General features: G+C 74.2%; 38 protein-coding genes and 1 pseudogene. 10 read left to right on the forward strand and 29 right to left on the reverse strand.

Annotated elements, in window-relative coordinates:
* Together AB0L40_RS07970 and AB0L40_RS07975 are read right to left on the reverse strand one after the other, a co-directional pair.
* Nucleotides 1-243: pseudogene (locus AB0L40_RS07970) on the reverse strand (ABC transporter permease); the annotation flags it as partial.
* Nucleotides 240-1,283: a methionine ABC transporter ATP-binding protein gene (locus AB0L40_RS07975; RefSeq protein ID WP_364351793.1), complete on the reverse strand. Its 1,044-nt coding sequence runs from the start codon at nucleotides 1,281-1,283 to the stop codon at nucleotides 240-242. The gene AB0L40_RS07975 and the pseudogene AB0L40_RS07970, both read right to left, overlap by 4 nt.
* Before the next feature lie 182 nt (nucleotides 1,284-1,465).
* Here AB0L40_RS07975 and AB0L40_RS07980 point away from each other — a divergent pair, with 182 nt between their 5' ends.
* Both AB0L40_RS07980 and AB0L40_RS07985 read left to right on the forward strand, forming a co-directional pair.
* The gene (locus tag AB0L40_RS07980; RefSeq protein ID WP_364351796.1) at nucleotides 1,466-2,041 is read left to right on the forward strand and encodes an XRE family transcriptional regulator; all 576 of its coding nucleotides are present in this window, start codon (nucleotides 1,466-1,468) and stop codon (nucleotides 2,039-2,041) included.
* Complete coding sequence (locus tag AB0L40_RS07985; RefSeq protein ID WP_364351799.1) at nucleotides 2,038-3,267, forward strand: acyl-CoA dehydrogenase family protein; 1,230 nt, start codon at nucleotides 2,038-2,040, stop codon at nucleotides 3,265-3,267. The genes AB0L40_RS07980 and AB0L40_RS07985 overlap by 4 nt, the downstream gene beginning before the upstream one ends.
* 74 nt (nucleotides 3,268-3,341) lie before the next feature.
* Here the strand turns inward: AB0L40_RS07985 and AB0L40_RS07990 are convergent, their stop codons facing one another.
* From AB0L40_RS07990 to AB0L40_RS08025, 8 genes are all read right to left on the reverse strand, one after another.
* Nucleotides 3,342-4,460 carry an aminotransferase class V-fold PLP-dependent enzyme gene (locus tag AB0L40_RS07990; protein WP_364351802.1) on the reverse strand — a complete coding sequence of 373 codons (1,119 nt, stop codon included), beginning with the start codon at nucleotides 4,458-4,460 and terminating at the stop codon, nucleotides 3,342-3,344.
* Nucleotides 4,439-7,222 carry an acetate--CoA ligase family protein gene (locus AB0L40_RS07995; protein ID WP_364351805.1) on the reverse strand — a complete coding sequence of 928 codons (2,784 nt, stop codon included), beginning with the start codon at nucleotides 7,220-7,222 and terminating at the stop codon, nucleotides 4,439-4,441. The genes AB0L40_RS07990 and AB0L40_RS07995 overlap by 22 nt, the downstream gene beginning before the upstream one ends.
* Before the next feature lie 17 nt (nucleotides 7,223-7,239).
* Nucleotides 7,240-8,430: a M24 family metallopeptidase gene (locus AB0L40_RS08000; protein ID WP_364351808.1), complete on the reverse strand. Its 1,191-nt coding sequence runs from the start codon at nucleotides 8,428-8,430 to the stop codon at nucleotides 7,240-7,242.
* Nucleotides 8,431-8,453: 23 nt separating this feature from the next.
* On the reverse strand, nucleotides 8,454-10,070 hold the full coding sequence (locus AB0L40_RS08005; protein ID WP_364351811.1) for an ABC transporter substrate-binding protein: 1,617 nt from the start codon (nucleotides 10,068-10,070) through the stop codon (nucleotides 8,454-8,456).
* A gap of 1 nt (nucleotide 10,071) precedes the next feature.
* A complete protein-coding gene (locus tag AB0L40_RS08010; protein ID WP_364351814.1) occupies nucleotides 10,072-11,787 on the reverse strand; it encodes an ABC transporter ATP-binding protein in 1,716 nt (571 codons plus the stop codon).
* On the reverse strand, nucleotides 11,784-12,629 hold the full coding sequence (locus AB0L40_RS08015) for an ABC transporter permease (protein WP_364351817.1): 846 nt from the start codon (nucleotides 12,627-12,629) through the stop codon (nucleotides 11,784-11,786). Before AB0L40_RS08015 ends, AB0L40_RS08010 begins: the two co-directional genes overlap by 4 nt.
* Complete coding sequence (locus tag AB0L40_RS08020) at nucleotides 12,626-13,612, reverse strand: ABC transporter permease (RefSeq protein WP_364351820.1); 987 nt, start codon at nucleotides 13,610-13,612, stop codon at nucleotides 12,626-12,628. Before AB0L40_RS08020 ends, AB0L40_RS08015 begins: the two co-directional genes overlap by 4 nt.
* 166 nt (nucleotides 13,613-13,778) lie before the next feature.
* Entirely contained in the window at nucleotides 13,779-14,369 is a 591-nt protein-coding gene (locus AB0L40_RS08025) for an XRE family transcriptional regulator (RefSeq protein ID WP_364351822.1), read from the reverse strand.
* Between the two features lie 89 nt (nucleotides 14,370-14,458).
* Between AB0L40_RS08025 and AB0L40_RS08030 the strand changes: the two genes are divergently transcribed.
* Together AB0L40_RS08030 and AB0L40_RS08035 are read left to right on the forward strand one after the other, a co-directional pair.
* The gene (locus AB0L40_RS08030) at nucleotides 14,459-15,205 is read left to right on the forward strand and encodes a hypothetical protein (protein ID WP_364351825.1); all 747 of its coding nucleotides are present in this window, start codon (nucleotides 14,459-14,461) and stop codon (nucleotides 15,203-15,205) included.
* A 59-nt stretch (nucleotides 15,206-15,264) separates the two neighbouring features.
* A complete protein-coding gene (locus tag AB0L40_RS08035; RefSeq protein WP_364351828.1) occupies nucleotides 15,265-16,509 on the forward strand; it encodes a hypothetical protein in 1,245 nt (414 codons plus the stop codon).
* Nucleotides 16,510-16,562: 53 nt separating this feature from the next.
* On the opposite strand, the gene AB0L40_RS08040 is transcribed toward AB0L40_RS08035, so the two are convergent.
* Genes AB0L40_RS08040 through AB0L40_RS08075 form a run of 8 tightly spaced genes read right to left on the reverse strand, consistent with a single transcriptional unit; the run spans nucleotide 16,563 to nucleotide 22,613 of the window.
* A complete protein-coding gene (locus tag AB0L40_RS08040; protein WP_364351831.1) occupies nucleotides 16,563-17,354 on the reverse strand; it encodes a maleate cis-trans isomerase in 792 nt (263 codons plus the stop codon).
* Nucleotides 17,351-17,848: a nucleoside deaminase gene (locus AB0L40_RS08045; protein WP_364351834.1), complete on the reverse strand. Its 498-nt coding sequence runs from the start codon at nucleotides 17,846-17,848 to the stop codon at nucleotides 17,351-17,353. The genes AB0L40_RS08040 and AB0L40_RS08045 overlap by 4 nt, the downstream gene beginning before the upstream one ends.
* Nucleotides 17,849-17,879: 31 nt before the next feature.
* The gene (locus tag AB0L40_RS08050) at nucleotides 17,880-18,527 is read right to left on the reverse strand and encodes a DsbA family protein (RefSeq protein ID WP_364351837.1); all 648 of its coding nucleotides are present in this window, start codon (nucleotides 18,525-18,527) and stop codon (nucleotides 17,880-17,882) included.
* Complete coding sequence (locus AB0L40_RS08055; RefSeq protein ID WP_364351840.1) at nucleotides 18,524-19,192, reverse strand: transglutaminase-like domain-containing protein; 669 nt, start codon at nucleotides 19,190-19,192, stop codon at nucleotides 18,524-18,526. Before AB0L40_RS08055 ends, AB0L40_RS08050 begins: the two co-directional genes overlap by 4 nt.
* Nucleotides 19,189-20,424 carry an acyl-CoA dehydrogenase family protein gene (locus AB0L40_RS08060; protein ID WP_364351843.1) on the reverse strand — a complete coding sequence of 412 codons (1,236 nt, stop codon included), beginning with the start codon at nucleotides 20,422-20,424 and terminating at the stop codon, nucleotides 19,189-19,191. The genes AB0L40_RS08055 and AB0L40_RS08060 overlap by 4 nt, the downstream gene beginning before the upstream one ends.
* Nucleotides 20,425-20,436: 12 nt before the next feature.
* The gene (locus AB0L40_RS08065; protein WP_364351846.1) at nucleotides 20,437-20,811 is read right to left on the reverse strand and encodes an ectoine synthase; all 375 of its coding nucleotides are present in this window, start codon (nucleotides 20,809-20,811) and stop codon (nucleotides 20,437-20,439) included.
* 43 nt (nucleotides 20,812-20,854) lie between these two features.
* Nucleotides 20,855-21,112, reverse strand: coding sequence for a phosphopantetheine-binding protein (locus AB0L40_RS08070; protein ID WP_364351849.1), 258 nt, complete (start codon nucleotides 21,110-21,112; stop codon nucleotides 20,855-20,857).
* Nucleotides 21,096-22,613, reverse strand: coding sequence for an AMP-binding protein (locus tag AB0L40_RS08075; protein ID WP_364351852.1), 1,518 nt, complete (start codon nucleotides 22,611-22,613; stop codon nucleotides 21,096-21,098). The genes AB0L40_RS08070 and AB0L40_RS08075 overlap by 17 nt, the downstream gene beginning before the upstream one ends.
* A 1,181-nt stretch (nucleotides 22,614-23,794) precedes the next feature.
* Here AB0L40_RS08075 and AB0L40_RS08080 point away from each other — a divergent pair.
* A complete protein-coding gene (locus AB0L40_RS08080) occupies nucleotides 23,795-24,337 on the forward strand; it encodes an Hsp20/alpha crystallin family protein (protein ID WP_364351855.1) in 543 nt (180 codons plus the stop codon).
* Nucleotides 24,338-24,915: 578 nt separating this feature from the next.
* Complete coding sequence (locus tag AB0L40_RS08085; RefSeq protein ID WP_364351858.1) at nucleotides 24,916-25,116, forward strand: hypothetical protein; 201 nt, start codon at nucleotides 24,916-24,918, stop codon at nucleotides 25,114-25,116.
* A gap of 345 nt (nucleotides 25,117-25,461) precedes the next feature.
* On the opposite strand, the gene AB0L40_RS08090 is transcribed toward AB0L40_RS08085, so the two are convergent.
* Nucleotides 25,462-25,827 (reverse strand): Na-translocating system protein MpsC family protein, encoded by a 366-nt coding sequence (locus tag AB0L40_RS08090; protein ID WP_364351861.1) that lies wholly within the window; start codon nucleotides 25,825-25,827, stop codon nucleotides 25,462-25,464.
* Nucleotides 25,828-26,452: 625 nt separating this feature from the next.
* Here AB0L40_RS08090 and AB0L40_RS08095 point away from each other — a divergent pair.
* Entirely contained in the window at nucleotides 26,453-27,043 is a 591-nt protein-coding gene (locus AB0L40_RS08095; RefSeq protein ID WP_364351864.1) for a hypothetical protein, read from the forward strand.
* Nucleotides 27,044-27,055: 12 nt separating this feature from the next.
* The gene (locus AB0L40_RS08100) at nucleotides 27,056-27,493 is read left to right on the forward strand and encodes a YetF domain-containing protein (protein WP_364351867.1); all 438 of its coding nucleotides are present in this window, start codon (nucleotides 27,056-27,058) and stop codon (nucleotides 27,491-27,493) included.
* A 125-nt stretch (nucleotides 27,494-27,618) separates the two neighbouring features.
* Here the strand turns inward: AB0L40_RS08100 and AB0L40_RS08105 are convergent, their stop codons facing one another.
* The 3 genes from AB0L40_RS08105 to AB0L40_RS08115 all read right to left on the reverse strand — a co-directional run bounded on the left by AB0L40_RS08105 (nucleotide 27,619) and on the right by AB0L40_RS08115 (nucleotide 31,077).
* Nucleotides 27,619-28,950, reverse strand: coding sequence for an aspartate aminotransferase family protein (locus AB0L40_RS08105; RefSeq protein ID WP_364351870.1), 1,332 nt, complete (start codon nucleotides 28,948-28,950; stop codon nucleotides 27,619-27,621).
* 97 nt (nucleotides 28,951-29,047) lie between these two features.
* Complete coding sequence (locus AB0L40_RS08110; protein ID WP_364351873.1) at nucleotides 29,048-30,112, reverse strand: hypothetical protein; 1,065 nt, start codon at nucleotides 30,110-30,112, stop codon at nucleotides 29,048-29,050.
* 131 nt (nucleotides 30,113-30,243) lie between these two features.
* Nucleotides 30,244-31,077 (reverse strand): hypothetical protein, encoded by an 834-nt coding sequence (locus AB0L40_RS08115; protein WP_364351876.1) that lies wholly within the window; start codon nucleotides 31,075-31,077, stop codon nucleotides 30,244-30,246.
* Nucleotides 31,078-31,399: 322 nt separating this feature from the next.
* Between AB0L40_RS08115 and AB0L40_RS08120 the strand changes: the two genes are divergently transcribed.
* A complete protein-coding gene (locus AB0L40_RS08120) occupies nucleotides 31,400-32,905 on the forward strand; it encodes an MFS transporter (RefSeq protein ID WP_364351879.1) in 1,506 nt (501 codons plus the stop codon).
* Nucleotides 32,906-33,045: 140 nt separating this feature from the next.
* On the opposite strand, the gene AB0L40_RS08125 is transcribed toward AB0L40_RS08120, so the two are convergent.
* Genes AB0L40_RS08125 through AB0L40_RS08135 form a run of 3 tightly spaced genes read right to left on the reverse strand, consistent with a single transcriptional unit; the run spans nucleotide 33,046 to nucleotide 37,564 of the window.
* Nucleotides 33,046-34,479 carry a SpoVR family protein gene (locus AB0L40_RS08125; RefSeq protein ID WP_364351882.1) on the reverse strand — a complete coding sequence of 478 codons (1,434 nt, stop codon included), beginning with the start codon at nucleotides 34,477-34,479 and terminating at the stop codon, nucleotides 33,046-33,048.
* Nucleotides 34,476-35,630, reverse strand: a complete 1,155-nt coding sequence (locus AB0L40_RS08130) for a DUF444 family protein (protein WP_364351885.1) — start codon at nucleotides 35,628-35,630, stop codon at nucleotides 34,476-34,478. The genes AB0L40_RS08125 and AB0L40_RS08130 overlap by 4 nt, the downstream gene beginning before the upstream one ends.
* An 8-nt stretch (nucleotides 35,631-35,638) precedes the next feature.
* Nucleotides 35,639-37,564: a protein prkA gene (locus AB0L40_RS08135; RefSeq protein ID WP_364351888.1), complete on the reverse strand. Its 1,926-nt coding sequence runs from the start codon at nucleotides 37,562-37,564 to the stop codon at nucleotides 35,639-35,641.
* A gap of 473 nt (nucleotides 37,565-38,037) precedes the next feature.
* Between AB0L40_RS08135 and AB0L40_RS08140 the strand changes: the two genes are divergently transcribed.
* Nucleotides 38,038-39,732: an FAD-dependent oxidoreductase gene (locus AB0L40_RS08140; protein WP_364351891.1), complete on the forward strand. Its 1,695-nt coding sequence runs from the start codon at nucleotides 38,038-38,040 to the stop codon at nucleotides 39,730-39,732.
* 197 nt (nucleotides 39,733-39,929) lie between these two features.
* On the opposite strand, the gene AB0L40_RS08145 is transcribed toward AB0L40_RS08140, so the two are convergent.
* From AB0L40_RS08145 to AB0L40_RS08160, 4 genes are all read right to left on the reverse strand, one after another.
* Complete coding sequence (locus AB0L40_RS08145; RefSeq protein ID WP_364351894.1) at nucleotides 39,930-40,592, reverse strand: EthD domain-containing protein; 663 nt, start codon at nucleotides 40,590-40,592, stop codon at nucleotides 39,930-39,932.
* An 8-nt stretch (nucleotides 40,593-40,600) separates the two neighbouring features.
* On the reverse strand, nucleotides 40,601-41,047 hold the full coding sequence (locus AB0L40_RS08150; RefSeq protein ID WP_364351897.1) for an ester cyclase: 447 nt from the start codon (nucleotides 41,045-41,047) through the stop codon (nucleotides 40,601-40,603).
* A gap of 123 nt (nucleotides 41,048-41,170) precedes the next feature.
* On the reverse strand, nucleotides 41,171-42,391 hold the full coding sequence (locus AB0L40_RS08155) for a M20/M25/M40 family metallo-hydrolase (protein WP_364351904.1): 1,221 nt from the start codon (nucleotides 42,389-42,391) through the stop codon (nucleotides 41,171-41,173).
* Between the two features lie 196 nt (nucleotides 42,392-42,587).
* Nucleotides 42,588-43,468 (reverse strand): 2-oxo acid dehydrogenase subunit E2 (locus tag AB0L40_RS08160; RefSeq protein WP_364351907.1); only part of this gene is annotated, 881 nt, incomplete at its 5' end.

Here is a 43,468-nt window from a genome sequence, read left to right on the forward strand (position 1 = left end):
GAGGAAGGGCAGCGAGCGCCCGAGGTTGAGGACCGCCCCCAGGGCGCGGTGCACGGGCGGGTTCGGGGCGAGCCCGTCCGGCCCGGTGTTGTGCACCAGGACGGCGGCCGGCAGCCCGAGGAGCACCACGACGAGCATCACGGTGCCGACCATCACGGCGGTCTGTCCGTAGGCGGGCAGCAGCAGGTCGGGCAGCTCGCCCCAGGGCGTCGCGACGGCGGTGACGAGCGGCGCGGCGCTCACGGCGCCACCGCCTTCGTCGCCGACCGCCGCGCGTCGCCCGACCCCGCGGCAGCGGGCGGCGGGGACTCGATCTCGGCGACGAGGCCCCAGTCCAGGAGCCGCGCGGTGACGACCTCGGGGTCGTCGACGGTGAGGCTCACGAGGGCCTCGCCCGTCCGGACGCCCTGCACGGTCTGGACCGTCGCGCCGAGCAGCGACACCGGGCCGTCGACCAGATCGCCGAGCCGCTGCAGCCAGTCGTCCGGGACCGCGCCCGACCCGTACGAGACGCGCCACACCGTCTGCCCGGTCGGCGCGCGCTCCGCGGGCAGCGACGGCAGCAGCGACCGGCCGAGCCGCGACGTCGGGGTCACGACCAGCCCGGCCACGCGGCCCTGCTCCTCGACGCGCCCCGCCGCCAGGCGGACGACCCCGTCGGCGATCCGGCGCACGACGTCCATCTCGTGGGTGATCAGCAGGACCGTGAGCCCGAGCTCCCTCCGGAGCTCGTCGAGCAGGTCCAGGATCGACGCGGTCGCGTCCGCGTCCAGGCCCGAGGTCGGCTCGTCGGCGACGAGCACCGACGGCCGGAGCGCCAGGGCGCGAGCGATCCCCACCCGTTGGCGCTCCCCGCCCGAGAGCTCGTGCGGCCGGTGGTGCGCGCGGTGCCCGAGCCCCACGCGCTCGAGCAGCTCGCCGACCCGACGGTCGCGGTCCGCCCGCGTCACGCGCAGGTAGTCGAGCGGCAGCGCGACGTTGTCGGCGGCCGTCCGTCGTCCGAGCAGGCTCGAGGCCTGGAAGACCGTCCCGATCGAGCGCCGGAGCTCACGGAGGCCGGCCCCCGACCGGCCGGTCAACGGACGCCCGTCGATCGAGACCGTGCCCGAGGTGGGTGGCGTGAGCGCGGTGACGCACGCGCCGAGCGTGCTCTTGCCGGACCCGCTCGGCCCGACGACCGCGACGATCTCGCCCCGCGCCACCGAGAGGTCGACGGCGTCGAGGGCGTCGACCGCGTGCGCACCTGCGCCGTAGCGCTTGCTCAGCCGCTCGACCTCGATCATCCCGCGACTCCGGCAGCGCGCTTCGTATTGCAGATCAGGTTTTCCATGAATCGACCGGGAACGTACAGAAGTTCCACCAGAATGACTAGCCCTTGATCTCAAAGTTCGGCCGGAACGCCTCTATGGCGACCTTTGTCTGCCGGTAAGTTCCATCAAAATGACCAGCGCGGTATGCTGACGTCATGGACGAGTCGACCGTCGTCAGCACCCTGGCCCGGGCGGTCCGCAGCGCCCGCGACGCCCGGGGGTGGACGCAGGACGAGCTGAGCCGTCGTGCCGGGGTGAGCAAGGGCGCACTGGTCGCCGTCGAGCACGGGACCACCAACCCGAACCTCTCGACGCTGTGCCGCCTCTCCGACGCGCTCGGCCTGCCCGTCTCCTCCTTGCTGGACACGCCCGCGGGCGACGTCGTCGAGGTCGTCGATGTCGCGACGCTCCCCGCCCTCTGGACCGGCCCGGCCGGCGGGACCGCGAACCTCGTCCTCAGCACCCGCGGCGCCGCGCCCGTCGAGCTCTGGCGGTGGCGGCTGCACCCCGGCGAGTCCTACGACACGGTGCCCTATCCCGAAGGCGTGGTCCGCACCGTGAGCGTGGTCGGCGGCACGTTCGTGCTCGTCGTCGACGGGACCCGGCACGAGCTGCACGAGGGGATGACGGCGACGTTCTCGGGGGCGTTGCCGCACGGCTACCGCGGGGGAGGGGACGGTCCGAGCACGATGCTCGCCACCACGCACCTGCCGGAAGGCGGCACCTGGTGAGCGCTGTCCCAGCAGGGTCCGGCGTCGCGGAGATCGCGGCCGATCTCCGCTCCGGCGGACCGGCGCTCCGTGAGCTGGTCCAGGCGATCGCCGCCGCGCGGGAGGATGACCGGGCCGACCCCGCCCCGGCGCTCGCCGTGGTGCGTGCGTCCCGGCTCGGGGCGCTCCGCGTGCCCCGCGCCCAGGGGGGCGGCGGGGCCACGCTCCGCGAGCTGCTCGCCGCGATCGTGGACGTCGCGGAGGTCGATCCCGACGTCGCGCACATCCTGCGCAACCACTTCGGCTTCGTCGAGGAGCGTCTGCTCGCGACCCGACCCGGGGCCCAGGATCCGTGGCTCCGGCGGGTCACCGACGGCGCGCTCTTCGGCATGGCCACCACGGAGGCCGGGCCGCGGCCCGTCGGCGACGACCGCGCGTACGCGACGTCGGTGACGACCGAGGGGGCGGTTCTGCGGCTCCGCGGGACGAAGCAGTTCGTGACCGGCGCGCGCTTCGCCGACCACGTCGCGGTCCTCGCGATGCGGGGCCCGCAGGAGATCGTTCACGCGGTCGTGCCGACCGACCGCGCTGGCGTCGAGCTGCGGGACGACTGGGACGGCATCGGGCAGCGACACACCGGCAGCGGGACCGCGGAGTTCCACGACGTGCGCCTCGCGCCCGACGAGGTCCTGCCGGGCTGGCGCCTGGACCTCGAGGCGCCGGCCACCTACGAGCCGACGCTGGCGCAGCTCTGGCTCCACGCCGTGATCGCGGGCATCCTCCGCGCCGTGGTCACCGACGCCGTCTCGCTGGTCCGGTCCCGCCCGCGGACCTTCAGCCACGCGCCGACGCCCGTCGCCGCCGACGATCCGCTGCTGCATCAGGTCGTCGGGGAGCTCTCTGCCACCCAGTACGCGACGCAGGCCCTGGTGCTCGCCGCCGCCGACGCCCTCGACGTCGCCGCAGCGAGCGGTGGCCTCGGGGGCCGCCCCGATCGCGAGGCGGTCCGCGACGCGGCCGCCGCCGCCGCGCGCGTGAAGATCCACGTCGACGAGACCGCGCTGCGTGCCGCGGGGCTCCTCTTCGAAGCCGGCGGCGCCTCCGCCACGAAGACCGAGCGCCGACTCGACCGCCACTGGCGGAACATCCGCACCCTGGTCTCGCACAACCCGTCGCGCTACAAGGCGCAGGCGCTCGGAGCCCTCCTCGTGTCGGGCCGCGCGCTGCCGACGAACGGCTACTTCTGACGCCGGTGACGACCACGCGTCGCCCGGGACCCTCGTCGCGCCGGGCAGCACCCCCGCCGCGCTGGCGCCGCCGCTCACCGGGCCGCCGCTCCGAGGGTCTCCACGAGCCGGTCCAGGTCGTCCTCGTCGTTCCACGCCCCGACCGAGGCGCGGACCAGGTCGGTGCCCGGCAGGCGCCGGACGTCGATCCCCCGGTCGGCGAGGCGGGCGACGGTGGCGGGCGGGTCGGCGTCGCGGAAGCTGACGAGCGTCGATGCGTCCCGGGCGGCGACGTCCCGGCCGGATTCCGCGAGCACGGCCGCGAAGCGGGCGGCGAGCGTGCTGCCGTCGGCGTGCACGGCGGGCCATCCGTGGTGCTCGAGGACCTGGATCGCCGCCGTCGCCTGCGCGATCGCCGCGGGCAGGGACGCCGACGCGTCGAACGCTCGGGCGTCGCCGAAGGGCACGGTGTCGAGGCCCGCGTCGGGGTGGTCGAGGTTGCGCCAGCCGACCCCGGTGGGCTCGAGCAGGTCCCGCCACGCCGGGTCGATCCAGAGCAGCCCGGTGCCGGCCGGGCCGCACAACCACTTCTGCCCGGGGGCGGCGTAGAAGGCGCACCCGAGGACCGCGGGGTCGACCGGCACCGCACCCGCCCCTTGCGCCCCGTCGAGCAGCACCGGGACACGCCCGCGGAGCTCGGCCAGCGCGGACGGCGCGGTCCGGCCGTCCCGCCACGCGACGTGCGAGCAGGCGACCAGGGTCGTCGCCGGCGTCACGGCCTCGTGGATGCGGTGCAGCGGGGCGGCGCGGACGCGCACCCCCCGTCGACGGAGGACCGCCAGCTGGCCGAGGAGGCCCGGGTGCTCGTCCTCCGCGGTCACGACCTCGGCGTCGCGTCCCCAGCGGAACGCCGACAGGACGCGCGCGAGCCCGTCGGTCGTCCCGGTGGTGAGCGCCACGTCGCGCGGCCGGACGTCCGGCCCCAGCGCGCGGGCGTAGGCCGAGCGGAGGTCCTCGCGCACCGCCTCCCAGCCGTCCTCGTCGCGCCCGAGTCGACCCCAGGTCGCCTCGTGGCAGAGGACGAGCTTCGCGGCGCGCGCGGCAGCTGCGGGGACGGGCCCGAACGACCCGGCGTTCAGGTAGACGGAGCGCGACAGGACCGGGAACTCCGCACGGAGACCGGTCGCCGTCGTCACCGCCGGACCGGCTCCCATGCGCCGCCCTCCGCCTTCCAGCCGGAGAAGCCCGGGTCGAGGTGGGCGACGTCGCGGTAGCCGAGCCGCTGCAGGGTGACGGCGGCCAAGGCGGAGCGCCAGCCGCCGGCGCAGTAGGCGACCACCGGACGCTCGGGGTCGAGCTCGGCGCGGTGGTACTCGGACGTGGGGTCGGCCCAGAACTCGAGCATCCCGCGGGGCACGTGGGTCGCGCCGGGGATGGCGCCCTCCTTCCAGCGCTCGCGGACGTCCCGGACGTCGATCAGGACGGGCCGGCGCTCCTCGAGCTCGCGACGGAGGTCGTCGGGAGACAGGCCCCGGACGGCCGCACGGGCCTCGCGGACGAGCGCGCCGACGGTGGTGGGCGGCAGCGGGGCGGGGTCCGCCGGAGGCAGCGCCGCTCGCCCCGCGGCGGCCGCGGCCGGCGCGGGCGAGACCCCGACCGCGGTGTCCGTCCGCGACGCCGGCGCGTGCGTGGCCGTGGCCGTGGCCGTGGCCGGACGCTCCCGGTCCGCCGCCTCCCGGTCCGCCGCGTCGCGCGGCCGCACGGCGTGCGCGTCGAGCGCCAACACGCCGGCCGGCAGGACGAGCAGCGGGTTGACCTCGAGCTCGTCCGGAGACCCCGGTCCGTCGAGTGCCGCGGAGAGCGCAGCCACCGCCCGGCCCGCGGCCGCGACGTCGAGCACCGGTCTGCCGCGGGCTCCGGCCAGCAGCGGGGCGATCCGCAAGGAGCGGACGAGCCGCTCGCCGCGGGCCGCGTCGACCGGAGCGAGGGCCACGGCGACGTCCTGGTGCAGCTCGGCGTGCAGGCCGCCCGCGCCGACGACGACCAGCGGCCCGAAGCTCGGATCGCGCCGGACGCCCACGAGCAGCTCGACCCCGTCGCGCAGCGGCGCCTGGGCCTCGACGGCGAGCTCGGCACCCGGCCGGTCGCCCAGGAGGCGCTCGGCGGCCGCCCGGACCGCGGCGGCCGAGGCGACGTCGAGGACGACCCCGCCGTCGTCGGACTTGTGGGCACGGCCGAGGACCTTCAGCACCACCGGGTACCCGAGGGCGTCGGCGGCCAGGACGGCGTCGTCGGGCGTCGACGCCGGGCGCGCCGCGGCGACCGGGATCCCGGCGGCCTCGACGACCCGGCGGTCGCGCCAGTACGCGGCACGGCCGGCCGGCGTCGTGGCGGGCCGCGGCCCGCCGATGGACGGCCGCGCGGCGGCCGGTCGAGCGCCGGCCGGCTCGTCGCCGAACGTCTCGGCGTCGGGCAGGTCGGCCGGCAGCACCCCGCGGGTCGCGACGTCCCCGGGCGCCTCCGCGCGGCCGGCGACCGCCGGCAGGCCGTGCACGTCCTCGCGGTCCCGCAGGAGCACTACGGCGTCGAGCGCCGTGCCGACGTCCTCGAAGACCGGGACGCCGCCGGCCCGGAGCACCTGGGCGCCGGGGGTGTCGCCGTACCACGTGTGCACCACGACCGGGACGCCCGTGTCCTCCGCCACGGTCGTGAGGGCCTCGGCCGCGGCGAGCTCGTCCGCGACGTACGCGACCGACTGCCGCTCGTAGCCGCCGAACATGCTCGTCAGGACGACGGCGTCGACCTCACCGGAGGCCGCCACGACCCGCACGGCGTCGGCGTAGTCGCTGAGCTCGAAGTGGGAGCCGCCGGTGATGTCGACCGGGTTGCGGCGGGCGGAGGCGCCGGCGGTGGCGTCCGCGATCGCCCGCTCGAGGTCGTCGGAGAACCCGGGGACGTCGAGCCCGCGGGCGACGGCCGCGCCGGCCCCGAGCACCGCCTGTCCCCCGCCGTCGGCGATCACCCCGACCCGCGGGCCCCGCGGCGCCCGGCGGGCCCGGAGCGCCTCGACCGCCTCGATCAGCTGCGGCGGGGTCTCCACCTGGACGATCCCGACCGCGCGGCAGGCGGCGCGGCGCGCCACGTCGTCGGCCAGCAGGGAGCCGGTGTGCGACGCGACGGCCCTGCGCGTCGGGTCGCTCGAGGGCGGCGCGAGCAGGACGACGGGCTTGCCCGCCGCAATCGCCTCGGCGGCGGCCTCGAGGAAGGCACGGCCGTCGCGGAACTCCTCCACGTAGGCGGCGATGACCTTCGTCGCCGGGTCGTGGGTGAGCGCGCGGACGAGCTCCGCGGCGTCGACGTCGGCCTGGTTGCCGAACGAGAGCAGCCGCGAGAAGCCGACGTCGTGGCGCGGCCCGAGGCTCACGAGCTCGGTGATGATGCCGCCGCTCTGGGAGACCACCGCGAGCGAGCCGGTCTGCGGGTCGTCGAGCCAGGTCATCGCGTCGAGCTGCACCGCGCCGTTCCAGACCCCGTTGCAGTTGGGTCCGACGAGCAGCGCGCCGGCGGCGCGGACGCGGTCGGCGAGCGCCCGCTCGCGCGCTGCGCCCTCCGGCCCGCTCTCCCGGTAGCCGACGGTGATCACCACGATCGCCCGGGCGCCGGCGGCGAGCGCGTCCTCGACGGTCTGCTCGACGCTCGCGACGGGGACGACCACGACGACGAGGTCGGGGCGCTCCGGCAGGTCGGCGAGGCTGCGGTGGACCGGGTGCCCGAGGATCTCGCCGCCGCTGCGCGAGACGAGGTGGACCGTGCGCCGGTCGGTCCCGGTCAGGAGGTTGCGGGCGAGCAGGTGGCCCCACTTGGTGGGGGCGGCCGAGGCGCCGACGAGCGCGACGACCCGCGGATCGAACAGCGCGTCGAAGTCGCGTCCGCCGGCGGCGGCGGGGCGGGTGGGCGTGGGACTGGGGATGGTCATCGTGGGGGGTCCTCGGGTCAGAGGGCGACGAGCGCGGCGGGGTGGTGCGTCAGCCGCTCGGCGCCGTCGTCGGTGATCAGGTACATGTCCTCGAGCTGGTGGCCGCCGAGGCCGCGGACGTAGTAGGGGGTCTCGAAGCAGACGACCATCCCGGGCTCCAGCGGCCGCTCCTCGAACGGCCCCAGGAACGGCCCCTGCTCGTCGAGGCCGAGCCCGGCCGCGTGGCCGACGTGGCCGCGCGTGTAGGTCGGCAGACCCCCGCGCCGCACCGCGTCCTGGGCGACCCGGAAGACCTCGCGCATCGGCGTCCCGGGGCGGATCAGCGGGACCGCCGCCGCGTGGCCGGCGAGCAGCGCGTCGAAGATCCGGGCGGAGAGAGCGGGCACGCGGCCGACGGCGAAGGACCGGCCCGCGTCGCTGCCGTAGCCGTCGACCTCGACGCCGAAGTCCGCGAAGAGGACGTCCCCCGGCGCGATCGGCGTGGTGTCGGCCCGCCTGCTCGGAGCGACCTCCCCGCCCGTGGTGAAGTCGCCGCGGACCTCCGTCACCGCCGCGTCGCCGTGCGACGCGGCGGACCAGGCGGCGGCCGCGAACGCGGCGCGCAGGCGCAGCGGCGAGCGGCCCTCGACGCCGGCGGCGAGCGTCGCGCGCAGGGCGTCGTCGGCGAGCGCGGCCGCGTGGCGCAGGCGGGCGACCTCGACCGGGTGCTTGATCGCCCGGAGGTCGTGGAACGCCGCGACGGCGTCGACGAGCTCGGCCCGCGGCAGGACCGCGCGCAGGGCCTCGGCGTCCGCCAGCGCCAGCGCGTGCGTCGCCACGCCGATCCGCAGCGGTGCGCCGACGTCGACGCCGCTCGCCTCGAGCGCGTCCCGGACGAGCACGGCCGCAGCGGCCTCGTCGTGCTGCGCCGGCTTGGGTCGGACGGTCGTCGTGCCCGCCCGCAGGTCGTCGAGCTCGTCGACCTCGATCCAGACCGGCGACGCGAGCACCACCGCGACGTCGGACTCCGTCCGCGCCCGGCCGTGGTCCCAGGCCCCCACCACCAGGGCGCGGGAGGCACCGTCGGCCGCGAGCACCGCGACCGCCTGCCCCAGGCCCGCGGCGTACGGTCGGTGCCCCGTCAGGTGCTGGACGTCCTCGGGGGTCACGGCGAGCAGCGCATCGAGGCGACGCCGGCCGAGCGTCGCCCGGGCGCGCGCCGGATCCACGAACCCCCGTGACCCCCCGGCGCTCACGCCGCGAACCCCACGTCCTTGAACAGGTAGTTCCCCAGCGGCAGGCCGGTGCTGGCGGGCTTGAGGCCGACGAGCTTCGTGCTGTACGCGTCGACGACGTTGTAGAAGTACGGGATCAGCAGGCCGCCGCGGTCGTACTCGATCCGCTGCGCCTCGTGGAGCAGCTCGGTCCGGCGCCCGTCGTCCGCGATCCGCTTGGCCTGCGCGATCAGGCGGTTGAACTCCGGGTCGTCGAAGTGCGTCTCGTTGTACGGCGCCTTCGGCAGGTGGGTCGCCGCGACCTGCGCGAAGTAGGAGCGCGTCGTCCAGTACGTCTGGGCGAACGGCCAGCGCTTGTACTCGTCGCCGAAGAAGACGTCGGTGCCGACCTTGCGCAGCTTCACGCGCACACCGGCGTCGGAGGCCTGCTTCGCGAAGACCTGGGCCGCCTCGACGATGCCCGCGACCTGGGGCGCCGTCACGAGCTCGAACGTCTCGTCCCGGCGGCCCGCCTGCTTGAGCAGGGCCAGCGCCCGGTCGACGTCCTGCGTGCGCTGGGGCAGGGCCCGGTCGTAGGCGGGATCCAGCGGCGAGACGACGTCGTTGGCGACGCGGCCCTCGCCGGCCAGCGCCTGCGCGACGAGCTGCTCGCGGTCGGCGAGCAGCCGGAACGCCTGGCGCACGCGGACGTCGTCGAACGGGGGCGTGTCGACGCGGAGGGTGAAGGCGTGCCAGTTGCCGGTCTTGGCCCGCAGCACCGCGAACCCGGGCCGGCCGCGGATCGCCGCGCGCTGGGACGTCGGCAGGTCCGTGATGGCGTCGACCTGCCCACCGAGCAGCGCGTTCAGCCGCGCCGTCTCGTCCGGCAGGTCGACGATCACGAGCTCGTCGACGTAGGGCTTCGGGGCCTCGCGGTAGTCGTCGTAGCGCACGAACACGCTCTGGCGGCCGGGCTCGAAGGAGCGGAACCGGAAGGGGCCCGTCCCGATCGGGTGCTTCGGGTCGTAGTCCTTCGGCACGATCGCGACGGTCGAGCGCGCGAGGTCGTCGAGGAGGTTCGCGTTGGGCTCGCGCAGCGTCAGGCGGACGGTGCGGTCGTCGACGACGCGGATACGTCGGGGGTCGACGCTGCTCAGGGCGGTCGCGGCGCTCTTCGGGTCCTTGGGATCGAGGATCCGCTGCAGGGACGAGACGACCTCGTCGCTGGTGACCGGACGGCCGTCGTGGAAGGTCAGGCCGTCCTTCAGCCGGATGGTCCAGACGTCGAGCTTCCCCCGCTCCGGGGCGATCTCCTCGGCCAGGACGTGCTGGATCCGGAAGTCGCGGTCCCGGATCGCCAGCGGCTCGTGCAGGTTGTTCGAGCGCATGGCGTCCACGAGCGACGCGTCGGAGCGGTGGGCGTCGAGCGAGTCCTGCGGCCCGCCGCCGGCGACGCCGATGCGCAATCGCCCGCCGCGTCGCGGGACCACGGGGCCGGTCGAGGCGGCGGCGGATGATCCCGGCTCGTCGGAGCCGCAGGCGCTGAGGATGCCGCCGGCGCCGAGCAGGATGCCGCCGGCGAGGGCACCGCGGACGACGCTCCGGCGCGTCAGGCGGCGGCCGTCGGGGGCGGAGGATGGGAGGAGGTCGGTCATGTTAGCCGTTCGGTTGGAGGGGAGCGAGGAGGGAAGACGGGGGCGGGACGGCCGGGCCGCGGTCGAGTCGGGGGCTGTCGGCGACGAGCCGCCGGGCGTCCTCGGTGGCGGGCGCGGTGAACACGTCCTCCGTCGCGGCGGTCTCGATCGCACGCCCGTGGCGCACGATCAGGACGCGGTCGGCGACGGAGCGCACGACCGCGAGGTCGTGGGTGATGAAGAGGACCGCGAGGCGGCGCTCGCGGCGGAGCTCGTCGAGCAGCCCGAGGACGGACGCCTGGACGGAGACGTCGAGCGCCGAGGTGATCTCGTCGCACACGAGCACGTCGGGATCCGCGGCGAGCGCCCGCGCGATCGCGACGCGCTGCCGCTCGCCGCCCGACAGCTCCTCCGGCAGGCGCTCCGCGACGCCGGCGGGCAGCTCGACCCGCGCGAGGAGGTCCGCCGTCCGCGCCGCGCGCCGCCGACGGGGCTCGTCCGAGAACAGGACCAGGCCGCGGTCGACCGTGTCGCCGATCGTGCGCCGCGGGTTGAGCGACGCGTAGGGGTTCTGGAACACGTACTGGACGCGGCCCCGGTGCTCCCGCGAGCGGTCCCGGGCGAGCGGCGCGAGCGGCACCCCGTCGAGGGTCACCGTGCCGGCGGCCGGACGGTGGAGCCCGGCGATGCAGCGGGCCAGGGTCGTCTTGCCGCTGCCCGACTCGCCGACGATCGCCAGGCACTCGTCGCGCCGGACGTGGAGCGCGACGTCGTCGACGACCGTCGCTCGACCGTGGACGGCGACGAGCCCGGTCACCGCGAGCACCGCGCCGCTCGGTTCCGGGGCGGGCGGTTCCGGCGCGGACGGCGCCGGGGCGGGAGACGCCTCGGCGGGACCGCGCGTCCCTCGCGAGCGCGGACGCCCGACGCTCCGGTGCGCGTCGAGCAGGGCCCGCACGTACGCGTGCTCCGGCTCATGGAGCACGGATGCGACGGGGCCCCGCTCGACGATGCGGCCCTCGCGCAGCACCGCGACGGTGCCCGCGATCTGCGCGACGACCGCCAGGTCGTGGCTGACGTAGAGCGCGGCGAGGCCGTGGGTGCGGCAGAGCTCGCGGATCGTCGCCAGCACGTGGGCCTGCGTCGTGACGTCGAGGCCGGTGGTCGGCTCGTCGAACGCGACGACCGCCGGACGGCAGGCGACGGCGATCGCGATGGCGACCCGCTGCTGCTGGCCCCCGGAGAGCTGGTGCGGGAAGCGCCGCAGGAACGCCCGGTCGTGCGGGAGGGCGACGTCGGCGAGCGTCGTGCGGGCCCGCTCCCGGCGCTCGTCCCGGGGGGCGTCCAGGTGGGCGGCGATGACCTGGTCCAGCTGCGTCCCGATCCGCAGCGCGGGGTTCAGCGACGACGCCGGGTCCTGGGGGACGTAGGAGACCGCGCGGCCCCGCACCGCGCGCAGCTCGCGCGGCGGCAGGGCGAGGACGTCGCGACCGCCGACGAGGGCGCTGCCCGCCACGACGCGCGCGCCGCGCCGGACGTGCCCGAGCAGCGCCAGCGCGGTCGTGGTCTTGCCCGACCCGGACTCGCCGACCAGCGCGAGCACCTCGCCCGGCCGGATCGCGAGCGAGACGTCGTCGACGACGGGGCGGTCGGTGCCGGGCTGCGCGATCGTCAGCCCGCGGATCTCGGCGGCCGGGACGGCGGGGACGGCGGGGACGGCGGGGTCACGGGTCCTCATGCGCGGCCCGCCCGGTCGAGGCCGGCCGCGGCCCGCGAGAGCCCGTCGGTCACGAGGTTGACGCCGACGGTCAGCACGCCCACCGCGACCACGGGCAGCACGACCGACCACGGCTGCGCGGTGATCGCCAGCCGGTTCTCGTTGATCATGAGCCCCCAGTCCGACGCCGGCGGCTGCAGGCCGAAGCCCAGGAAGCCGACGGAGGCGACGAGCGCGATCGACACCGTCAGACGCAGGCCGAACTCGACCAGGAGCGCGTCCGCCGCGCTGGGCAGGACCTCGTGCGTCGCGATCCGCAGCGACGACTCGCCGGCGGCCTCCGCGGCCCGGACGAAGTCCCGCTGCGCGATCTCGAGCGCCGTTCCGCGGGCCACGCGGGCCACGCGCGGCGCGTTGGCCAGGGCGACGAGCAGGACGATCAGCCAGAGCTGCGGCCCCAGGGCCGCGACGCCCAGCAGGACGAGCACCACCTGGGGGATCGCCAGCAGGACGTCGGCGGTCCGCATCACCAGCTCGTCGATCCAGCCGCCGCGGATCGCCGCCGCGATGCCCGCCGCCGCGCCCGCGCCGACGCCCGCGACGGTGGCCAGGACCGACATCGCGAGGATCGCCCGGCCACCGGAGAGGAAGCGGCTGAGGACGTCGCGACCCAGGACGTCGGCGCCCAGCGCCGCGCCCGACGCCGGACCGCTGCTGGGCGGGGCGACGAACGCGTCCGGGTCGTGCGGCGCGACGAGCGGCCCGACGACGGCGACGAGGACGACCAGCACGACGAGCGCCAGGCCCAGCCTGACCCGGCCCAGCCGCGCCGCGGCGGCGAGGGTCCGCCCCCTCCCGCTCATCGGGCCGCCGCCGTCCGCAGTCGCGGGGTCGCGAGCGTCGTGGCGACGTCGGCGAGCAGGTTGACCGCGACGTAGACGGCGCCGGTGCCCAGCGCGATCGCCTGGACGACCTGCACGTCGCGGTTGCGCACCGCCTCCACCAGCGCCGCGCCGATCCCCGGGAACGAGAAGACGAACTCGACGACCACGACGCCGCCGCTCAGCCAGGCGAACTGCAGCGCGACGACCTGGATCACCGCCGGGAGGGCGTTCGGGAACGCGTGCCCCCAGATCACCTGCCGCTCGGGGAGCCCGTTGAGCCGGGCGAGCCGGACGTGGTCCCGCTCGAGGACGTCGACCATCGCCGCGCGGGTCGCCCGCCCGATGTAGGCGAACGTCGTCAGCACGAGCGTCGCCGCGGGGAGCACGACGACGTCGAGGTGCGCCCACGCCGAGTCGCCGGGTGGCAGGAGCGAGACCGCGGGGAGGACGTGCAGGACCTGCGTCGCGAAGACGAGGACGAGCAGGATGCCGACGACGAACTCCGGCAGGGCGTGGAAGACGAGCATCCCGACGCCCAGCACGTGGTCGACCGGACGATCGCGCCGCACCGCGCCGAGCACCCCGAGCCCGACCCCGAGCGGGACGGTCACCGCGGCGGCGAGCAGGACGAGGAGCACGCTGCTGGACAGCCGCGGTCCGAGCAGCTCGGTGACGGGCGATCCGGTCGCCGCCGACGTCCCGAGGTCGCCCCGGAGGACGCCGCCCAGCCACTGCAGGTAGCGGTGCACGATGCCGTCCTCGAGGTGGAGCTGGCGCCGGAGCGCCTCGAGGCGCCCGGGGGTCGCCTCCTTCCCGAGGATCGTCGTCGCGGCGTCGCCGGGCAGCAGCTCGACGGCGCCGAAGACGACCAGGGACACCAGCCACAGCGTCAGCAGGGCCAGCAGCGCGCGGCGACCGAGCAGCCCGGTCGCTCGACGGCGTACGCTGTCCGGGCCCCTCAACCCCCGATTGTTGATCCGATATTTGAAGATTGGACCATGGTGGCATACGATCGGCGTACACTCAAGCCGAATGATGACTTATCGAGCAACATCGGTCGCGGACGATGCCGAAGGGCCCCCCGAGGCGGCGTCGCAAGGAGCGGGCCGGGCGGGGTGGGCGTGCCCGTCAGTAGCGGGCGGGCGTCACGATCCACAGCGCGCGGGCGGGCACGGCGCCGTGGTTCTTCCACCGGTGGGGGAGCCGGCACGCGTAGGTGATCGCGTCCCCCTCCTCGAGGCGGTGCGCCAGGCCGTCGACCCACACCTCGAGCTCGCCCTCCAGGAGCAGGATGCACTCCTCGTCACCGGGGTGCGCGTAGGAGCCGCGCCCGGAGTCCGCCCCCGGGTCGATCGTGGTCTCGAGGATCTCCAGGCGCGTCGCGCCCGGCGGCGTCACGAACGTGTCTACGACGCCGCGGTGACGCACGGCCCGGCGGTCCGCCCGCCGGACGACCGGCCCGACCGACGCCGCGTCGAAGAGGCTCGCGACCGACTCGTCCATCGCCTGGACGACCCGCGTCAGCGTGGAGACCGTCGGGCTCACCTTTCCGTTCTCGAGGCGGCTGAGGTAGGCCGGGCTGACCTGCGCACGCTCGGCGACCGCCCGGGCCGACAGCCCGCGGGCCCGACGGAGCTCCCGGAGCCGACGGCCGACCGCGCCGTCGTCCTCGCCCGGCCCGCCGGCCGCCCCGGACGCGGGCTCGATCTCGCTGCTCATGGCCCGAGAGTGTATGAACGACCGCCGTCCGTTGTCACATCAGGCAACCATCGGCCCCCGGACGGACGCGCCCCGGGGAGCGTCCTCCGATGACGTGCCGGCGGCCCTCCCCCACCGCCGGCGCGCTCCGCGACGATCTGCGACTCCCCTCTGCCGTCGGCCTCGCCGTCGAGCGGCCGACCATCGCCACCGGCCCGCCGTCGGGCCGCCCCCGCGCCGCCGGCCCCGGCCGGGAGCACCCCGGGCTGGAGGGCCGCCGCCTCGCCCACGCCCGCGAACGCGCGGCCGGGCGGCGCTGCGCGGCCCGCGCGCTCGCGGCGACCGGGCTCCCGGCGCCCGGACCCCTCCCGCGGCGCGACGACGGCGCACCCGCCTGGCCCGCCGGCGCCGTCGGCAGCATCTCCCACACCCCCGGCCTCGTGGCGGCCGCGGCCGCGTCGGCGACGGCCCTGGGGGCGATCGGCCTGGACGTCGAGACCGGCATCCTGCCCGTCGCCGCGGCCGGGCTCGTGTGCGACGTGGACGAGCGCGACCGCTGGGCCTCCTGCGTCGGCGGCGGCGGCGCTCTCGGCGCGACCCTCGCGTTCAGCGCCCGGGAGAGCGTGTTCAAGGCGCTGTCCGCGGCCGGCATCGCGCTCGGAGCACCGCGTGCGACGACGATCCGGCCCACGGTCCGCGGCTTCCGCGTGCACCGGGCGGGAGATTCGCGGCCGTGCGACGCCGCGGGCCTGCTCGACGCCCTCGATGGCCGGTGGACGGTGCGGGACGGCGTCGTCGCGACCGCCGTCCTCCTCCTCGCCGCCGACGCGATCCCCGGCGCCGGGAGGGCCCGCTGATGCGGACCCTCGTGCGCGAGGAGTTCGGCTGGAGGGGGCACCTGGCGGCCGACTAGCTCGTGTACCGGCCCGCCCGCATCGCGGACGCGACCGACGGACCGATCGGCGACGCGGAGGGCGCGTGGCCCGCGCTGGTCTCCCCGTTCGACGTCTTCGCCCTCGTGCTCGCCCGGGGCGCCGAGGTCAACGACGGGTTCGCCGCCGCCCTTGTCCACACGCTCCTGCTCGCGCGGACAGGCGGGTACCACGCCCGCCTGCCGCGGGTCCCGGCCGACGTCCGCGGCCGGTTCGAACGCCTGACGCGGCCGTTCTGGGAGGCCCTGCCCGCGTTCGAGGAGGCCATGGACCTGCTCGCCGACGTCGGGGCGATCGAGTCGGGGATCGCCGGGATCGCCCTGGTCCGACCGCCGGCCCCGACGGTCCGTCAGCTGCGCGCCGCGGTCCTCGCCCAGGACTCGATCTCCTCCGCCTCGCTCGGCGGCACCCGGATCCAGCGGCTCGTGACCGACGCCCGGATCCGCCTGGTCGACCACGGTCCCGGGGCGCGGGCGTGGGAGGCGCTGATCGCCACCGATCGGTTGCGGATCGCGTTCCGGGCCCGGGAACGCGACCCGGACCCGATCTTCAGCACCCCGCCGGGCGCGCTGGCGGCGCCGCTGCCCCCGATGGGCGACCGGCCGGCGTCCGTCGCCCACCGCGGCGGGGTACCGGCCAGCGCGCTGCCCGCCGGAGACCGCCCCGGGGAGCCCATGTACCTGGGGGAGCACGAGATCGCCGCGCTGCTGTTGCGGGGCGCTCCCTACAACCGGCGGACGCTTCGCCGGGTCCTGCGCGCGACCCGGGTGTGGCTCGAGCTCGCCGGCGACCGCGAGGGCACGACCGGGCCCGTCGAGCGCACGATCACCGGCCTCGCCCGGGACGTCGCGGAGGTGCTCGAGCTCGACCCGTCGGCGGACAACCGCAAGACGATCCTCGCGGCCGTCGACGAGCTGATCGCGATCGGGGCGCTGTCCCGCCGCCTCGACCGCCGCGGGGCGCGTCAGCTCGTCCTGCACCGGCCGCCCGGTCCGCCCCACCGCTACAGCGAGGGGCTCGCCGACGCCGCGGCCCGCTGGCGGCTCGAGGCCGCCGGCGAGCCGTGCCCCACCATCGACGCCCTCGCGGTGGACGGGCGGGCGTTCCGTGAGCGCCACGTGCGCGATCGGTGGTTCGCCGCCCTCGCGGCCCGGTCGATCGTGGTCGAGGTGACCGACCTGCGGTCCGGCTCCGTCGGGGCGTCGCGCGTGGCGGCCCGGGCCGCGTGAGCCGGCGGCGGGCGGCCGACCGCCGACCGGCGGCCGCCGGCCGCCGGCCACGGTCAGACGGGGACGCGCTCCCCGGCGAGCAGGCGGCCGAAGCCCCGGATCGGCCCGATGCCGTCCACCCCGCGCAGCGCCCGCCAGAGCAGCACCTGGTTGGCGGTGACCACCGGGACGCCCAGGCGCTCCTCCAGGTCGGCGATCGCCCCGGCCGCCCGGAACCCGTTGCCTGCGATGAAGACGCCGTCGGCGTCGCCCGCGAGCTCCGCGACCGCGTCCACCACGTCCGCGACGTCGGCCACGCCGATCGCCGACTGGTCGCTCGGCAGCGGCGCCGGGCCGTGGTGGGTGACGTCGAAGCCGTGCGTCCCGAAGTAGCGGGCGCCCAATGCATCGAGCTCCTCGTCGAACCACGGCGGGTGCACGAGGGCGAGGCGCTGCACGTCCAGCGCGCGCAGGGCGTCGGACGCTGCCGATCCGCCGGAGATCAGCGGGATCCCCCGGCTGCGCCGCTCGAGCCTCCGGAGCAGCTCCCCTTCCCCCTCGCGCCCCAGCTTGTACGCCGAGCTCGTGAACCCGAGGGCGATGACGTCGAGCGGTGCGTCGGCCAGCAGCTCCACCGCGTCGTCGATCAGCGGCGGCTCAACGAACGCCAGGACCGGGTCGTGCGGGATCTTCGGGTCCATCACGCCCCCGGCGCGCATCGCAGAGAAGTGGACGCGGCCGGCGTGCACCGTGACCTCGGGCGGCGCCATGGCCTGCAGCTCCGCCTCCGGACCGACGTCGGCGTGGGGGACGATGACCCCCAGGCGGAAGCGCGCGCTCCAGCCGTCGTGGCGCTCCGCGGTCATCGCCGCACCTCCAGCCAGCGCTCGAACGGTCGCAGCGCACCGGCGACGTCGACCTGGCGTGCGGGCGGTCGCCACCAGCCCTCGGGCGGCGTCTGGAACACGCGGTACGAGCTGCGGTAGTCGAAGCCGTGCGCCGCCGCCGCGTGACGATCGGCGGCGAAGACGATCCGCCCGACCCCGAAGTGCCGGGCCGCGAGGTAGCAGAGCCCGCACGGCTCGCCGGACGCGACCAGCACGCAGTCGAGGAGGGCCCGCCGCCCGCCGCGCCGGGCGGCGTCGCGCATCGCGACGACCTCGGCGTGCGCCAGGGCGTCGTGGTCCGCGATCACGCGGTTGACCCCGGAGCCGAGGATCCGGCCCTCCGCGTCGACGACGATCGCGGCGAACGGGATGCCGCCGTCCTCGACGCACTCGAGCGACCGTTGCACGACCCGTTCCAGGGCGTCGCCCAGCACCGCGTCGCGCTGCTGGTGCGTACCGGACGCGGAGCTCATCCGGACCTCCGGGAGATCGAGGCCATGAGGATCACTGCTTTCGTCGTGGTGTCGGGGGAAGGGACTCGGCGGCGACCGGGTCCGGGGTCGCGAGGGCGCGGCTGACGAGGCGGGCCAGGTGCTCGCGGTCCGGCGCGCCCTCGATGCGCTGCCCGCCCACCTCCACCGTCGGCACCGCACGAACGCCCCGCCGATCGGCGTCGGCGAGCGCGCGCTCGTGGGCCCCGCGGTGGCGACCGTCGGCGAGCGCCGATCCGAGCTCGTCGCCATCGAGGCCGATCCGCGTCGCGATGTCGGCCAGCACCGCGTGGTCGCCGATGTCGCGGTCCTCCTGGAAGAAGGCCCGCAGCACCGCCCTGGTCCACGCCGCGCCCCGGCCGTCGCGCTCGGCGTGGAAGAGGCCCGCGAACGCGCTGTCGGAGTACGGCTGCGGGGAGATCGTGGGCAGGCTGATCGGGATCCCGAGCCGCTCGGCCAGGGGCAAGACCGACCCGGCCCACACCGCCGGCAGGTACGGATCCTCCGGGCGGAGCGTCGGCGCGGGGCGTCGCCGCAGCTCGAAGGGGCGCAGCTCGACCGTGAGCCCGAACTCGTCGGCCACGGCGTCGATCGCCGGCGCGGCCAGCAGGCAGTACGGGCAGACGTAGTCGAACCAGACCGTGATCCGCGGGCGCGTCATCGGCGGAGGCCGGGGGCCGGCGCCGGCGCGGGGACGATCCCGTCCGCGGCGAACATCCCGGGGTGCCGGGCGCGCATCAGGCCGATCAGGTGGTCGTACTCGACGTCGTCGAACGCGCCGTGCTCGGTCACGAACTCCATCTCCGCACCGTCGCGGTACGGATGGACCTTGGCGTGCCCCGTCCCGTCGAACTCCAGGGGCGGGAGCCCGTAGAGCCGGCAGAGCAGGCCGTTGAAGACCGGGGTCACGTCGAGCCACCGGCCCTCCAGGTGGATCGACGCGAACCAGTGGACGAAGAGGTCGCCGCCGACGAGCGCCTGCAGCCGCGGCGACGACAGGTGGTTGCGCACCTCGCCGACGGCCACCCGGCTCGGGATCCCGAGCGCGCGGGCCGCGGCCGCGTAGAGGATCGACTTGTGGGCGCAGAAGCCCTCGCCGCGGGCGAGGATCGTGCTCGCCCGCAGGCCCTCGCGGGTCAGGCTCTGGCCGAAAACCTCGTACTGGAGGCCGTCGCGCACCGCGTAGTACAGCCGGACGGCGCGCTCGGTCGGGTCCCGGGCGTCGCCGGCGGCGTCTTGGGCAAAGGACTGGACGGCAGGGTGCTGCCAGTCGAGGAACTCGGTCGGGGCAAGCACCGGCGCAAGCGGGTCGGTCGTGGTGCTCACAGGGTCGCTCCGGCCGTGGGCAGGACCCCGAGCAGGGCGGCCAGCTTGTTGCGCTGGATCTCGGAGGTGCCCGAGTAGATCGTGCCCGCGACGGCGTCGCGGAGCCCGCGCTCGATGCCCGTCTCGACGAGGAAGCCGTCGCCGCCGAAGAGCTGCACCGCGGTCCGCGCGGTGGTGACGTTCGCCTCGCTGACCACGAGCTTCGTGGCCGCGATCTCGGCGGTCGCGTCCTCGCCGTTCGCCAGCCGCGCCGTGGTGTCCCGGACCCATTTGGCGGCGGTCTCGGTCTGGACGTGCAGGTCCGCGACGGCGTGCGACACGGCCTGGAACGCGCCGATCGGCTGCCCGAACTGCTCCCGTTCGGTGACGCGCGCGACGACCTGCTCCAGGCGCCGGCGCATGATCCCGACGTGGCCGGCGGCGATGAAGAGGATCTCGCGGGCCATCACGTGCCCGAGCAGCCAGGAGCCGGCGCCGGGCTGGCCGACGACGTGCGACTCGTGGACCCGGACGTCGCGGAGGCCGATCCGGCCGAGGGGGCACGTCCGCAGGCCGGCGGTCGCGAGCGCGGGGCCGACGGTCAGGCCCGGGGCCGTGCGCTCGACGAGGAAGGCGGTCAGGCCGCCGAACGCGTCGCCGTCTCCGGTGGCGGCGTAGACGACGAAGAGGTCGGCGGCCGGTCCGTTGGACACGAACGCCTTGTCGCCGTCCAGGACGAACGTCGCCCCGTCCCGCCGGGCGGTCGTCCGGAGGGCCGAGACGTCGGATCCGGCATGCGGCTCCGTGATCGCGTGGGCACCGACCGTCGTTCCCGCCGCGAGGCCCGCCCCGTACCGCTCGCGCAGGTCGGGCGTGCCAAACCGTGCGAGCGGGACGACCGCGCTCGCCAGCTGCGTGGAGGCCGCGAACCCGAGGCCGGCGTCCCCGGTCGCGTGCGCGACGGTCTCCAGGCCGGCCACGATCGCGGGGAGCGCCTCGTCCGAGCGTCGGCGGTCCGCCCGGAACGGCAGGCCGAACAGCCCGGTGGCGGAGATTCGCTCCCACCCGACCCGCGAGGGTTCGGCGGCGGCGTCCCGGGCGACGACGTCGTCGGGGAGGCCCCGGACCGCGTCGGCGAGCCGGGCGGACCAGCTGGCGGGGTCCGGGGGCGTCCCGGAGGTGGCCTCCCCAGTCGCGTCCGCGTCGGGGGTCATGGCCTGGGGCGGCACGACGGCCGTGGGGGATCCGGGCATGGGTCGGTCCTGTCAGTAGTGGGAGTAGCCCGCGCCCGAGAGCTGATGCCGCTCGAGCCCGGTCAGGGGTGGGTTGAAGACGCTGACCAGGGTCAGGTCCTCGTCACGGTCGGCCCGGAGGATGTGGGCGTCGTTCTGGTCGAGCGCGTAGAGCGTCCCGGGGGTGATCGGCCTGATGGTGCCGTCCGGGGTCTCGACCTCTCCGCGGCCCGCGATGCAGTAGCACGCCTCCAGGTGGCGGCGGTACTGCAACCGTGATTCCGTGCCGGCACGGACGACCGTGTGGGCGACGGTGAATCCCATGTTGTCGGCGTCGGTGAGGAGACGGACGCTCTGTCCGTTCCCCCAGTCGACTCCGTCGAGGTCGTCGCGGCTTCGAATCAGCATCGTGGGTCCTTGTGGTCGTGGGGGGGGGTCGGAGCCGGGACGGTCAGGACACGGGGTCCGGGGCCGCCGTGGCGAGGAAGTCGTCGATGGTCCGGGCCGTCCGGAACGCCTGGGGGCTGAGGTCGGCGATGTCGAGGTCGATGCCGAACCGCTCGCCGAGCGCGGTGATCAGGCGGACGAGGCTGAGGCTCGTCAGGACGCCGTTCTCGATCAGTTCGTAGTCGTCGGGCAGGTCGTCGGGCGCCACGTCGGGCGCGAAGTTCTCGACGATCACGGTCTTGATGTCATGCAGTCGGGACACGGGGGGTCTCCTCGATGTGGGCGGTGCGGATGGCGTGGCGGTCGAGCTTTCCCGTCGCGGTGCGCGCGAGCGGGAGGTCGGTGACGGTGAAGGCGCTCGGGATCGCCGTCCGGGGCAGGCGTTGCGCGCAGGCGCTCCGGAGCGCGAGGCCGTCGACCCGCAGCCCCGGACGGCGCTGGACGACCGCGTGGAGCACCTGGCCCGCGACCCGGTCGCCGACGGCGAGGACTGCGGCGTCCTCGACGCCCTCCGCGTCGCGCAGGACGTGTTCGACCTCGGCGAGGTTCGTCCGGACGCCGCGGACCTTGACCTCGTGGTCCTGTCGGCCCCGGAGCGTGAGCAGCCCGGCGTCGTCTCGGCGGACGAGGTCGCCGGTGCGGAAGAAGATGCGCGGCCCACCCGCCGGATCTGCCGCGAATCGCGGCGGTCCGCCGGGGTCCACGGCGTATCCCGTGGACTGGAACGGCGTCGAGGTCCAGAGCTCGCCCTCGCCCGCCGCGTCTTCCGGGACGACCGCCCCGGTGGCGTCGACGACCCGAACCTCGGCCCCCGGGATCGGGCGGCCGATGGGGATCGGCTCCGCCGCGCGGAGGTGCTCGTGCGCGACCTCGTGCCAGACGGAGTCGTTCGTCTCGGTCGACCCGTAGACGTTGCGAACCCGGGCGTTCGGGAAGAGCTCCGGGAGGTGGGCGGCGAGGTCCGACGGGGCCCTGTCCCCGGTCAGCACGACGTCGCGGACGGACGGGAAGGCCGCGCTCCCGGACGAGTCGGCGAGCAGGCGGAAGAGCAGCGGGACACCTTGCACCACGTGGACGTCCCGGCCGCCGACGAGCCCGGCGAGGACCGCGGGATCCGCCGCCTCGGCCGGGTCGACGAGGACGACCTCCGCGCCGTGCGACAGCGCGCTCCAGACGTCGAGCAGCGAGAGGTCGAAGTTCAGCGGCGCGTAGGAGAGCACGCGGACGCCCGGTCCGAGGTCGAACGCCTCCGCAGCCCAGGTCTCGAACCGCGTGCTCGCCGCGCTCGGGATCGGCACGATCTTCGGGGTCCCCGTGGTCCCTGAGGTGGTGAGCGACAACGCCGCCGCAGCGGCAGGGTCGGAGACTGCGGTCGCGCCGACGACGGGCGCGACCCGGAGCGCGGGGATGCCCGGACCAATGTCCCCGGCGGCGCGGGCCGCGAGCCGGACGAGACGATCCGCACTCGACTGCACCGCGAGGGCGGCGAGGGTCGTCTCACCGAGCTGGGGCGACGGCAGGACGACGCGGTGTCCGTTCCGCCACGCGGCGACGAGGAGCGCGACGAGGTCTGCGGACTTCGCGCCGACGACGAAGAGCCGGTCCCCCGGATCGACGGACGCCTCCAGGGCGGCGGCGGCGTCGTCGATCAGGTCCGCGAGTTCCCCGAACGACAGGTCGCCGCGGGTCCACGTCAGCGCCCGGTCGTCGGGGCGCTCACGGATGGTCCGCGCGAGGCGGTCGAGGAAGGAGCGTGAGGGCATGGGCGGATCGTCTCCTGGGGTGCATCGCCGTCGCTCGGGTGCCGAACGACGTTGAGGTAATCCTGATCTGCTTTGCGCCTTTTCGAGCGGGCTCCTCGCGGCCCGCCGGCCGAGATGCAGTTCCGCCGGGCCCGGGCGGGGCGAAACAGGCGCAAGATCCACGCCCGGGTGGGTCGTGTGGGGCGGTGACGCGCCCGGGGGCCGCCGTCACAGGCCGGGCCCGACGCCCCTCGCTCGTCGAGCGGCCGACCCGCGATTACCCGACCGGCAGACCAATGGGATCGCACCCAGGAGGTCGTCGGTTCGAGCCCGACTAGCTCCACCTAGGAACAGCAGGACCGGAACCCCCGCCGACGCGGGGGTTCCGCCGTTCCAGGGTCAGCGGACGAGCGATCCGAACCGCCGGACGAAGCGCGGTGCGTAGCACTCAGGATTTCGAAGGGCACCGGACACGCAGATCGCACGGGCCGCCGACACGGTCGGCAGGATCCGCCCCATGCGCTCAGCTTTAGAACTTCCAGATCGGGCGTACGCGCATTGTCTGCGGGCGTTGCGACCGCACTTCGCCGTTCCGAGACACCTTCTGCTGGACGGGTCAACCCACGGCGTGACGGCAGGCGGACTCTTCGCACGTTTCATGGGCGTCACCTACGCCCGAATCCTGCTCCAGGAGCAAGCCCAAGCGCGCAGTCGATCCCGAGCGCCCCGCATGGCGGGCCCCCCATGCACTCACCAGCTGCGGCCGCGCCCGTCAGGCAGACGGAGCCGCGATCCCATTGCGCCGCAGGTGCTCGAGCGGGATCGCGGAATGTGAGGCCTTCATCCCCCGAAATCGAAGCGAGTTCTTCGGCGCCAATTTCGCGTTCGCGTCACAAATCCGGTCCCCGAGGGCGAACTAAGGGCTGTGTACGAGATCAGCAAGTGGAGCGACGCGATCTTCGCCACGCCGGACCGCGCCTGATCAGCAGTCCCACCCGGCACCCCGTCTGCAGCGTCGATGGTCAACGTGCGCGTTTCGGGCGCCGGACCGCGTTCGGCCCGGACCCGGAGCACGCCGGAGCCGGCGCGGGTGGCGGCGTTTGGTCGTGTCGTTCTCCGGCCACCAGGGCTTGACAGTCCGGGACTGAGATTTCTATATTTCGGGGCGCAAGATCTGTCTTCTTACTACGGAGGTTTGAGTCATGACCATCGTTCGTTGGGAGCCCGCCCGCGACTTCGCGTCGCTGCAGCAGGACGTCAATCGCGTGTTCGCGTCGTTCTTCGACCCGAGCACCACCAACGCGAGCGCGGGGAGCTGGATCCCGCCGGTCGATCTCGAGGAGCTCGACGACTCGTTCCTGCTGATCGCGGACCTGCCCGGCGTCGCTGAGGACGATGTCGCCATCGACGTCGAGGGCGACACCCTCACGCTCAGCGGCGCCCGAACCCGCGCTCGGTCGAAGGGTGCGCGCGCCGTGCGGACCGAGCGTGGCTCCGGCGCGTTCCAGCGGCGCCTGACGATGCCCGAGGGCGTCGACGCGGACGAGATCACCGCGACGTTCGATCGTGGTGTGCTGGAGATCCGGATCCCGAAGCCGGCCAAGTCGCAGCCCCGCCGCGTCTCGATCCAGGTCGCCGACAAGCCGCGAACGCTGACGCACGGCGAGAGCGAGGCCGGCAAGACCGACCCGGCCGCGGAGAGCTCGCTCCGAGAGACGCCGCAGCCGGCTGGCGCGGTGGCGTAGCCCGGCGAGCGGCGAGGGTCCGGCTCACCGTGGGAGGTCCGGCCGGACCCGCCGCCCCCGGCGACTCCGTCGCACGCGGTGGCCGCCCGTTGCCTGCGGAGGTCTCGCGAATTCACCCGTTCGGGCACGAACCGGACGAGGTGGCGCAACCGTCCGCAGGCCTGCGGCCTCGACGTGGCCACGGCGAGCTTCCGTCATCGCGTCACGAGTCTTGAACGGCGCGCGTCGTTGGTCATCCGTGTCGGATCGTCTCGCTTCGGTGCCCCGACGCAACCCTCACCCGACACGGGTCCGCCGGGCCCTCTTCCCCGAGCGGCACGCTCGATGCTGACCACAGGGGCCGCCACCGGCAGCCGCGATCTACGGAATGCACCCGCGTTGCCTACGGTCCCGTAACCTTCGGGCCGATGGCCCGTCTCCGCGACCCATCCGGAGGACCCGCACAACCACGGATGCGAACGCCGACGGCGGCACGACGGCCCGAACCTTCCCGGGCCCGAAGGGCACAGGGGCACCAACAGGGCGGTACGCCTCCGTGCTCCATCGTCGGCGCCCACGCGGTCGGCTCCAGCTGGAGCTTGGTGCTGGCGATCTGGCTGACCCCGCAAGGTGCCCTCGGGCTGAGCCTCGTGGCAGGCGCGGCCCTCGGCGCCGCCGTGGGGCTCCCTCTGGCCTGGAGATTTCGGCACGCGTGCTCTGTCCCGGCGGTGTATCTCGCGGCCTACGGAACGACCATCGGCTGGTTGCCGATCATCGGCGCGGTCCTCGTCGCGTCCTGAAGGTCGGGCTACCCGGAAGGAGATCGTTCGCAGCGAAACGTTCGTCGGGGTCTGGCTTGCGGCCTCAGCACGGCGACGACGAGCATCCGCCCGTTGCGTCATGTCACCCCGCCGGACCCACACGACGCTCCGTCCGCGCACGGCCTGCGGCGGCGCCCCAAGCACCGCACGGTCGACCGGTCGAGCACGCTAGACGGCCCCGTATGGGCTCGTCGCCGACGACCCGGCCACCACCGTCTTCGCCACCCAGACCCCGGCAGGCGCGCAACGCACTACGGCGCCGCCTGACCGACTCGACCGCAACGCCCCGGACACCCGACCGTGGGCAATGCCGCGACCGCCTGGCTACGTCGATGCGGCTGACGGTGGGACAGCCTCGCCGGTGAGCAGGAAGACCTCGACGGCCGCGTCGGCGGCGATCGAGTAGCCAGGGATGTGCGCGCGGACGGTACGGCCAAGCGCGACCTCAACGATCTCGGTCATCGCCGCCCGTGCCTGGTGCTGAAACAGCGAGCGTGCCCGCAGCGCGATCTCCCCTCCGTCGAGGTCCTTCAGCGTCGCCTCGTAGGGCGTGCTGGTGTCTTCCAGCACGCACACGACCTGGTCGCCGATGACGACCGTCTTCACCGATGTCGGCCCGCGACCGAGGTGCTCCTTGTAGAGCTGTGCGATCCCGTTGGAGATCTCTTGTTGCGGGACGCTGAACGGCACCAGGCACTCCGATCCGAAACGACGAGCGCCGAGATCTTCGCACGCCATCCCAGCACCAAACCAGACCGCCCCGCCATCCGGTGGTGCTGCTCAGCGACATGGTCCCGACGAGCTCCGCTGATCTCCTTCGCCGTCACGAACATCACCGGCGAGATCCGCCGCCATGTCCGCGACACCACCCGGGCCCTCTACGTCCCCCGATCGATGCAGGAACTCGACGCCAAGGTCCAACGCACCCGATGCCGCGATCGGCCGTGAGCCCACCGACGACGACCTCGCCGCTGAGCAGCACGTCGACGTCACTGACATCCGCGAAGCCCTGGTCACCGGCCAGTCGTACCGCGCGCCCTCTCGATGGACGCGCCGACCGGCGAGGACCGGGTCCTCGGCGACCACCACGCCATCCCGGAACCCGCGTACCGCCAGGTCGAGGACGCAACGACGCTCGGGATCGCGCTCGACGCGATCAGCGACCGAGGCCACGCCACAGGCGGCCTGAGCAGAGTGGTCGGGGCATCAGGAGACCGGGGCCGCGACGCCTGGCGACGCAGCCGCGGTCTCCTGCGTCGCCGGCGCGTCGGCGCACCGGTGGGTGCCCCCGACCCGCGCGGGGTATCCACGGCCCGTGCCCGACTCGACCTCCCTACACGGCGACACGACCGGCATCGCACCACGGGACCCGTCGACGGTCTCCACAGCTCCCCACGCGCTGGCGCGGACGCGAGACCTGCACGGCCGCGCGCACCACCCGTGGGTCCGTCGCGGCGTCCTCGTCCTGATGACGGTCGTGGTGCTGCTCGCGCTGTCGGGGCGCTTCGGGCAGGAGGACGGCGTGACGTCGGCGGCGAACGCCACCGCCAGCGTCGACGTTCGGGCTCCGGGGACGCTGCGGGGAGGTCTGCTGTGGCGCGGGCGGATCACGGTCCGCGCACGGACGCGGATCGACCGGCCGCAGCTGGTGCTCGGGCCCGGCTGGGTCGCGGGGATGCAGCTCAACACGGTCGAGCCGGCCGCGAGCGAGGAGGGCACCCGCAAGGACGCGCTCACGCTGACCTACGGCACGCTGCAGGCCGGGCAGGAGCTCAGCGTGTACCTGCAGCTGCAGGTCAATCCCGAGACGCGGGGACGGCAGGACCTCTCGGTGCACCTGGAGGGCAGCGGCCCCCATCCCCCGGCCCCGGTGCACGTCCCGCTGCACACGACCGTCCTGCCCTGATCGGAGTCCATCGTGGATCTCGTCGTCCGTGCCGTCGTCATCTTCGCCGTCATCTGGGTCGTAACCCGGGTGGTCGGTCGCCGCGAGCTCTCGACCATGGAACCCTTCGACCTCATCCTGCTCGTCGTCATCGGCGACCTCGTCCAGCAAGGCGTCACCCAGAGCGACTACTCGCTGACCGGGGCGATCGTCGTGATCCTCACGATCGCGCTGCTGACCGTCTTCATGAGCTACGTGTCGTTCCGCGTACCCCGCCTGCGACCGGTGCTGGAGGGCGAACCGCTGGTCCTCATCGAGGACGGGCGGATCATCGAGCGCAACCTCCGACGCGAACGCCTCACGGTCGACGAGCTCCGCGCAGAGGCACGGATGAACGACATCGACGACCTCGCGGACGTGCGCTTCGCGGTCCTCGAGACCAACGGCCGGATCTCGTTCCTCACCGCCTGAGCACCCGCGCGGCGCTCAGCATCGGGCCATGCGGCGCGCGGTAGCGCAAAGATCGACAACCGCCCTGGAGCGGGGTCCACGCCGGCCGCGCGAGTGCCCGGCGATCGACCGCGCCCCGTCCGGCCTCACGCGAACGCCGGCGCCACGTCCCCGATCGCCTGGTCCAGCCGCTCGAGGCCCGCGTCGAGCTCGTCCGTCGTGATCGTCAGCGGCGGGGCGATGCGCAGCGTGCCGCCCATCTCGCGCAGCTGGACGACGTTCATGTGGAGCCCGAGCTGCAGGCAGCGGGCGGTGACGGCGGCGCCGAGCTCGGGGGATCCCTGCTTCGTGCCGCGGTCGAGGACGAGCTCGAGGCCCTGCATGAGGCCCCGGCCGCGGACGTCGCCGACGACGGCGTGGCGGTCCTGGATCGCCCGCAGCCCGGCGTGCAGCCGCCGGCCCGTCTCGCGGGTCCGGGCGACGAGGCCCTCGTCCTCGATCACGTCCAGGACGGTGGTGCCGACGGCGGCGACGAGCGGGTCCGAGACGTGGGTCGTGAAGAACAGGAAGCCGCGATCGTGGGCGCGCTGCTCCAGCTCCGCGGACGTGACGACGGCGGCGAGCGGCAGGCCCGCGCCGAGGGTCTTCGAGAGCGTGACGATGTCGGGGACGACGCCGTCGTGCTCGAACGCGTACATGCTGCCGGTGCGGCCCAGCGCGGTCTGCGCCTCGTCGAAGATCAGCAGCATGCCGCGCTCGCGGCACTTCTCCTGCAGGGCGGCGAGGTAGCCCGGGGGCGGGACGATCACGCCGCCGCTGGAGAGGATCGGCTCGACGATGCAGGCGGCGAGGCTGCCGGTGGACTGCGCGTCGACCATGGCGAACCCGAGGTCGAGCTGGGCCCGCCAGTCCAGCGCGCCGTCGGGCGTCCGCACGTCGGGGCGGTAGGCGTCGGGCGTCGGGATCACGACGTTGCCCGGCGCCGCGGGGCCGTAGCCCGAGCGCGCCGTGGAGTAGGTCGCGTTCGCCGCCCCGAGCGTCATCCCGTGCCACGAGCGGCTGAACGAGACGACCTCGTGCTTGCCCGTCACGAGCTTCGCCAACCGGAGCGCCGCCTCGTTGGACTCGGCGCCGGTCGTGACCAGCAGGACCTTCTCGAGCGGGTCGGGGAGGCTCTCCGCCAAGCGCCGGGAGAGGTCCACGACCGGCCGGCTCAGCATGCCGCTGAAGAGGTGGTCCAGCGTGCCCGCCATGCGGGTGATCGTCGCCACCACCGCCGGATGGGAGTGGCCGAGGATCGCGCTCATCTGCCCGGAGGTGAAGTCCAGGAGCTCGCGCCCGTCGGAGAGATGGAGGGTGCTCCCCGCGGCCCGCTCGACGACGACGGGCGTGAAGGCCGGCCCGTAGCGCAAGACGTGGCGCTCGGCGTCGGCCCAGAACGCGGCGTCCGCGGCCGGCTCGGTCGTGGGGATGCTCATGGCGGGAACGCTACGACGCGCCGCCGTGCGCGTCCATCGCGAATCGTCCGCCGTGCGGGGCGTGACGGGCGGGCCGGGGCCGGACGGCGCCCGTCCGTCAGCGGCGCCGGAACCCGCGGTCCGGCGCCGGGTCCAGCGGGCTCGCGGGCAGGTCGGCCGGCGGGTCGCCGAGGTTGTAGTCCGACGGGGCGATGTCGTTCGGGGCGTCGGGGTGAAACAGCGCCGCGAGCAGCTGGGCCTGGCCGCGGCCGACGCCGAGCTCGCCCATGCCGCCGTTGTACATGCGGATCCCGGCCGCCTCGCAGTGGGCGTACAACCGGCTGAGATCCCGCAGGCGCCCGACCCGACAGGGCTTGACGTTCACGATGCCGACCGCGATCGGGGTCGCCTCCAGGGACCGGACGCTGGTGACGGGTGCGTCGTAGGACACGCGGTCGGCGACCGGCCGCAGCAGCTCCTGCACCGCCGGCAGGTCGTGCGGGTCCTCGAGGACCGCGTCGGGGAACGTGGCCAGGACGCGCTCGTACATCGCGAGCAGGGCCGCCTCGTCCTCCACCTCGATCCCGTACTGGCCCTTGAAGTCGATCGTCGCGACGCCCGGCACGCCAGCGACGCGGTCCATGATCTCCGGCGTCCACGACGGCGCGACGTCGAGCTTGAAGCCGACCGTCGGGTGCAGCGCGCGGCGGCGCGCGACCTTGTCGATGTCGGGCGGGTCGCCGAGCCCGAACGACGTGACGAACGTGAGCGGCTGCGGCGCGCGGCCGAGCGCCTCGGCGAGGCTCGTGCCCGACTGGCGCAGCGCGAGGTCCAGCGCGGCGGACTCGAAGGTCCAGCGCCGCCAGTTGCGGGCCAGCGCGTGCTCCGGCGGCTCCGACCACATCTCGATCGTGTCGAGGTGCGCGAGGAAGTCCGCGAGCGTCGCCCACTCCCCGGTCAGCGGGAAGGCGCTCTCCCGCAGCTCGACCTGGGCCTCCGGCGTGCCGACCTGCTCGCCGACGCCCTCCTCGCCCCGGCCCCGCAGGCGCAGGTGGGTGGTCGAGATCTCGGCGTCGCCGCCCCCGCCGCTCGTGTCGACCGGGCCGCTCGGCACCAACGCCTCGAACGACGACCCCTCGATCGCGATCGGCAGGTCCTTGACGGCGGTCCAGAGGTCGGTCATCGGGCGCGTCCCAGGGTCTCGGTGGCGGAGCACGAGCGACCCTACGCGGTTGGACGGACCGCGAGCCGTCGCTCGGCCGGCGCCCTCTCGAGCAGCCCCGACGGGGCCGGGCGATCCGCCGGTCGCCGGGGTCAGTGCCCGCGACGCGACCGCCGGCCGCTCTTGGCCGGTCGGGGCTTGAACGTCAGGGTGTAGTCGATCCGGACCTTGACCGTGCCGCCGCCGGTGCCGTAGGCCTCGAGCTTGCAGTCGCTGCCGACGTTGCCGTCCTCCTGAAACGTCTTGGGCTTCTGCGCGGCCAGCCGCGTGCGATCGAGCTTGACCAGGAAGCGCACCAGGCCGCTGCCGTCGATGCGTTCGGCGAGGAGGGGCCAGCTGGGGTTGTGAGACGCGGTGCACGGCTCGGCCTCCTTGCGGTAGCCGAACCCGGGGGCGCTCAGGCAGTTGCTCCCGTCGCCAGGATCGGGGTCGAGCCCCCCGCCGACCTGGAGGCGAGCGCCCTTGAGCGCGAACTCGAGCCCGAGTTTCGTCTTCCGCGTCCCGCAGCCGTCGGTCTTCTGGATCAGGGGGATCGGTGCCACGTCGGCGTCGGCGTCCCCCGGGCACGGCTCGGCGTACACGTTCGACCCCGATGCCTGCTTCGACCAGGTCGCCGGCACCGGCCCGTCGTTCTCGCCCAGGCTGACGATCGGAGTGCCTCCGCGGTTGCGGGTCACGCCGACCCGCGTGACCGACCCGGACGAGGCGAAGCTGATCGTGGCCGTCCCCCCGCCCTTCGCGTCCTCGCCGCGGAAGTTGATCTCGCAGTCGTGGGTGGACGTCCCGTAGTCCCAGGTGACCGTCTGCTTGCCCTTGATCGACAGGTCCCAGTACGTCGTCGTGCCGCGCGAGACGGTCGCATGCACGGCCGGGGTGGTCACGACGAGGGCGATGAGCAGTGGGAGGAGGACGAGCAGGCGGCGCACGCGGGGATCCTCGCCGCGACGCCCGCGATCCGCATCGGTGGAATCACGGGGTCCGGTCCGCGCGCGGGCGCCACGAGAGCCACCCCGGCCGCGCCGTTCGTCGGGCGGCCGACGAACGGCGCACCCGATCCGTTGCTGCTCCGACCCGAGCGATAGACGGAGGCTGCCTCCGGTGGGAACGCCCGCGTGTGTCCCAAGAAACGGAGCAGCCGATCCGGTCGTGCTACGGTCCCAACCGGATCGATTGCTCCGTTTACCGCGGGGTCACATCCTCCGCCCGCGTCCGGTTCGTCCGGCGCTCCCCGCCCCGTAGGAGACCGTCATGAGTACCGCCCCAAACACCACCAGACGGCGCGACCGCATCGCGCTGTACGTCCTGTGCCTCGGCATGCTGATGATCGTCCTCGACGGGACGATCGTCAACACCGCGCTGCCGGTGCTGAAGGACAGCCTGAACTTCTCGGACGGCAACCTGACCTGGGTGCTGAACGCGTACCTGATCCCGTTCGGCGGCCTGCTGATGCTGTCGGGCCGGATCGGCGACCTGATCGGTCAGCGCCGGATGTTCCTCTGGGGGATGTCGCTGTTCACCTTCGCGTCGCTGCTCTGCGGCGTGGCGGAGAGCCAGGAGGTCCTGATCGGCGCCCGCTTCCTCCAGGGCGTCGGTGGCGCGCTGGGGTCCTCCGTGATCCTCGGGATGATCATCACGATGTTCCAGGAGCCCCGTGAGCAGGGCGAGGCGATCGGCATCTACTCGTTCGTCGCCTCCGCCGGCGGCTCGCTCGGCCTGCTGCTCGGCGGCGTGCTGACCGACATCCTCAGCTGGCACTGGATCTTCATCGTCAACCTGCCGATCGGCATCGCGACCGTCGCGCTGGCCCTCCGGCTCGTGCCGCACCGCGACGGCCTGGGCTTCAAGGAGAACAAGGTCGACGTCCCCGGCGCGCTCATGCTCACCGGTGGCCTGATGGTCGGCGTGTACGCGATCGTCGGCGTCGAGAAGGAGGGCTGGGGCTCCGCGCAGACCCTCGGCCTCTTCGCCGTCGCGATCGTCCTGCTGACCGGGTTCGTCGTCCGCCAGGCCCGCATCGCCCACCCGCTGCTGCCGCTGCGGATCTTCCGCTCGCGCAACGTGACGGGCGCGAACCTGGTCCTGCTCGGCGTCCTGGCCGGCATGTTCTCGGTCTTCTTCTTCGGCGCCCGCTACGCCGGCGAGATCCTCGGCTACAGCCCGATCGAGATCGGGCTCGCCTTCCTGCCCCTGACGCTGATGATCGGCTTCGTCTCGACGGTCGTGTCGCAGCCGCTGAGCGAGCGGTTCGGCCCGCGGAACGTCCTGATCGGCGGCCTGTCCTCGATCGTCGTGGCGGTCCTGCTGTTCACGCAGACGCCGGTCGACGGGAACTACTTCGCCAACCTGCTGCCGTCGATGCTCCTGCTCGGCCTCGGCGCCGGCCTGAGCTTCACCTCGATCATGGGCCTGGCGATGTCGGGCGCCACCCCCGAGGACTCCGGCATCGCGTCGGGCCTCGTCAACACCTCGATGCAGGTCGGCGGCGCCATCGCGCTGTCGGTCCTGGCGACGTTCGCCTCCTCGCGCACGACGTCGAAGCTCTCCGACGGCGCCAACCAGCTGGAGGCCCTGAACGCGGGCTTCCACGTGGCGTACCTGATCGCCGCCGGCATCGTGGTCCTCGCCATCGGCGTCGCGGTGTTCGTCCTGCAGAACCAGCAGGCGCCCGCCGGGGACGCGGCGGCCGAGGGCCACGCGGCCCACGAGCACGCCGAGCACGGCGCGGCGGCGCCGGTGTACTCCGAGGTGGCCTGAGGTCGAGGGCGGACCGTCGGCGACGGACCGCCCACGAACGGCCGAGACCGGCGCGTCGGTGGCGCGCACGGTCGGCCCGGGCGGGGATCACCAGGTCCCCGTCCGCCGTCCGCGACCGAGCAACCGGGCCGCGGCACCGCTCACGGCCGCTCGGTCGCGTCCTCGGTGTGGCCGTCCGGGCCGGCGACGTACCAGATCGGATCGCCGTGACGGGTCGTCTCGACGATCGCCGGGCGGCCCCAGAGGGTCGCGACCTGCAGCAGGGTGCCGCGGGCGTACTCCGGGTCCAGGCCGACCTCGTCGCGGTGGCGGAGGTACAGCTCGCCCCGACCGCCGTGGTCCGCGTCGACGACCTCGACGTGGGGCACGCCGAAGGTCGCGTGCTGGGCGATCAGGCGCTCGCGGATCTCGTCGCACTCGGTCGAGGAGACCCGGATCTGGCGGGGGTTCCCCTGGACGTGCTCGAACGCGAACAGCCGGGCCCGCTCGCAGACCTTCGGCGTCAGGTGCTCGCGCAGGAGCGACTCGTCGTCGTGGTCGCGACAGACCGCCCGGACCTGCTCGAGCGGGTCGACCTCGCCCGCCCACGGCCAGCGCTCGCGCTCCTCGTCGTCGGGGTCCTGCGCGATCCGCATGACCTCGCGCAGGATCGTGCTCCCCAGGTGGTACGGGTTGACGGCGCCGAGGTGCGGCTGGGTCACCGACGCGTTGAGCTGCTCGTACTGCCAGTAGTCCTCGGCGGGCAGCATCAGCCGCTGGCAGATCTCCTGGTGGCAGAGGACGGCCAGGCCCTCGTTGAGGATCTTCGTGCGCATCTGGGGCAGGAAGTACGCCTGCTCGGAGCGCAGGATCGAGATGACGTCCCGCTGCCACTCCGCGAGCCCGGTGGCGTGGTGCTCGATGAAGCCCAGGAGATCGCGGTCCGGCCGCAGGGGCACGCGGTGCACGCGATCCTCCCGCGCCCGCTCGATCCGGTCGCGGCGGGCGGTGACGTCGTCGGGGAAGAGCGCGTCGTAGGGACCGGGACGGTCCTCCTCGGGCTCCGGGTCGGCGGCGTGCACGAGCTGCGCCTGCGGCTGGTGGACGACGATCGCCTCGCACGCCTCGACGAAGTCCTCGACGCGGTCGCGGCCGTGCGCCGCCATGTAGCCGTCGATCCGCTCGGCGGCGCCGCGGACGCGCGGCAGGATCGCGCGATCGGTCGGCCCGAACCACCCGTTGTGGGCGAAGAACCACGCGTGGCCGATGCAGTGGGCCATGACCAGCGTCTGCGCCACCCGGCTGTTGCCGTCCAGCAGGTACGCGTGCACCGGGTCGGTGTTGACGATCAGCTCGTAGATCCGCGACCGTCCGAGCCGGTACTCGTCGTGCTGGCGCCGGAAGCTCGCCCCGAAGCGGGAGCTGCTGTAGCGACCGGGCAGGCCGCGGGCGGCGATGTCGTACACCTCGGCGCTGCCCATCACGTGGAACACGATCGGAGGTACCGCGAACCCGAGCTCCCCGGCGATCTCCTGGCAGCGCGCGTCGATCCGGTCGAGGTCGGCGGCCGTGGGGGTCGCGGCTGCAGGGCTCATGCGACCGCTCCCGCGACGTCCTGGCGGGCGAAGAACCGTTGCAGCGCCGGCCACAGCGCCCGGTCGTCGTCGGCGGTGGCGAAGACGAACCCGTCGAGGTCCGCGGCCTGGTCGGCGAAGAAGCCCGACAGGCGCCGCTGCACCCCGAAGCCCGTGCCGGAGTCGACCTCCAGGTAGCCGACGAGCGCGAACCGCTCGACCAGCCGCTGCACCAGCTCGAGCGTCCGGCGGTTGTCGGCGGCGAAGTTGTCGCCGTCGGAGCAGTGCAGCGCGTAGGCGTTCCAGTCCGCGGTCGGGAACCGGCGCGTCGCGATCTCGTCGACGAGCTCGTAGGCGGCCGAGACCCGGGTCCCCCCGGTCGCGACGCGCCCGAAGAACTCGGCCTCCGTCAGCTCCCACGCCTCGGTGGTGTGGCCGACGAAGACGATCTCGACCTGCTCGTGGCGGCGGCGCAGGAACTGCACGCACCAGTAGAAGAACAGCCGGGCCATCCGCTTGCGCGGGACGTTCATGCTCGCCGACACGTCCATCACGCAGAAGACGACGGCCCGGTCCCGCGGCCGCGGCTGCTCGTGATACGAGCGATAGCGCAGGTCGTCGCGGTCGACGTCGCCGACGAACGCCCGCCCGCGCCGGGCGTTGCGCTCGAGGTTCGCCCGCAGCGTCGCCTTCTTGTCGACCTGCGGCCCCTTGCGGGCGATGTCGTCGTAGACGACGTCCTGCTCGGTCGTGGTCGGGTCCGGCTTGCGCTTCAGCCGCGGCAGCTCGAGCTCGGCGAACAGCAGCTCCTCGACCTCGTCCATGTCGAGCGTGACCTCGTAGAGCTCCTCGCCCGGCGCCGTGCCCGCGCCGTCCTCGCCCGTCCCGGAGCCGTCGGCGTCGCCGTCCGGCGGCCCGAGCACGTCCCCGGGCCGGACGTCGCCCTGGCCGACGCCCCCGGGCCGCTCGCCGCGGTCGAGCACGAACCGCCACGGCTTCGTCCCGCTGATCGGCACCCGGATCCGCTTGTCGGGGCCCGCGGCGACGATGTCCTCCTCCCCGATCCGCCGCTTGAGCTGCTCGGTGACCTTGCGCCGCAGGCGATCGCTGTGGTGCAGCGCGTCGCGTGCGCCCTGCCCGCTGGGCAGCGCGGTGTCCTGCACGACCGACATCCGCGCCCTCAGCGGTTGAGGAGGTGGCCGACGTAGTCGAGCAGGTCCCGCGCGGAGTGCTCGTTGTAGCCCCCCTGCTCGCAGAGCACCCGCGTGACCTCGTTCAGCCGCTTCGCCTGCTCCTGGTCGGGGCTCGCGCGGGAGACCGTGACCCGGACGATGTCCTGCAGCTGGTCGAACAGGTACTCCTCGATCCCCGAGGCGAGGATCGTGTCGGTGCGGTAGCTCAGCGGGCGCTCGCCGCTGCGCAGCGCGATCCCGATCCGCATCAGGACCCCCTGCCGGAAGGTCTCCTTGGCCGACTCGGCGACCGTGGGCTTGACCTTCTCCTCGATCGCCCGCATGAGCTTCTCGTCCGGCTCACGGTCCTCCTTCGTGATCGGGTCCTTCGTGCGCGTGCCCTGGCAGTAGGCCTCGACGTTCGTGAGGTAGTTGTCCAGCACCCGCTGCGCGTGCTCGGCGAACGCCGGCACGAACGCCTTGCGGACCTCGTCCTTCAGCACGCGGTCGATCTCCTTGCGCGCGTCGACGACGAACGCCTCCAGGCGCCGGCGCTCCTCCTTGCCGACCTCCATCCGCTCGATGTGGTCGTGCAGCGCGATCAGCGCCATGATCGGCGTCAGGTAGCGGCCGCCCTGCGGGTCGCCCTCGGGCCGCTGGGCCGCACCCGAGAGGACGTCGACGATCCGCCGCGGCCCGAGGCCGCCCATCGCCTCGTGCTCGGCCTCGCGCTTGACCTCGGGGACCTGCGTGAGCTTCCACTCGCCGACCTCGACGCCGTCGTAGAGCTGGAGCTTCTCCATCGGGTCGAGCGTCTCGTGGGCCTCCAGCCGCGAGAGCACCGCGACCATCGCGGCCGCGCGGAGGGCGTGCGGGGCGATGTGCAGGCCGCCGTCGCCGGGCGACCCGCGGTCGCCCAGCAGCTTCGCGTAGATCCGCTCCTCGTCGCTGACCCGCACGTTGTAGGGCACGGCGACCGTGACGAGCCGGTCCTTCAGCGCCTCGTTGCGGGGGTCGGCCATGAACGCGCGGAACTCGGCCTCGTTCGTGTGGGCGACGATCGCGCAGTCCGCGTCGATGTAGCCGAACTTCGGGACCTTGAACTGCTTCTCCTGCGCCATCGTGAGGAACAGGTTCCGGAACTCGGCCGGGTTCTTCAGCAGCTCGACGGCCTCGAACAGCCCGCGGTTGGCCTTCGAGAACTCGCCCTGCCAGTCGAGCGCGAGCGGATGGGCGTCGGAGCCGTAGCGCTCGATCGCCTTCCAGTCCATCCCGCCGGTGAGCTGCTCCATGCTCATCGACTTCGGGTCGCCGGGCTCGAAGGTCGCGATCCCGACCCGCCGCGCCTCGGAGAGCACGACCCGGCGGATCGGGAAGCGCAGGAAGTCGCCGCCGTACTCGTCGTCGAGCCGGAAGCGGCAGACCGGGCAGAGCTCGCCCTCGATCCGCACCGACGTGTGCTCCCGCGCCTGGGCACGGAGCTCCTGCGGCACCAGATGCAGCGGCTCCTCGTGCATCGGGCAGCCCTCGAGGGCGTAGATCGCGCCCTCGTCCGTCCGCGACCACGCCTCCAGCCCGCGCTTGAGCATCGCGGCGATCGTCGACTTCGCCCCGCCCGGAGGGCCCCACAGCAGCAGGATCCGGCGACGCGTCTCGTGGCCCTCGGCCGCCGTCTCGAAGTAGCCGACGACGCGCTCCAGTGGCGCGTCCATCCCGAACAGCTCGTCCGCGAAGAAGTCGAAGGACGTCTCGCCCGGGTGTGGGCCGGCGGCCGACCCGGCGGCCTTGATCATGTCGTGGATCCGCTGGTGCGCGGTCGCGGCGATCGTCGGCCTCGCCGCGACCCGCTCCAGGTAGTCGTTGAGGGTGATGACCTCTTCGGGTTCCGAGGTCCGGTGCTGCGCCGCTTCGGTCAGCGCCTGATGGAAGCTCATCCGTGTTCTCCGCCCGCGTCGTCGCCTGAGGCGGGCGACGTGCCGTCGGCCGCCTCCTTTCCTCAGGTCTACGCTGATCTCCGGACGGACGACACCGGTTCTCGACCTCCGGGCCACAAGTTCGGCCAGAGGGCCGAACCGGTGCGCGAAGCTGCCGCCGCGGGGCCATGGTGCCGCGCACCGCAACGCGAGATCATGCGCCCGGCCAGGGCGCCACGGGGCCCGGCGCGCCAAGCCGGGCGCTCGCGCTCCGCCACTCTGCCGTCGCCCGCGACCGGCCGGCGATCCCGCCCGAGCTCGAAGGACCTGCTCGGGCCTGGTCGACGGAGGATGACCGCGCAGGCCCAGATCGTCGAATTGGGCGAATCATATTGACTATGTGCATAGATCCGATGTAGCCTCGCGTCGCCGCGGGTCAGCCCGCACGCGCGCCGCCGCAGGGCGCGCCCAGCCGATACGAAACGGACGTTCAGATGGACAGCAACGCTTGGGACCGCGTCGTCGACGTGGTGGTGGTCGGATCCGGGGCCGGCGGCCTGACCGCCGCCCTCACGGCGGCGGTCGACGGGGCCGAGGTCGAGGTCCTCGAGAAGGCCGACCTGCTCGGCGGGACGTCGGCCTGGTCCGGCGGCATGCCGTGGGTCCCCCGCAACAGCCACATGGGCGAGGTCGACGCGACCGACTCCCGCGAGGAGGCCCTGGAGTACATCAACGGGCTCACGGAGCAGCGCGCCCACGACCCGTCGCTGATCGAGCGGTTCGTCGACGAGGCCGCCGGCGCGATCGACTTCGTCGAGTCGCACTCGGCCCTCCGGCTCACCGTCACGCACGCGTGGAGCGATTACTTCGCCGACCGGCCCGGCGGCAAGCTCGCCGGCCGCTCGCTCGAGCCGCTGCCGTTCGACTCCCCCGCGGTCCTCGGGGAGTGGCACGACAAGGTCCGCGACTCGCCGCACATCCCGCGCCTGACGCAGGACGAGATGGCGGCACTCGGCTCGCAGCGCGCGCTGCCCGTCGACGAGACCGGCAAGGTGCCCGCCAGCGCCGAGGAGCTGATGACGCGCCGCGAGCGCGACCAGATCCGGGTGATGGGCCCGGCGCTCATCTCCGGCATCGTCCGCGGCCTCGTCGACCACGGCGTGACGCTGACGACCGGCACCCCGGTGACGAGCCTCGTCGTCGAGGACGGCGCCGTCGTCGGCGTCGTGGCGGACGAGCACGGCACGAGCGTGCGCATCGGCGCGCGCCGCGGCGTCGTGCTGGCCAGCGGCGGCTTCGAGTGGAACAAGGACCTCGTCCTCGCCTACCTCGGCAGCCCGCACAAGCTGCCGCTGTCGCCGCCGACCAACGTCGGCGACGGCCTCGTCATGGGCCTCGAGATCGGTGCGGCCGTCGGCAACATGAGCAACGCCGTGGCCTTCCCGGCCACCTACGACGAGCACTCGACCTACGAGGGCGCGCCGATCGGCAACCTCGCCACCCCGCGCAACGACCCGGGCGTCGTCGGCCTGAACAAGCACGGCCGGCGCTTCGTCAACGAGGGCATCACGTACATGGACATCGCGAAGGTCCACGGGACGTACGACCCGCTGACCGCGACGTACCCGAACGAGGGCCCGGGCTGGTGGGTCTTCGACGAGTCGGTCCGGGCCCGGTACATCATCAGCGACTTCGTCCCGGGCGCCCCGACGCCGTCGTGGGTCAAGACGGCCGACACGCTCGAGGGCCTGGCGGCCGAGATGGGCCTCGACCCCGCCGTCCTCGTCGAGGAGGTCGAGCGCTTCAACGGGCACGTCGAGGCCGGCGTCGACCCGGACTTCCACCGCGGCGAGATCTGGTGGGAGGGGTACCAGACGAAGGGCCCGCAGCCCGGCAAGCACCTCGCGAAGGTGGAGACCGGGCCGTTCTACGCGCTGAAGATGTACGACGGGATCCTCGGCACGGTCGGCGGGCTGCGCACGGACGCCGACGCGCGCGTCCTGCGCCAGCGCGGCGGCGTGGTCGACGGCCTCTACGCCGTGGGCAACGTCGCGGCCGGCATCTTCGGCCAGGTCTACCCCGGCGGCGGCTCGACCCTGGGGCCGGGCATCACCTTCGGGCACCTCGCCGGCCGGCACGCCGCCGCCCGCGAGGACGCGCCGGCGCTGCGCGAGGCCGCCACGGCCTGATCCCACCGGGGTGCCCCGCCGTCGGGGGACGGCGGGGCTCCCGACGGCGCGGCGGAGTCCGATCCGGGGGCGAGGGCAAGCGCCCCCGGATCGGAGTCCGTCGCACCGCTCGAACGACCGAGGGCCCGCCGGCGGCGGGCCCTCGGTCGTTCCCCTCCCTCGGGTGCGGCGGGACCCGACGGTCCCACCGCGCCCGGTCAGCCGACGAGCACGCGCTCGGTCGTGATGATGAACGGCAGCTCCAGCGGTGCACCGAGGAACGCCGCCTCGTCCGCGCGGGTGGCCGCGTAGACCGGGTCGGTCGCCGACTCGCGCATCGCGTCGAGGTCGTCGAACCAGGTGATCGCCGAGCCCTCCCACGCCGGCTCGCCGCCGGCGTAGTCGCCGTCGACCGTGTGGCTCTGCACGTACCGGCGCATGACCGCGATGCCGGACGCCAGGGGCCCGTGGTGCTCGCGCCAGTAGCGACGGAACTCGGTCGGCGTGAGGCCGGGCCGGCGGGTGACGAACTCGAAGTTCTTCAGCGCGCCCGGGGCCGCCGGGCCGTCCTTGATCAGGTGGTCCTCGACGAGGAACGTCGCGACCGACGCGGGGTCGACGCCCAGGCCGTCGACGAGCGCGGCGAACGCCGGGGACGCCACGGCGGCCCGGGCGGCCGCCTCGTCGGCGAACCAGAGCTCCTCGACCGCGTCGTACGGCGGGTCGCCGCGGCGGTAGCCCGACGGCGTCGTCACCGAGCGCACGTGGCGCAGCACCCCGGGGACCCGCGCGTCCGGCGCCGGGTCACCGTCGAGGCGTTCCCGGAACGCCTCGACCGCCGTCCCCCGCGCGCGGCGGACGGCGGTCATGACCTTGACCACGAGGTGGCCTAGAACATCGTGTTGTCGTTCTGCGCCTCGGTCGGGATCGGCTGCACGACGTCCCAGTGCTCGACGATCTTGCCGTTGGACACCCGGAAGATGTCGACGACGGCCGAGCCGTTGTCCTCGGCGTTCAGCTGCGTGCGGTGGTGGATGACGGCGAGGTCGTCCTGCACGATGACGCGCTTGATCTCGGCCTTGAAGTCCGGGAACGCGCCGAAGAGGCCGCTGATGGCCGCGACGAAGCCCTCGGCGCCGTCGGGGGCCTGCGGGTTGTGCTGGATGTAGCCCTCGTCGCCGAAGAACTTCTCGGCCGCGGCGGTCGGGTTCTGCTGCACGAACGCGAGGTCGTAGAAGTCGAGCGCGGTCTGCTTGGTGTCGGTCAGGGTGTCGGTCATCGGTGCTCCGTGGGTGTCGTGGTGGTCCTGCGGGCCGCGGGGACTGCTCGTCCTCACGTTTGATTCATACCATAGCCATAGATTGGCTGGGAGAAGGGGTCGAGTGGTGAAGGGCGACCCGGCCGCCGGCGGCCGGGCGGTCCGGCGGACCGCCCGGCCGGACCGCGGGCGACGACGCGATCAGCCCAGCAGCTCGAGCGTCGCGCGGGCGTAGATCTCGCCGGCCTGCGCGACCTCGGCGACCGAGATGTGCTCGTCGACCATGTGCGCGAGCTCGAAGTCGCCCGGGCCGAAGGTGATCGCCGCGGGCGTGCCGAAGCCGTCCGCGCCGGTCTCCATCAGCTCGACCGCGTCGACCCAGCCGCCGTTGAAGTGCTGGACCTTCGGCGCCGTGCCGGTGACGGCCTCGACCGCGCCGGTCAGCGCCTTGACCGCGGCGTGGTCCGGGTCGACCTCGCCGGGGCGCAGCCAGAGCCGGCCGGCGCCCATCGGCAGGAGCTTGCGCTCGAAGCGGACCTCGCCGTCCTCCCGCTCCAGCGTGCGCAGGAACGCGTCGATCGCGTCGCGGACCTCGGTCAGCCCGACGCCGACCGTCGACATCACCGAGACGATCACGTCGCAGCGGCCCGGGATCGCCCAGCCGCCGACGTGCGACGTGCGGGTGGCCTGGATCGAGACGCGGGGCCCGAAGAACTGCGAGTCGCCCTGCGGGATGACGAGGCGGCCCTCGTCGACCGCGAGGACGAGCTTCGCCATCTTCGTCACGGCGTTGATGCCGCGCTCGGGCTCGGTCGGGTGCGCGGTGCGGCCGACGGCCGTGATCTTCCACGTGGAGATGCCCGGGTAGGCGATCTCGACGCGCTCGTTGCTCGTGGCCTCGGCCGAGAAGACCGTGCCGACGCGCTTGGCCACGCCGAGGTCCTTCATCAGCACGGCGCCGCGGAATCCGTCCTCGCCGTCGGCGTCGGACATGTAGTAGAGCGGCCCGCTGCGCGGCTGCCCGCTCTTCACGACCTGCTCGATCGCGGTGAGCATCGCGATCATCGTGCCCTTGGAGTCCACCGCGCCGCGGCCGTAGAGCTCACCGTCGATGACCTCGGCCTTGAACGGGTCGCGCGACCAGTCCGACGGGACCGCGCCGACGGTGTCGTAATGGCCGTCGAAGAGGACGCCCGGGCCGCCGCCCTCGCCCTCGAGGACCCCGAGGACGAGCGGCGTCTTGCGCCCCTCGACGGCGTAGTGCTCGACGGTCATGCCGAGCTCGCGAAGGCGCTCGGAGACCCAGAGGTGGGCGGTCGTCGGCTCGCCGACGACGCTGCGGATGGAGACGATCTCGCGGAGCAGCTGCTCGGCGCGGTCGACGTCGACGGAGACCGCGACGCCCTGCTGTTCGGTGCTCATCGGAGCCTTTCGGTGGTGGTGACGGAGGTCGAAGGGGTGGGGAGGGCCTGCCGGTGTCCGACGGGCCGGGGACGCGTCCGCCGGGCGGGCCGCCGGGGCCGGCCGTCCCGGCCGGTCGGCGCGACCGCCGGGACCGGCACCGGGTCGCCCGTGGCGGGCGAGGTCGGGACCAGGCGGTCGCCGGTCGCCGGTGAGGTCACGGACGCCATGCCATGCCGCCTTCCAGGAGCTCGGCGAGGGTGCCCAGCGCGGCGGCGCCGACGGCGCCGTCGATCACGCGGTGGTCGAAGCTGACCGTGACCGCGAGGACGGGGATCACGGCGGTGCCGCCCCGGCGGGGGACGACGCGCTCGACGGTCCGGCCGACGGCGACGATCGCCGACTCGCCGGGGTTCAGCATCGCCGTGAAGCGATCGACGCCGAAGCCGCCGAGGTTCGACAGCGTGATCGCCGCGCCCGTCATGTCGGCCACGCCGAGCGTGCCGCCGCGGGCCGCGCCGACGAGCCGCTGACGCTGCTCGGCGATCGCCGCGAGGCCGGCGGTCTGCGGGTCGCGGATGACCGGGACGACGAGGCCCTTGTCGCTGGCGGCGGCGAGGCCGACGCCGTCGGCGCCGCTGCGCACCATCCGCGGTCCGTCGTCGCCGTCGACCCAGCTGACGGCGAGATCGGGGTGGCGGCGGACGGTCTCGGCGATCGCCTGCACGAGCAGGTCGTTGACGCCGACCCGCGCGCCGGCGTTCACGCCCGCGGACTGCGCCGCCTTCTGGGCGAGCAGGTGACTCGCGTCGACGTCGCGCTGCAGCTGGTACTGCGGGATCAGCTGGCTCGCGCTCATCCGCCGCGCGATCGCGCGGCGGGTGGCGGTCAGCGGCTGCTCGTCGGGGCCGGCATCGGGCGCGAGGGCCAGGACCGGGGCCGGGGCCAGAACCGGGGCCGCGGGCGCGGCCGCCGGTGGGACGACGTTGGCGTCCTCGCGCGCCGCGACCGCGCGCCGCACGTCGTCGAGCGTGACCCGGCCGCGCGGGCCGGTGCCCTCGACCGCGGCCAGCGCGATGCCCAGGTCCTCGGTCGCGC

Origin of the sequence: Patulibacter sp. NPDC049589 (assembly GCF_040675535.1) — a bacterium.
In the GTDB taxonomy this organism is placed as follows: domain Bacteria; phylum Actinomycetota; class Thermoleophilia; order Solirubrobacterales; family Solirubrobacteraceae; genus Patulibacter.

Bases quoted from the DNA above. Each gene is read 5' to 3' on its own strand.
- AB0L40_RS07975 (WP_364351793.1), bottom strand. From the start codon at position 1,283: ATGATCGAGGTCGAGCGGCTGAGCAAGCGCTACGGCGCAGGTGCGCAC.
- AB0L40_RS07980 (WP_364351796.1), top strand. From the start codon at position 1,466: ATGGACGAGTCGACCGTCGTCAGCACCCTGGCCCGGGCGGTCCGCAGC.
- AB0L40_RS07990 (WP_364351802.1), bottom strand. From the start codon at position 4,460: ATGGGAGCCGGTCCGGCGGTGACGACGGCGACCGGTCTCCGTGCGGAG.
- AB0L40_RS07995 (WP_364351805.1), bottom strand. From the start codon at position 7,222: ATGACCATCCCCAGTCCCACGCCCACCCGCCCCGCCGCCGCCGGCGGA.
- AB0L40_RS08005 (WP_364351811.1), bottom strand. From the start codon at position 10,070: ATGACCGACCTCCTCCCATCCTCCGCCCCCGACGGCCGCCGCCTGACG.
- AB0L40_RS08010 (WP_364351814.1), bottom strand. From the start codon at position 11,787: ATGAGGACCCGTGACCCCGCCGTCCCCGCCGTCCCCGCCGTCCCGGCC.
- AB0L40_RS08015 (WP_364351817.1), bottom strand. From the start codon at position 12,629: ATGAGCGGGAGGGGGCGGACCCTCGCCGCCGCGGCGCGGCTGGGCCGG.
- AB0L40_RS08025 (WP_364351822.1), bottom strand. From the start codon at position 14,369: ATGAGCAGCGAGATCGAGCCCGCGTCCGGGGCGGCCGGCGGGCCGGGC.
- AB0L40_RS08030 (WP_364351825.1), top strand. From the start codon at position 14,459: ATGACGTGCCGGCGGCCCTCCCCCACCGCCGGCGCGCTCCGCGACGAT.
- AB0L40_RS08040 (WP_364351831.1), bottom strand. From the start codon at position 17,354: ATGACCGCGGAGCGCCACGACGGCTGGAGCGCGCGCTTCCGCCTGGGG.
- AB0L40_RS08045 (WP_364351834.1), bottom strand. From the start codon at position 17,848: ATGAGCTCCGCGTCCGGTACGCACCAGCAGCGCGACGCGGTGCTGGGC.
- AB0L40_RS08050 (WP_364351837.1), bottom strand. From the start codon at position 18,527: ATGACGCGCCCGCGGATCACGGTCTGGTTCGACTACGTCTGCCCGTAC.
- AB0L40_RS08060 (WP_364351843.1), bottom strand. From the start codon at position 20,424: ATGCCCGGATCCCCCACGGCCGTCGTGCCGCCCCAGGCCATGACCCCC.
- AB0L40_RS08065 (WP_364351846.1), bottom strand. From the start codon at position 20,811: ATGCTGATTCGAAGCCGCGACGACCTCGACGGAGTCGACTGGGGGAAC.
- AB0L40_RS08075 (WP_364351852.1), bottom strand. From the start codon at position 22,613: ATGCCCTCACGCTCCTTCCTCGACCGCCTCGCGCGGACCATCCGTGAG.
- AB0L40_RS08080 (WP_364351855.1), top strand. From the start codon at position 23,795: ATGACCATCGTTCGTTGGGAGCCCGCCCGCGACTTCGCGTCGCTGCAG.
- AB0L40_RS08105 (WP_364351870.1), bottom strand. From the start codon at position 28,950: ATGAGCATCCCCACGACCGAGCCGGCCGCGGACGCCGCGTTCTGGGCC.
- AB0L40_RS08110 (WP_364351873.1), bottom strand. From the start codon at position 30,112: ATGACCGACCTCTGGACCGCCGTCAAGGACCTGCCGATCGCGATCGAG.
- AB0L40_RS08120 (WP_364351879.1), top strand. From the start codon at position 31,400: ATGAGTACCGCCCCAAACACCACCAGACGGCGCGACCGCATCGCGCTG.
- AB0L40_RS08125 (WP_364351882.1), bottom strand. From the start codon at position 34,479: ATGAGCCCTGCAGCCGCGACCCCCACGGCCGCCGACCTCGACCGGATC.
- AB0L40_RS08130 (WP_364351885.1), bottom strand. From the start codon at position 35,630: ATGTCGGTCGTGCAGGACACCGCGCTGCCCAGCGGGCAGGGCGCACGC.
- AB0L40_RS08135 (WP_364351888.1), bottom strand. From the start codon at position 37,564: ATGAGCTTCCATCAGGCGCTGACCGAAGCGGCGCAGCACCGGACCTCG.
- AB0L40_RS08140 (WP_364351891.1), top strand. From the start codon at position 38,038: ATGGACAGCAACGCTTGGGACCGCGTCGTCGACGTGGTGGTGGTCGGA.
- AB0L40_RS08155 (WP_364351904.1), bottom strand. From the start codon at position 42,391: ATGAGCACCGAACAGCAGGGCGTCGCGGTCTCCGTCGACGTCGACCGC.